This window comes from Agrobacterium sp. CMT1, assembly GCF_037203725.1.
GTDB lineage: Bacteria > Pseudomonadota > Alphaproteobacteria > Rhizobiales > Rhizobiaceae > Agrobacterium > Agrobacterium pusense.
On sequence record NZ_JBBCAR010000017.1, the window covers coordinates 173,015 to 228,574 of the forward strand.

The 55,560-nt window shown below is 58.9% G+C and carries 60 protein-coding genes, 2 tRNA genes and 1 pseudogene (1 of these 63 running past the window's edge); 21 read left to right on the forward strand and 42 right to left on the reverse strand.

The annotated features are described in order from the left end of the window. Positions 1-114: 114 nt before the first annotated feature. Together WA845_RS20240 and WA845_RS20245 are read left to right on the forward strand one after the other, a co-directional pair. Positions 115-375: a hypothetical protein gene (locus WA845_RS20240; RefSeq protein WP_112554985.1), complete on the forward strand. Its 261-nt coding sequence runs from the start codon at positions 115-117 to the stop codon at positions 373-375. Between the two features lie 210 nt (positions 376-585). Next, a complete protein-coding gene (locus WA845_RS20245; RefSeq protein WP_044458772.1) occupies positions 586-789 on the forward strand; it encodes a hypothetical protein in 204 nt (67 codons plus the stop codon). Between the two features lie 192 nt (positions 790-981). Here the strand turns inward: WA845_RS20245 and WA845_RS20250 are convergent, their stop codons facing one another. Continuing rightward, positions 982-1,536, reverse strand: a complete 555-nt coding sequence (locus tag WA845_RS20250; protein ID WP_006697968.1) for a dual specificity protein phosphatase family protein — start codon at positions 1,534-1,536, stop codon at positions 982-984. A 138-nt stretch (positions 1,537-1,674) separates the two neighbouring features. Beyond that, complete coding sequence (locus WA845_RS20255) at positions 1,675-2,262, reverse strand: YqaA family protein (RefSeq protein WP_004441250.1); 588 nt, start codon at positions 2,260-2,262, stop codon at positions 1,675-1,677. 513 nt (positions 2,263-2,775) lie between these two features. On the opposite strand from WA845_RS20255, the gene WA845_RS20260 reads away from it, so the two are divergent. Beyond that, positions 2,776-3,420, forward strand: a complete 645-nt coding sequence (locus WA845_RS20260) for an exopolysaccharide biosynthesis protein (RefSeq protein ID WP_112554987.1) — start codon at positions 2,776-2,778, stop codon at positions 3,418-3,420. Positions 3,421-3,425: 5 nt separating this feature from the next. Here WA845_RS20260 and WA845_RS20265 read toward each other — a convergent pair whose 3' ends face one another. Next, positions 3,426-3,704, reverse strand: coding sequence for a hypothetical protein (locus WA845_RS20265; RefSeq protein WP_006697967.1), 279 nt, complete (start codon positions 3,702-3,704; stop codon positions 3,426-3,428). Positions 3,705-3,880: 176 nt separating this feature from the next. Here WA845_RS20265 and WA845_RS20270 point away from each other — a divergent pair. Continuing rightward, positions 3,881-3,955, forward strand: a tRNA-Asn gene (locus tag WA845_RS20270). A 99-nt stretch (positions 3,956-4,054) separates the two neighbouring features. Here the strand turns inward: WA845_RS20270 and WA845_RS20275 are convergent. Next, positions 4,055-4,459: a DUF2934 domain-containing protein gene (locus WA845_RS20275; protein WP_004441244.1), complete on the reverse strand. Its 405-nt coding sequence runs from the start codon at positions 4,457-4,459 to the stop codon at positions 4,055-4,057. A 170-nt stretch (positions 4,460-4,629) separates the two neighbouring features. Here WA845_RS20275 and WA845_RS20280 point away from each other — a divergent pair, with 170 nt between their 5' ends. Further along, the gene (locus WA845_RS20280) at positions 4,630-4,869 is read left to right on the forward strand and encodes a hypothetical protein (RefSeq protein WP_004441242.1); all 240 of its coding nucleotides are present in this window, start codon (positions 4,630-4,632) and stop codon (positions 4,867-4,869) included. A 49-nt stretch (positions 4,870-4,918) separates the two neighbouring features. On the opposite strand, the gene WA845_RS20285 is transcribed toward WA845_RS20280, so the two are convergent. The 3 genes from WA845_RS20285 to WA845_RS20295 all read right to left on the reverse strand — a co-directional run bounded on the left by WA845_RS20285 (position 4,919) and on the right by WA845_RS20295 (position 6,437). Further along, positions 4,919-5,362 (reverse strand): TIGR02594 family protein, encoded by a 444-nt coding sequence (locus tag WA845_RS20285; RefSeq protein WP_004441240.1) that lies wholly within the window; start codon positions 5,360-5,362, stop codon positions 4,919-4,921. Between the two features lie 113 nt (positions 5,363-5,475). Then, on the reverse strand, positions 5,476-6,033 hold the full coding sequence (locus WA845_RS20290) for a methylated-DNA--[protein]-cysteine S-methyltransferase (RefSeq protein WP_004441238.1): 558 nt from the start codon (positions 6,031-6,033) through the stop codon (positions 5,476-5,478). 134 nt (positions 6,034-6,167) lie between these two features. Beyond that, entirely contained in the window at positions 6,168-6,437 is a 270-nt protein-coding gene (locus tag WA845_RS20295) for a DUF982 domain-containing protein (RefSeq protein WP_004441235.1), read from the reverse strand. A gap of 188 nt (positions 6,438-6,625) precedes the next feature. On the opposite strand from WA845_RS20295, the gene WA845_RS20300 reads away from it, so the two are divergent. The 4 genes from WA845_RS20300 to sseA all read left to right on the forward strand — a co-directional run bounded on the left by WA845_RS20300 (position 6,626) and on the right by sseA (position 11,413). Then, the gene (locus WA845_RS20300; RefSeq protein ID WP_112555032.1) at positions 6,626-8,065 is read left to right on the forward strand and encodes an FAD-binding domain-containing protein; all 1,440 of its coding nucleotides are present in this window, start codon (positions 6,626-6,628) and stop codon (positions 8,063-8,065) included. 122 nt (positions 8,066-8,187) lie between these two features. Further along, positions 8,188-9,225, forward strand: a complete 1,038-nt coding sequence (locus tag WA845_RS20305) for a cysteine synthase A (RefSeq protein WP_006697960.1) — start codon at positions 8,188-8,190, stop codon at positions 9,223-9,225. A 12-nt stretch (positions 9,226-9,237) separates the two neighbouring features. After that, positions 9,238-9,975, forward strand: a complete 738-nt coding sequence (locus WA845_RS20310) for an alanine--tRNA ligase-related protein (protein WP_112555034.1) — start codon at positions 9,238-9,240, stop codon at positions 9,973-9,975. Positions 9,976-9,991: 16 nt separating this feature from the next. Then, positions 9,992-11,413: a 3-mercaptopyruvate sulfurtransferase gene (gene sseA, locus WA845_RS20315; protein WP_112555036.1), complete on the forward strand. Its 1,422-nt coding sequence runs from the start codon at positions 9,992-9,994 to the stop codon at positions 11,411-11,413. Positions 11,414-11,483: 70 nt separating this feature from the next. On the opposite strand, the gene WA845_RS20320 is transcribed toward sseA, so the two are convergent. After that, positions 11,484-12,128, reverse strand: a complete 645-nt coding sequence (locus WA845_RS20320) for a dihydrofolate reductase family protein (protein WP_112555144.1) — start codon at positions 12,126-12,128, stop codon at positions 11,484-11,486. Positions 12,129-12,182: 54 nt separating this feature from the next. Continuing rightward, complete coding sequence (locus WA845_RS20325) at positions 12,183-13,070, reverse strand: DUF4344 domain-containing metallopeptidase (RefSeq protein WP_112555038.1); 888 nt, start codon at positions 13,068-13,070, stop codon at positions 12,183-12,185. Between the two features lie 162 nt (positions 13,071-13,232). On the opposite strand from WA845_RS20325, the gene WA845_RS20330 reads away from it, so the two are divergent. The 3 genes from WA845_RS20330 (at position 13,233) to WA845_RS20340 (ending at position 16,331) form a co-directional block, all read left to right on the forward strand. Continuing rightward, on the forward strand, positions 13,233-13,700 hold the full coding sequence (locus tag WA845_RS20330) for a DUF1203 domain-containing protein (protein WP_022556003.1): 468 nt from the start codon (positions 13,233-13,235) through the stop codon (positions 13,698-13,700). Between the two features lie 99 nt (positions 13,701-13,799). Continuing rightward, positions 13,800-14,135: a PilZ domain-containing protein gene (locus WA845_RS20335; RefSeq protein WP_004441225.1), complete on the forward strand. Its 336-nt coding sequence runs from the start codon at positions 13,800-13,802 to the stop codon at positions 14,133-14,135. Between the two features lie 207 nt (positions 14,136-14,342). Continuing rightward, positions 14,343-16,331, forward strand: a complete 1,989-nt coding sequence (locus WA845_RS20340; protein WP_337322545.1) for a bifunctional 2',3'-cyclic-nucleotide 2'-phosphodiesterase/3'-nucleotidase — start codon at positions 14,343-14,345, stop codon at positions 16,329-16,331. Positions 16,332-16,373: 42 nt separating this feature from the next. Here WA845_RS20340 and WA845_RS20345 read toward each other — a convergent pair whose 3' ends face one another. Both WA845_RS20345 and WA845_RS20350 read right to left on the reverse strand, forming a co-directional pair. Then, a complete protein-coding gene (locus WA845_RS20345) occupies positions 16,374-16,916 on the reverse strand; it encodes a DUF2087 domain-containing protein (protein WP_112555040.1) in 543 nt (180 codons plus the stop codon). 273 nt (positions 16,917-17,189) lie between these two features. Next, on the reverse strand, positions 17,190-18,158 hold the full coding sequence (locus WA845_RS20350) for a LysR family transcriptional regulator (protein WP_006697950.1): 969 nt from the start codon (positions 18,156-18,158) through the stop codon (positions 17,190-17,192). Between the two features lie 150 nt (positions 18,159-18,308). Between WA845_RS20350 and WA845_RS20355 the strand changes: the two genes are divergently transcribed. Continuing rightward, positions 18,309-18,926, forward strand: a complete 618-nt coding sequence (locus WA845_RS20355; RefSeq protein WP_006697949.1) for an FMN-dependent NADH-azoreductase — start codon at positions 18,309-18,311, stop codon at positions 18,924-18,926. A 190-nt stretch (positions 18,927-19,116) separates the two neighbouring features. Here the strand turns inward: WA845_RS20355 and WA845_RS20360 are convergent, their stop codons facing one another. Both WA845_RS20360 and ilvA read right to left on the reverse strand, forming a co-directional pair. Then, positions 19,117-19,428 carry an HlyU family transcriptional regulator gene (locus WA845_RS20360; RefSeq protein WP_004441218.1) on the reverse strand — a complete coding sequence of 104 codons (312 nt, stop codon included), beginning with the start codon at positions 19,426-19,428 and terminating at the stop codon, positions 19,117-19,119. Between the two features lie 70 nt (positions 19,429-19,498). Next, positions 19,499-20,773 (reverse strand): threonine ammonia-lyase, encoded by a 1,275-nt coding sequence (gene ilvA, locus WA845_RS20365; RefSeq protein WP_004441216.1) that lies wholly within the window; start codon positions 20,771-20,773, stop codon positions 19,499-19,501. Positions 20,774-20,853: 80 nt separating this feature from the next. Between ilvA and WA845_RS20370 the strand changes: the two genes are divergently transcribed. Beyond that, on the forward strand, positions 20,854-22,311 hold the full coding sequence (locus WA845_RS20370) for a TrkH family potassium uptake protein (RefSeq protein WP_004441214.1): 1,458 nt from the start codon (positions 20,854-20,856) through the stop codon (positions 22,309-22,311). 96 nt (positions 22,312-22,407) lie between these two features. After that, on the forward strand, positions 22,408-22,662 hold the full coding sequence (locus tag WA845_RS20375) for a heavy-metal-associated domain-containing protein (RefSeq protein ID WP_004441212.1): 255 nt from the start codon (positions 22,408-22,410) through the stop codon (positions 22,660-22,662). A 390-nt stretch (positions 22,663-23,052) separates the two neighbouring features. Here WA845_RS20375 and WA845_RS20380 read toward each other — a convergent pair whose 3' ends face one another. The 16 genes and pseudogenes from WA845_RS20380 to WA845_RS20455 all read right to left on the reverse strand — a co-directional run bounded on the left by WA845_RS20380 (position 23,053) and on the right by WA845_RS20455 (position 38,173). Continuing rightward, positions 23,053-24,546 (reverse strand): ABC transporter substrate-binding protein, encoded by a 1,494-nt coding sequence (locus WA845_RS20380; protein WP_107339767.1) that lies wholly within the window; start codon positions 24,544-24,546, stop codon positions 23,053-23,055. Between the two features lie 230 nt (positions 24,547-24,776). Then, a complete protein-coding gene (locus WA845_RS20385) occupies positions 24,777-25,787 on the reverse strand; it encodes an oligopeptide/dipeptide ABC transporter ATP-binding protein (RefSeq protein ID WP_112555044.1) in 1,011 nt (336 codons plus the stop codon). Between the two features lie 11 nt (positions 25,788-25,798). Then, a complete protein-coding gene (locus WA845_RS20390) occupies positions 25,799-26,866 on the reverse strand; it encodes an ABC transporter ATP-binding protein (protein WP_045534244.1) in 1,068 nt (355 codons plus the stop codon). A gap of 139 nt (positions 26,867-27,005) precedes the next feature. After that, the gene (locus WA845_RS20395; RefSeq protein ID WP_051634363.1) at positions 27,006-27,905 is read right to left on the reverse strand and encodes an ABC transporter permease; all 900 of its coding nucleotides are present in this window, start codon (positions 27,903-27,905) and stop codon (positions 27,006-27,008) included. Further along, positions 27,895-28,839, reverse strand: coding sequence for an ABC transporter permease (locus tag WA845_RS20400; RefSeq protein WP_004441204.1), 945 nt, complete (start codon positions 28,837-28,839; stop codon positions 27,895-27,897). The genes WA845_RS20395 and WA845_RS20400 overlap by 11 nt, the downstream gene beginning before the upstream one ends. A 67-nt stretch (positions 28,840-28,906) precedes the next feature. After that, positions 28,907-29,395, reverse strand: a complete 489-nt coding sequence (gene cueR / locus WA845_RS20405) for a Cu(I)-responsive transcriptional regulator (protein ID WP_072494285.1) — start codon at positions 29,393-29,395, stop codon at positions 28,907-28,909. Between the two features lie 47 nt (positions 29,396-29,442). Further along, positions 29,443-29,742, reverse strand: a pseudogene (locus WA845_RS20410) (2Fe-2S iron-sulfur cluster-binding protein); the annotation flags it as partial. A gap of 11 nt (positions 29,743-29,753) precedes the next feature. Beyond that, the gene (locus WA845_RS20415; RefSeq protein WP_162719208.1) at positions 29,754-32,258 is read right to left on the reverse strand and encodes a heavy metal translocating P-type ATPase; all 2,505 of its coding nucleotides are present in this window, start codon (positions 32,256-32,258) and stop codon (positions 29,754-29,756) included. A 238-nt stretch (positions 32,259-32,496) separates the two neighbouring features. Next, positions 32,497-32,582: transfer RNA gene (locus WA845_RS20420), tRNA-Leu, on the reverse strand. Positions 32,583-32,718: 136 nt separating this feature from the next. Continuing rightward, on the reverse strand, positions 32,719-33,447 hold the full coding sequence (locus WA845_RS20425) for a thermonuclease family protein (RefSeq protein ID WP_022555991.1): 729 nt from the start codon (positions 33,445-33,447) through the stop codon (positions 32,719-32,721). An 84-nt stretch (positions 33,448-33,531) separates the two neighbouring features. After that, positions 33,532-34,065 carry a MerR family transcriptional regulator gene (locus WA845_RS20430; RefSeq protein WP_004441196.1) on the reverse strand — a complete coding sequence of 178 codons (534 nt, stop codon included), beginning with the start codon at positions 34,063-34,065 and terminating at the stop codon, positions 33,532-33,534. 276 nt (positions 34,066-34,341) lie between these two features. After that, on the reverse strand, positions 34,342-34,680 hold the full coding sequence (locus tag WA845_RS20435) for an integration host factor subunit alpha (protein WP_006697942.1): 339 nt from the start codon (positions 34,678-34,680) through the stop codon (positions 34,342-34,344). A 243-nt stretch (positions 34,681-34,923) separates the two neighbouring features. Then, positions 34,924-35,895 carry a beta-ketoacyl-ACP synthase III gene (locus WA845_RS20440; protein WP_022555989.1) on the reverse strand — a complete coding sequence of 324 codons (972 nt, stop codon included), beginning with the start codon at positions 35,893-35,895 and terminating at the stop codon, positions 34,924-34,926. A 4-nt stretch (positions 35,896-35,899) separates the two neighbouring features. Next, the gene (gene plsX, locus WA845_RS20445) at positions 35,900-36,961 is read right to left on the reverse strand and encodes a phosphate acyltransferase PlsX (RefSeq protein WP_004441191.1); all 1,062 of its coding nucleotides are present in this window, start codon (positions 36,959-36,961) and stop codon (positions 35,900-35,902) included. Between the two features lie 101 nt (positions 36,962-37,062). Next, a complete protein-coding gene (locus WA845_RS20450) occupies positions 37,063-37,626 on the reverse strand; it encodes a YceD family protein (RefSeq protein ID WP_006697939.1) in 564 nt (187 codons plus the stop codon). Positions 37,627-37,633: 7 nt separating this feature from the next. Then, positions 37,634-38,173 (reverse strand): ubiquinol-cytochrome C chaperone family protein, encoded by a 540-nt coding sequence (locus WA845_RS20455; protein WP_022555988.1) that lies wholly within the window; start codon positions 38,171-38,173, stop codon positions 37,634-37,636. Between the two features lie 271 nt (positions 38,174-38,444). Here WA845_RS20455 and WA845_RS20460 point away from each other — a divergent pair, with 271 nt between their 5' ends. Continuing rightward, positions 38,445-38,975: an outer membrane protein assembly factor BamE gene (locus WA845_RS20460; RefSeq protein ID WP_004441184.1), complete on the forward strand. Its 531-nt coding sequence runs from the start codon at positions 38,445-38,447 to the stop codon at positions 38,973-38,975. 75 nt (positions 38,976-39,050) lie between these two features. Here WA845_RS20460 and WA845_RS20465 read toward each other — a convergent pair whose 3' ends face one another. The 12 genes from WA845_RS20465 to WA845_RS20520 form a co-directional block, all read right to left on the reverse strand. Then, positions 39,051-41,189: a sodium-translocating pyrophosphatase gene (locus WA845_RS20465; RefSeq protein WP_112555048.1), complete on the reverse strand. Its 2,139-nt coding sequence runs from the start codon at positions 41,187-41,189 to the stop codon at positions 39,051-39,053. A 208-nt stretch (positions 41,190-41,397) separates the two neighbouring features. Next, positions 41,398-42,627 carry an MFS transporter gene (locus WA845_RS20470; protein WP_112555050.1) on the reverse strand — a complete coding sequence of 410 codons (1,230 nt, stop codon included), beginning with the start codon at positions 42,625-42,627 and terminating at the stop codon, positions 41,398-41,400. A 22-nt stretch (positions 42,628-42,649) separates the two neighbouring features. After that, positions 42,650-43,147 carry a transcription antitermination factor NusB gene (nusB, locus tag WA845_RS20475; RefSeq protein ID WP_112555146.1) on the reverse strand — a complete coding sequence of 166 codons (498 nt, stop codon included), beginning with the start codon at positions 43,145-43,147 and terminating at the stop codon, positions 42,650-42,652. A gap of 4 nt (positions 43,148-43,151) precedes the next feature. Next, positions 43,152-43,598: a 6,7-dimethyl-8-ribityllumazine synthase gene (gene ribH, locus WA845_RS20480; protein ID WP_004441178.1), complete on the reverse strand. Its 447-nt coding sequence runs from the start codon at positions 43,596-43,598 to the stop codon at positions 43,152-43,154. A 176-nt stretch (positions 43,599-43,774) separates the two neighbouring features. Continuing rightward, positions 43,775-44,407, reverse strand: a complete 633-nt coding sequence (locus WA845_RS20485; protein WP_112555052.1) for a LysE family transporter — start codon at positions 44,405-44,407, stop codon at positions 43,775-43,777. Between the two features lie 297 nt (positions 44,408-44,704). Next, on the reverse strand, positions 44,705-45,316 hold the full coding sequence (locus WA845_RS20490; RefSeq protein ID WP_112555054.1) for a riboflavin synthase: 612 nt from the start codon (positions 45,314-45,316) through the stop codon (positions 44,705-44,707). Next, positions 45,316-46,560, reverse strand: a complete 1,245-nt coding sequence (gene ribD, locus WA845_RS20495) for a bifunctional diaminohydroxyphosphoribosylaminopyrimidine deaminase/5-amino-6-(5-phosphoribosylamino)uracil reductase RibD (RefSeq protein ID WP_112555055.1) — start codon at positions 46,558-46,560, stop codon at positions 45,316-45,318. The genes WA845_RS20490 and ribD overlap by 1 nt, the downstream gene beginning before the upstream one ends. Positions 46,561-46,562: 2 nt before the next feature. Next, positions 46,563-47,042 (reverse strand): transcriptional regulator NrdR, encoded by a 480-nt coding sequence (gene nrdR, locus WA845_RS20500; protein ID WP_003512508.1) that lies wholly within the window; start codon positions 47,040-47,042, stop codon positions 46,563-46,565. A 12-nt stretch (positions 47,043-47,054) separates the two neighbouring features. After that, on the reverse strand, positions 47,055-48,344 hold the full coding sequence (gene glyA, locus WA845_RS20505) for a serine hydroxymethyltransferase (protein ID WP_004441171.1): 1,290 nt from the start codon (positions 48,342-48,344) through the stop codon (positions 47,055-47,057). Between the two features lie 352 nt (positions 48,345-48,696). After that, positions 48,697-50,028 (reverse strand): L,D-transpeptidase family protein, encoded by a 1,332-nt coding sequence (locus WA845_RS20510; RefSeq protein ID WP_006700203.1) that lies wholly within the window; start codon positions 50,026-50,028, stop codon positions 48,697-48,699. Positions 50,029-50,402: 374 nt separating this feature from the next. Next, positions 50,403-50,912 (reverse strand): transcriptional regulator LdtR, encoded by a 510-nt coding sequence (gene ldtR, locus WA845_RS20515; protein ID WP_026363448.1) that lies wholly within the window; start codon positions 50,910-50,912, stop codon positions 50,403-50,405. 234 nt (positions 50,913-51,146) lie between these two features. Continuing rightward, positions 51,147-51,584, reverse strand: coding sequence for a DUF6163 family protein (locus WA845_RS20520; RefSeq protein ID WP_006700200.1), 438 nt, complete (start codon positions 51,582-51,584; stop codon positions 51,147-51,149). A 174-nt stretch (positions 51,585-51,758) separates the two neighbouring features. Here WA845_RS20520 and hemB point away from each other — a divergent pair, with 174 nt between their 5' ends. From hemB to WA845_RS20545, 5 genes are all read left to right on the forward strand, one after another. Then, positions 51,759-52,772, forward strand: coding sequence for a porphobilinogen synthase (hemB, locus tag WA845_RS20525; RefSeq protein WP_006700199.1), 1,014 nt, complete (start codon positions 51,759-51,761; stop codon positions 52,770-52,772). 95 nt (positions 52,773-52,867) lie between these two features. Continuing rightward, positions 52,868-53,326 carry an RDD family protein gene (locus tag WA845_RS20530; protein WP_112555057.1) on the forward strand — a complete coding sequence of 153 codons (459 nt, stop codon included), beginning with the start codon at positions 52,868-52,870 and terminating at the stop codon, positions 53,324-53,326. Positions 53,327-53,502: 176 nt separating this feature from the next. Then, positions 53,503-54,261, forward strand: a complete 759-nt coding sequence (locus WA845_RS20535; protein WP_112555059.1) for an arginyltransferase — start codon at positions 53,503-53,505, stop codon at positions 54,259-54,261. Positions 54,262-54,335: 74 nt separating this feature from the next. Then, a complete protein-coding gene (locus WA845_RS20540) occupies positions 54,336-54,557 on the forward strand; it encodes an AbrB/MazE/SpoVT family DNA-binding domain-containing protein (protein WP_022555977.1) in 222 nt (73 codons plus the stop codon). Further along, entirely contained in the window at positions 54,554-54,943 is a 390-nt protein-coding gene (locus WA845_RS20545) for a type II toxin-antitoxin system death-on-curing family toxin (RefSeq protein ID WP_035207708.1), read from the forward strand. The genes WA845_RS20540 and WA845_RS20545 overlap by 4 nt, the downstream gene beginning before the upstream one ends. Before the next feature lie 3 nt (positions 54,944-54,946). Here WA845_RS20545 and parC read toward each other — a convergent pair whose 3' ends face one another. Beyond that, on the reverse strand, positions 54,947-55,560 hold the final stretch of the coding sequence (gene parC, locus WA845_RS20550; RefSeq protein WP_112555061.1) for a DNA topoisomerase IV subunit A. Its footprint extends 1,639 nt past the window's final position; 614 of the gene's 2,253 nt are visible here — the last part of the coding sequence; the start codon falls outside the window, past its right edge; the stop codon is at positions 54,947-54,949.

The window sequence follows — 55,560 nt, forward strand, 5'->3', positions numbered from 1 at the left end:
CCCCAGAGCTGGCTATATTTGTTTTAGCGCTCCAGTAGCGAGCGTTTTGCGCAAGTTTCAAACATCCCGTTCGGGTGTGCATTTATTCAAGCCTTGAAAACGAAGTGTGCTGAGATGGCAAAAAAACCGAAAATAGAACACTCGGAATTTTCAGGCGAGTTTGAAGACGAGGGTATCACTGTCCTTGTTGACATCTACCGGCCCGAGGGCACCCAGCAAGACTGGACCCTGGAAGTTATCAGCGAGCACGACGATGTCACCACCTGGGACGAACCTTTCGCAACCGATAAAGACGCATGGGAAGAATTCCTGGCTAGTTGCGAAAAAGACGGGATTCGCAGCTTTCTGGATAGCGAGGATCCTTCGGTCCATTAACCCAACGGGCGACGCCGCGCTTGGGTTGGGTTAAAGCTCCTGTAGGACCCCAGGCCCACCGGCCCATTTTGCCTAGGTGCTCACCGGCAAATTCTACAAAAAAAGCGGGCGCAATATGCCGTCGTCCTCCGTCAAACGACGATGTGCATTGCCGTGTTGACTCTCTGCTAAAATTAGAACATTTAGTGAACAAAAGAGAGGTCACCCACCATGTCCGACGCTAAAAAGATCACCCCCATACGGCCTGACGACATAGCGGGATACGTCATCCAGTGTCATGACGGTGATGCAAGGGCGGCCGTCGAGGCGCTACTCGGCGAAATCGAGCATTTGCAGGAGCAGCTGTCCCTTGCTGTCGCCATCATGGGAAAAGGATATACGCGCGGGTGGACGCCGGACATGGATCGCGATTAGAAATCGCCTTATCCACAGTTGGTCTCCGATACCCATGACGCGGTCAAGTCGCACAGATTCCACGCTCCGATAAAAGCTTCCCCTGCCGACAGAGAGCCGAAGCGCGGGTCGACAATTCACAGAAGCATTACAGCCAATGGCGCTTCAGAAACGGGGCGTTATCAGTTGCTTCCCGACCGGTCGAAGCCTTGCTCAATATTCATTGGAAGCGATGGCAAAGTCGTCAGTGATCGGCATATCCTCCACATTTTCCCAGGTCCGGTCCATGGCATAGGTTTGCGAGAGATAGGGAATGCCGATGTGGCCATAGCGAACCGAGAGCTGACTTTCTGCTTCCTTTTCTCCAAGACGCGCGACGCGACTGAGATAAAGCGCGGTCGCGAGGCCCGTCCTGTCCGCACCCGCCTTGCAATGAATGAGAATCGGTTTCGGCGCGTCGCGCATGATCGCGACCAGCTCGTTTACCTGGCTCATGTTGAGCTCCTGGCTCGCGGACATGCCAAAATCAATATGATTCAATCCGAGTTTGCGCGAGGTCTCGACCTCATCCCGGTACCACGCCTGGGATTCATTTGACCCGCGCAGATTGATCACAGTCCTTATTCCGTGATCCTTGGTGTAGCGAACAAGTTGCTCGCTGCTCGGCTGGTTGGAGCGATAAAGCTGCCCGGCCATCACCTCGTGGAAGTTGCCGAGGAGTTGAATGGCATAGAGATATCCGCCTGCCGCAAGCACGACGAGGCCCATGCCCCCAAAGGAGCACTTCCAGAATCTTCGCATAATAAAACGGTTCCCTGATTGGACAGGGGAACCGATACAGGTGGATTCTGACAGTAGGCTGAAAGTTATGCGACAGTATTATAAGAGTAGAAAAATTGCTTTCGATCAACGCACGAAAACGTAAACCGCATAGATGGCGATAAGTGCCGCCGCCGCCGCGGCCGTGATGGCGCCGAGGCGTTTTTCGATGAAATGGCGGACCGATTCACCGTATCTTTGCAGCAAACCGGCAAGGATGAAAAAGCGCGCGCCGCGCGTGACGACCGCCGACAGAATGAACAGGCCAAGGCTGATATTGGCCGCGCCCGACAGAATGGTAACCACCTTGATTGGCGGCAGGTGCGCAAGGCCCGATGTCACCAGCAGAAGAACGATGGTTTCATAATCCACCGAGTTCTTCAGATGCTCGAAGCTGTCGAGCTTGCCGTAAAATTCAAGAATCGGCCGGGCAATGCTCTCAAATGCATAATGACCGAGGAACCAGCCCGCTATGCCGCCCAGAACCGAGGCGACCGTGGCCACGAGCGCGTAAAACATCGCTTTTTTCGGCTTCGCCAATACCATGGGCAAAAAAAGCACGTCGGCAGGAACAACGAAAACGGAGCTTTCCACGAAAGCCACGATTGCCAGCCACCACACGGCGGTTTTGCGCGCGGCGAGCGCCATCGTCCAGGCATAGATGTTTTTCAGCATTTTCATATCCCCGGGGAAGAATGGTCAGGAGGCAGACGGAGGCAAGACACAGGCGGAATTTCACCCGGTCAATCAACGGCAGGCGGCGGGTCCGGAAACCCGTCACGAAGCAGGATTAGAGACAACTCAAGAGAATGGCAAATGTTGGAAGATTTATTTTTGCATCGCGGAAAATGAAAAAGTCCCACGATTCCAATCCATACCGGAGACTGGTTGCTGCGATGCAAAATTTCATCTCTAGGTAGATGAACTCGCCTTTTTGCTGTAGAATAAGAGGTGGCGGGAAGAGGAGGAAGTTATCATGGACTATGTCAACTTCGTTACATCAATCAATCCGGTCATACTTGTCATTCTGCTGGTGGTTCTTCTTGCAGGTGCCTATAGCAACTGGGTTTCGCATTAGATCTTTCGGACGGCATGACCAAATGTGAAGAGGCCCGTTTCCATCTGTGATAGGCATCGGGCCGGAGGAATGGTATCAATCCCGGAGTTGAACAACTTCCGGGAAGCGGCATGTCGAACGAATTCGCATTCACTGATACGTCTGAAAAGCTCAGCACCACGCTTGAAAAGCTGATAGGAAAACTACAGGGCCAGACGATCACATTGCGCGAATTGATGGAAGCGATCGGTGAACAGGGCCTGCTGCTCATCTGTGCCATAGCCTCCCTGCCCTTTCTGATCCCGGTTTCCATTCCCGGAGTCAGCACCGTTTTCGGCGCCGCAATCATTCTCGTCAGTCTCGCAATCACGCTGAATCGCCTGCCATGGCTGCCGGCGAAAATTCTCGACCGGCAGATGGAAACGGCAAAGCTGGTCCCGGCGCTGCAAAAGGGTGTGGCGATCGTATCGAAGCTGGACCGCTTTATACGTCCACGCATTCCGGCGCTGACGACGGGCGTCATCGCCAACAGGATAAATGGCCTCGCCCTGATGACGGCGGGCGTGCTTCTGATGATGCCGCTCGGCTTCATTCCCTTTTCCAACACCCTGCCGGGCATTGCGATCCTGCTTTTCTCAGCGGGCATGATCCAGCGGGACGGCGTCACGGTGCTGGGCGGTTACCTCTTTCTGGGGCTGACGACGATTTATTTCGCTGCACTCGCCTATGCCGCCTTCTGGGCAGGCCAGGGCATCAGCAGCTCCATCGGGGCGTAGCAGGATTACTGTCGGTCACGGTCGCGGGGCTCCCGACGGTTCCGCCGCGATGCCCACCAGATCACCAGCCTTCGCCGTTGGCGACGAACAGCCGGCAGGTCGTGGGAAAGCACGACGAGGCCGACGGGAACCATCCAGAAACCCAGAATGGGCAAAAAGCCCAGCGTCCCGCCCACGACCAGCGCCGAACCCGTTGCGATCCTGCCGACGCGCGAACGTGGCATGGCAAGGCTCCATTTTCCGAGATTGAGACGACCCGTTCTGTGGTCGATTCCGAATTTCATTCCAATCCGCCCTTCAGCATCTGGCCTGTGGATAATTTTTTCAGCGTCGATAAGCCCGGAAAATCGGGACTCCGGAGGGATAAAACAAGAGGAATGCGTTTTTTTTGAAAAAAGCGCTTGGCAAATCGGAAAAGCATTTGTATTACCCCGCTCACACCGCGCCAAGCAGCGCACGTTCCCTGGTAGCTCAGCGGTAGAGCATTCGACTGTTAATCGACAGGTCGCCGGTTCGAATCCGGCCCGGGGAGCCATTTTTCTCAAAAGCGTGTCAGCCGAGCGAAGTGCAGCTGCAATTCGCCCGACGTGACCTGGAAGTTTTCGTGACTTCCTGCTGTGCGGCCGTCAAGCCATCAGCTTTTCTTGACCGCCCGTTTTGTTGCCTTCGTGGCGTTGGTCAATGCCGGTGGATCGCTAGCCGGAAAACTCTCCTCAAGGCTTTCGGTCAAATCGTCTTCCTTGTTCTTGTCCGTGGATTTCTGCTCTTTCTCCAGCGATTTTACCGCAGGAGATTTTGCCTTTGTCGAATTGGCTTTTTTCGTGGGCGACTTTTTTGCAGGCCCCTTCTCCGCTGACGCGGTGGTGGAAGCGGACTTCTTCACGCCATTTCCGCTTTTGGGTTTTGCCGGTTCCGCCTCCGCGGAGATTTCCCGTTCTGCCTCGATCCAGTGTCTTTCATGATGCCCGTCGGGTCTTCCTTCCCTCTCCCATATTGCGCGCGCTTTTTCACGGATTGCGGCTTCGCGGTCGTGGCTCATAACGGACCTCCCTCTTTGCGTTGCACCAGCTTCAATTGTGCCATTGAAAAAACAAAAAAAGCCAGAGTTAGTTCCGCATCGATCTGCGACGAATGAGCATTTTGGCGAGAAAGGGAACCGGCATCGGCTGCCGAGCGTTTGGCCTGCAGAAACCAGCAGGAGATCGCTTCATGAACACCCCGCAGAAGCCGAAAACCGAACCGCTTGATATTGAAGACGACGACGTTGCGCGTTTCGAGACAGACAGCGAGTTGAAAGACAAGGAAGGCGAGATTTATCCGGACGAGAGCATGAACCTGCGTGCACGCCGGCAGGCTGCAAGGCAGCACGAGGATGCTTTCATTGTCGCCACCGATCTGGAGGACGACGACCAGCGCGAGGCGGCGCCAGGCACGAGAGAACAGCCTTAAAAGGAAAAGGCGGGTCGAGGCCCGCCTTTATCAAGGGAATGCAGGGAATTTATCGCCGAACCGAAACGATGGCCTTGCGGTTGAAATTCGAGACCTGCACCCTGCCCGATTGGTTGCCGCCCAGGATTTGTGCGGTCTTGCCGCTCATGCTCTTTAGAATACCAGCATGATATCCCCGGCCGTTGCGGATGACGACGACATCACCGGGCTTTGCCTGGCCAACCGGGACGGCATAACCGAAGGAACTCCAGGATTTCGCAAATCCGTAGGATTTGGGTGATTGCCGGCCGGCCTTGCTGGCTACGGCATGCAGGAAAAGGCCGCACCACGGCGTACTTCTCGGATTTGCCCCAAGAATGTTCTTCAGGCTCTTGTTGTTCTTGGACTCATGCAGCCCGGTGTATTTCTCAGCCTGGTTCAGCATGCCAGCCGAGGCCGGTGCCACGACTGTAAAAGACAAGGCAACGGATAGAATTAACGCGGATACTCTCAAACGTCTCGCCCTTATGTTAGCGGGCGTTCGTGTATTGTGACAATTTAGCGACAATTTGACGAGAAATGGGCAGAAATCAGACGCCTATTCATGCGGGCTGATCTGTCATTGCTTCAGAACAGGCTGCCCTGCGCATCATCCGCACGGCTACGGCCGGCATTTTCAAGGTCCAGCATCCGCAATTTGGTAGTGGTTCCGCCCGGTGCGGAGAAGCCGCCAAGCCTGCCACCTGCGGCAAGGACCCGGTGACACGGAATGATCAGCGGCACCGGATTTTTCGCCATTGCCTGGCCGACGTCGCGTGCTCTCTCCATGCCAAGACCGAGTGTCTTCACGATGCCGCCATACGTCGTCGTGTTGCCCCAGCCGACCTGTCGCGCAACGGCATAGACGTCGAGAAAAAATCGTTCCTGCCCGGCGAGATCAAGGTCCACGGCCTTAAAATCGATTGCCTCACCGCCGAAATAACGGGTGATCATCGCAATCACCTCACGTGTCCGCGTCTCGGGAACGGCGATGGAGGCGGACGGCAGGCGCTTCTGAAGGAGCTTTTCCGTTTCGCCGGCGTCCGCTCCCGGCAATTGCAGACGCACGATACCTCGCCCCGCCCATGCGAGGCCGCAATGGCCAAGCGCCGTTGGAAAAACAATATAGCCGTAGTGGCTGCCCATCACCGTCACTCATTCGCCTTTTCGCCTGCACGATGCCATATCCCGCATTCGAAACAACCCGTTTCCTGCCGCACAACAAAAAAGGCCACCCGTTTTAGGCGGGTGGCCTTTCACACATCAGTTCCAAAATCAGCTCAGGATGCGATTTTTTCCGGCTCCTCAACGAGGCAGCGCGCCTGCCGGCTGGCGGCGACGAAGGCCGTGCGGGCTATCTCTCCCCCCACATCGCCCATGAGCGAGGCGCGGCACAGGCGAAGCGCCTGTTCGTGCGCCTTGTCTCCCCGCTCGGGCCACTCATGCTGGAGAAAATCGAAGGCTTCGTAAACGCCTGTGAAAATTCGAGGGGCACCGTTTTCAAGGGAGATGGTAACGGGCTTTTCCCACTTAACGTCATTCAGCAACATTGATTGCACTTCCATGCTCTATTAACCCGCGACAAACGCCGGCTCCTCCAGTTGGTTCCCTTCACCTGTGGTTTCAAGAGCGAAAAAATAACCCTCGAGAAACCATGTGCCCCATCTTTCCATTCTAGCCGATTTGCGGAACAAAGCGTTTCAACACTCGTTCAAACGGAAGTGAACCGGGCCCTCCCATGCAGACAAAAGCCTCTCCCGTCATCGTGTGGTTCCGCAAGGACCTGCGCCTTTCGGACAACCTCGCTTTGCTTGCGGCGGCCGACCATAAAGGTCCCGTCATCCCCGTCTATATCAGGGAAAAATGTTGCGGCGCGCTGGGGCGTGCGCAGGAATGGTGGCTTCACCACTCGCTCACTGCGCTTCATGCCGCGCTCAAGAAAACAGGCAGCCGCCTCGTGCTCGCCAGCGGCGACGCCGAGGAGGTTTTGCGCAGGCTGATCGCGGAAACCGGCGCAGACACCGTATTCTGGAACCGCCGCTATGATCCTGAAGGTATTTCGACCGACAAGGCCTTAAAACGCGCGCTCCGGGATGAAGGCCTGACGGTACGAAGCTTTTCCGGACATCTGCTGCATGAGCCATCGAAGCTGCAGACGAAATCCGGTGGTCCCTACCGGGTCTATACACCGTTCTGGCGCGCGCTGGAGGGCGGCGAAGAGCCCCACGCGCCTGCGGATGGGCCAGACAGACTCAACGCGCCCAGGAACTGGCCAAGATCGGAAACGCTCGACGAATGGCAGCTGCTGCCCAAAAGGCCTGACTGGGCAAGGGAGTTTAGCGATATCTGGACGCCTGGCGAAGACGGGGCCCGGGAGAAGCTCTCCGATTTCATTGACGGCGCACTTAAAGGTTATGAAGAGGGCCGCGACCTGCCGGCGAAGGACGCGACTTCCCGGCTTTCACCGCACCTCGCATTAGGAGAAATCTCACCCGCCACCGTCTGGCATGCGACGAAGGGACTTTCCCGCCACATCGCCTCAAACGATATCAGCCGTTTTCGCAAGGAAATCGTCTGGCGGGAATTCTGCTATCACCTCCTGTTTCATTTTCCCGAGCTGGACGAAAAGAACTGGAACGACAGTTTCGACGCCTTCAGCTGGCGGGACGATGACAAGTCCTTCACGGCCTGGACGCGCGGCATGACCGGCTATCCGATCGTGGATGCCGGGATGCGGCAACTATGGCGCCACGGCACGATGCATAACCGCGTCCGCATGATCGTGGCGTCCTTCCTCATCAAGCATCTGCTGATCGATTGGCGCAAGGGTGAGAAATGGTTCCGCGATACGCTCGTGGACGCCGATCCGGCCTCCAATGCCGCCAACTGGCAGTGGGTGGCGGGTTCGGGAGCGGATGCCTCGCCATTTTTCCGCATCTTCAACCCTATCCTGCAAGGCGAAAAATTCGATGGGGACGGCGATTATGTCCGCCGTTTCGTACCGGAGCTTGCAAGGCTAGAGCGCAAATATATTCACCAACCATTCGAGGCCCCGAAAGAGGTGCTGACCAAAGCGGGCATCACGCTCGGGGAAACCTACCCGAACCCCATTGTCGACCATGGCAGGGCGCGGGAGAGAGCACTTGCTGCCTATGCCAGAGTGAAGAAGAAGACATAAAACTGGGTATCGGCAAAATTTTGCGTGGCGAAGCCGAAGCCGGGAAGATAATTTCTTGCCTTGAAGCGGTTGTAACGGGACATAACGGCACCTAATTTCCGCTCAGACAAGAAGGCTCAATCATGACCATTCACCCCTCTGCGCTCAGTGCCATCGGCAATACGCCGCTCATCCGTCTGAAAGCTGCTTCTGAAGCGACGGGGTGCGAAATCCTCGGCAAGGCGGAATTCCTCAATCCTGGCCAGTCCGTAAAGGATCGCGCCGCGCTCTACATCATCCGCGACGCCGAAAGGCGCGGACAATTGCGCCGGGGCGGCACCATCGTGGAAGGCACGGCGGGCAATACCGGCATCGGCCTTTCGCTGGTCGCCAATGCGCTCGGTTACAGGACGGTCATCGTCATTCCCGAAACGCAGAGCCAGGAAAAGAAGGACGCGCTGAAGCTTCTCGGCGCAAAGCTGGTCGAAGTCCCGGCAGCTCCCTACTCCAACCCGAACAATTACGTGAAAGTCTCCGGCCGGCTAGCGAGACAGCTTGCGGCGACGGACGAGAACGGCGCGATCTGGGCTAACCAGTTCGACAATATCGCCAACAGACAGGCTCATATCGAGACCACTGCTCCCGAAATATGGGACCAGACGGATGGCAAGGTCGACGGTTTCATCTGCGCGGTCGGCTCCGGCGGAACGCTGGCGGGTGTGGCGGACGGCCTTCGCGATTTCAATCCCGACATCAAGATCGGCCTTGCCGATCCCGAGGGAGCGGCCCTCTACGAATTCTATAAGAATGGCGTCCTGAAATCGGAAGGCACCTCCATCACGGAAGGCATCGGGCAAGGGCGCATCACCGCCAATCTCGAGGGTTTCACACCGGATTTCTCCTATCGCATTCCGGATGCGGAAGCGTTGCCCATCCTTTTCGATCTGGTAACGAAGGAAGGCCTGTGCCTCGGCGGCTCCACTGGCATCAATATCGCCGGCGCAATCCGGCTTGCCCGTGAGCTTGGTCCGGGGCATACAATCGTGACGATACTTTGCGACTACGGCAATCGTTATCAGTCGAAGCTCTTCAATCCAGAGTTCCTGCGGTCCAAGGGCCTTCCCGTTCCGCAGTGGCTGGCGACGAAAACCGATATTTCGGTTCCGTACGAAACCGTTTGAGGACATGCCGAAATGCCTGTGAATGCCCTGTTCCGTGACGATTTTTATCTTTCCACCGCAGAAGCGATCGTCACGGCGGTGCATGAGGACGGCGGCATCGAGTTCGACCAGACCTGTTTTTATGCCACCTCGGGCGGCCAGCCTGGCGATACCGGCTTTCTCGAGCGCGCTGATGGTTCGCGCATCGCGCTCGGAATTACAAAGCATGGCGCCGACAAGAGCGTCATCATCCATGTCCCGCTTGAGGATCAGCCGTCTCCTGAAGTCGGGGAAAAGCTGACGCTGCATGTGGACTGGCCGCGTCGTTACAAGTTGATGCGCATGCACACGGCCTGCCATCTGCTCTCCGTCGTCTGCCAATGGCCGATCACGGGAGCAGCCGTTGGTGAGGACGAGTCGCGTGTCGATTTCGACATGTCGGAGACTATTGACAAAGACGACGTAACCGCCAGGCTGATGGAACTGGTGAGATTCAATCATCCCGTTTTCCTGCAATGGATCACGGACGAGGAGCTTCAGGCCAATCCCGGCATTGTCAAATCCAAGAATGTGCGTCCGCCAATGGGCCTCGGTCGGGTCAGCCTCGTCTGCATCGGCGCAAATTCCAGCATAGACAGCCAGCCCTGCGGCGGCACCCATGTATCCGAAACGCAGGAAGTGGGCGATATTCACATTGCCAAGATAGAAAAGAAGGGCAAGGAGAACAGGCGGTTCCGCATTCGTTTCGGCGCGCCTGAAGCTGTTGCCTGAGATCGGGAGAGACATCGTGAGCACGGATAAGAGCCGTTTCGTCGTTTCGGCGGACTGGGTTGAGAAACAGCTCGGCACGCCCGGGTTTCGCATCGTCGATGCCTCCTGGTATCTGCCGGCGCATAAGCGCAACGGCGCAGAAGAATATGCGGCGGGTCACCTTCCTGGCGCCGTGTTCTTCGATCAGGATAAAATCGCCGATCACACGACCGGCCTGCCGCACTCCCTGCCCTCGCCTGAATTTTTCGCGGAACAGGCCGGCGCGCTCGGCCTCAGCGAGACCGATACGATCGTGGTCTATGATGGTCCGGGCTTCTTTTCCGCACCCCGCGTCTGGTGGATGCTGCGGGTAATGGGCGTGCACAAGGCCTATGTGTTGGATGGCGGCCTGGACGGCTGGAAGCGCGAAGGCCGGCCGCTGGAAACCGGCGCGCCGCAAATTGAGCCCACAACCTTCACACCCGATTTCAACGAAAAACGTGTGACCTCGCTTGGCACCATGCGCGGTATTGTCGACAGCGGCGAAAAGCAGATTGCAGATGCTCGCGGTGCCGGCCGCTTTACCGGCGAGGAGGCCGAGCCGCGTGCGGGCATGCGTTCGGGCCATATGCCCGGTGCACGCAGCCTGCCGGCGACAGCCTTTTCCGAAAACGGCCACTTCAAGGACCTTACGGCAATCCGCAAAATGGTGACCGATGCCGGCATCGATCTTACGAAGCCCGTCGTAACGAGCTGCGGTTCGGGTGTGACGGCAGCCGTCATTACCCTGGCGCTGGAATCGCTCGGTCATCAGGACAATTCTCTCTATGACGGCTCATGGTCGGAATGGGGCGGATTACAGGACACGCCGGTGGTTACCGGTCCGGCGGATGCGATCCCCACGCTGTCGCACGGCCCATTGAAGGCGCACGTGACGCAGCTCGAAATGACGGCACCGCCGAAGGTCAGCCTGCCGATCCCCGTCAACATCCAGACGGCGCTGATGCGGGTCAACAATATTCCCCTGCATTTTTACCGCTATCTGTACTGGCGGGTTGGAAAGCGATGGCATTGGCAAAAGCGCATGCGCAGGAGCGATACTGAACTTTCCGCCATCCTGCGCGATCCGAAAAACAGCGTTACGGTTCTTTATATGAACGGTGCGCCCGCCGGTTTCTTCGAGCTGAACAAGACAAGCGACGAGGTGACAGAGCTTTCCTATTTCGGGCTGCTCGAAGAAGCGATCGGCGCTGGTGTCGGCAAGTGGTTCCTGTTGCAGGCGCTTTACGCCGCCTGGCAGGACAATCCGCAGCGGGTGACGGTGACGACCAACACGCTCGACCATCCGCGCGCCTTGCAGCTCTACCAGATGATGGGCTTTTCGCCCGTGGGCACCTATGAGGCCTGGGTGGAGCCGTTGGCCGATACGGAGCTCCTGGAGATATCGCTACGCAATTGAGGGGTAGCGGTTTACGCGCCTTATCATCCCGTGTCGTTCACGGGAGGGATGGTAAAAAGGGACGCGGCCCTCACGCTTTGTCGATAATTAGATGTGTCGCGCCCTCGCCCGCCACCGCTCCCGTGCAGCGGTAACCGAGGGCGGGCAAATCCATGCCTTCGAATAATTGCTCGCCGCGCCCGAGAAAAACCGGCGCCAGCGCCAGATGCATCTCATCTATCAGGCGCGCCGTCACATATTGCCGGATAGTGGAAACCCCGCCGCCGATGCGGACATCCCTGCCATTTGCCGCCGCCAGCGCCATGTCGAGCGCCGCCTCGATGCCGTCGGTCACGAAATGGAAGACAGTACCGCCCTGCATCGTGAAGTACGGTCGCGCGTGATGCGTCAAGACGAAGACTGGAACATGATAAGGCGGCTCGTCGCCCCACCAGCCTTTCCAGTTTTCATCCGGCCATGCGCCGCGCACCGGCCCGAACATGTTGCGGCCTAAAATCCATGCTCCGATATTTTCAAAGCTCTTTTCGGAAAAATCCTCGTCGGTGCCGGTCGAGCCGCCGTCTTTACCGAACATGCGGTGAAAGGTGCGGGTCTTGAAGGCCCATTGGTGCAACTCTTCACCCTTCACTCCCAGCGGGTTCTGCAGACTTTGATCTGGTCCTGCCCCATATCCGTCAAGCGAGATGGCGAAATTGCGAACGACAACCTTCGGCACGGCACTCTCCTCCATCATGAGGAGGCCAGGCTATCCGCGACTGCAACCCTGGCCTCAGATTTCCCGTTCCAGATTAACCGCGGCAGTCGGGATCTGCCCGCCGGCTGCGCCCTTGTCTTCGGTGACCGTGTTCAATAGATGATCGGCAATGAGTTCCGCCTGGAACTTGCCGAGTTCATAACAATAGGTGATCTCTCGCTTTTCCGCCGACCAGTAGACATCGGGGCGACCGCATGACTTGGCCGTCAGCTTCACGTCCCCTTTCAGGCCATAACCGCCAAAGCTGCGGCTGATGAGATCGAGGACCTTCGATTCCTTGATCATGATGGCATAGGGTTCAAGTTCCGGATCGCGCGGCGGCACGTAGCTGACGGAGAACCTGGAAGGCGTCTGACTACGGTGGGGCGCGAGAAAATTCTCCCAGGCCGAAGCGACCGCCGGATAGGCCGCGGCGCATTTGTCAAATTCGGCATTGGGAAGCCCCATCATGGCGGCGAGATCGCCATAACCGTCCTTGTCGCGGCCCACCATCAGGCAGGCCATGTTGCGGTCGCGGCTCCTGTCGGGCACCAACGCGGAGAAGACAGGGGCTTCGTGCTCAGGAAGCGTCTCCGCCTCACGTGCGAGATACCAGCTGTCGGTGGCGTTCACGAGCGCGGTGTCAAGCCATTCTTCATTGGCCTGCAGGATCAGCGTTCCTGCCAGTTGGTCGGCCGGGGCCTGTACACTTCCCGTGTCCGCCGTGCCGAAATCCGAGATCAGCATGCGCGCGCCCTCATGGTAGAGCGAAAAAATCGCGTTGCCGATGACGAAATTGACCGCCTGCTGGAGCTGATCGTCGGACAGGCCGTCGAGACCGGAGGCGACCTGCGCCTCGGCATCAATCGGAGCCGTCAACGATACGAAAGCCAGCGGAACGGCGGCCAGAAAACGACGGAACATAAAATCAGACCTTCCGGGAACGAGGAGCGTCACTGATTCCCGAACCTAACGAGTCACGCAATGGGCTGGTTGCATCAGCTGTCAAGAATCGGGTGGATAGCAGCGCGTTTCGGGACCATAGCTGCAAAGAAGCAACGCCGATCCCAGCCAGAAGAGGCCGCCATGACCAATATCGTTTTCACCGCAATGCCGGCTAAGGACGCCGAGGATTTCCGCGCGGGCGCTGCCGATGCTTATGGCAATCGACCGGAAACAGCCGTTTCTCCAGGCGGCATGCCGTGTCGCCACTGCCTCGACCAGATCGGCGCGGGTGAAGCCATGCTCGTACTCGCCTACCGGCCGTTTCCCTCGCTGCAGCCCTACGCCGAGACGGGGCCGGTCTTCCTGCATGCCGAAGCCTGCGATCGTTATCCACTGACAGATCTCCTTCCGCCGATGCTGGACAGCCCCGACTATATCGTGCGCGGATATGGCGACGATGACCGTATTGTCTATGGCACGGGTGCGGTAACGGCCACCGGCGAGATCGTCTCGCGGGCGCGGGCACTTCTGGGGCGCGAAGACGTCGCCTATGTCCACGTCCGTTCCGCACGAAACAATTGTTACCAATGCCGTATCGCCAAAGCATAATCACAGCATTGTCTAGAATTTTAACCGAACGGCTAAACGGGTTTCAAACTTTTACAGGTTAATCTGCACCCATCGGAAACAATTGATTTGAGTAGCAAAATGACAAACAACCTCAATATGGCGACCCGGACCGCGCCTCGCAGCAAGACAAGGATCTTTGCGACTGTGCATTATTTCAGCCAGTCGACCAGAGGACGTGTCGTCGATCTGTCGGCAACCGGAATGGCGCTCGAGCTGGACGGGCCTTTCGCTGCCGCCAAGGGTAGCCGGGTCAAGGTGCAGAGTGAGGATCTGGGCTTCATCGAGGGCGTCGTGCAGTGGCAGCACATGAACCGTCTTGGCCTGCAGCTCAAGCTTTCCACCAACACGCTGGCGCAGCTCTCTTCCTACTTCCGTTTCTTCCACGAAGACGTGAAACCGACACTGGCCCGCTGATCCGGAGCATTACAATGCGCGGAACAAATGACGCGCATTTTCCAGTGCGGCGAGACCTGCGCCGCACGTCACTGACAAAAAATTTATCAAACGGTTGAAAACCGGCCCATCTGTCATGGGCCTGTCATTTTGGTGATGGACTCCTCTGCGATTGCTTCTACCCTGTCGTCTTTAAAGACAGAGCAAGCTTCATCCGAAGGAGTTCCCATGTCGTCGCTTCTCGCCCTCCACCCCATTACCCGGCGCTCGCTTCTGGGTGGCATTGCAGCCACTTCGGCGCTCGTGATGTTGCACCCTTTTGCTGCGCGTGCGGCGGCCAACCAGGCGCATCTGCGCATCATGGAAACGACCGACATCCATGTTCACGTCTTTCCCTATGATTATTACGCCGACAAGCCGAACGACACGATGGGTCTGGCGCGCACCGCCTCGATCATAGACACCATCCGCGCCGAAGCCGGGAACTCGATGCTGGTGGATAACGGCGACTTCCTGCAGGGCAACCCGCTCGGCGACTATATCGCCTATGAGCGCGGCATGAAGGCCGGCGACAAGCACCCTGTCATCAATGCCATGAACGTGTTGGGTTACGATTGCGGCACGCTCGGCAACCATGAATTCAATTACGGTCTCGACTATATGTCGAACACGCTGGCGGGTGCCGGTTTCCCCTATGTCTGCGCCAACCTCACCAAGGGGCAGCTGGCTTCCGATCCGAAGAACGACGAGCTGTTCTTCAAGCCCTATGTCATTCTGGAAAAACAGATCCGCGATGGCGGCGGCGTCACCAGCCCGGTCAAGGTCGGCATCATCGGTTTCGTGCCGCCTCAGATCATGATGTGGGATTCCAAGAATCTCGAGGGCAAGGCGCAGACGCGTGACATCGTCGAGGCGGCGAAAGCCTGGGTGCCTGTCATGAAGGAGGAAGGCGCGGATATCATCATCGCCCTTTCCCATTCCGGCATCGACGGCAAGGGCCAGACCGAGCGCATGGAAAACGCATCGCTGTATCTCGCAGCCGTTGAAGGCATTGATGCGATCTTCACCGGCCACCAGCACCTTGTTTTCCCCGGTCCGAAGACCTGGGACGGCATCGAGGGTGCGGATGCGGTCAAGGGTACGCTGATGGGCAAGCCGGCGGTCATGGCCGGCTTCTGGGGCTCCCATATGGGCCTTATCGACCTGCTGCTTGAAAAGGATGGCAAGAGCTGGAAGATCGTCGACTTCACCTCAGAAGCCCGCCCGATCTACCATCGCGATGAAAATCGCAAGGTCGTTGCTGACTATACCGACAAGCCGGAGGTTCTCGCCGCAGCCAAGGTGGATCACGAAGCGGCCCTTGCCTATGTGCGCCGCCCGGTCGGCAAGACATCCGCGCCGCTCTATTCCTATTTCGCGCTGGTGGCAGACGATCCGTCCGTGCAGATCGTCTCCAACGCCCAGACCTGGTACATCAAGGACATGCTGAAGGAAGGGCAGTATAAGGATCTGCCCGTGCTTTCGGCAGCGGCCCCCTTCAAATCGGGCGGTCGTGGCGGCGCGGATTATTACACCGATGTCCCCGCCGGTGACATCGCCATCAAGAACGTCGCCGATCTCTATCTTTATCCCAACACGGTGCAGGCAGTGCTGATCAACGGGGCGCAGGTGAAGAACTGGCTGGAAATGTCCGCCGGCATGTTCAATACGGTTGAGGCCGGTGCCAAGGATGCGCCACTGCTCAACCCAGACTTCCCGTCCTATAATTTCGACGTGATCGATGGCGTGACTTATCAGATCGACATTTCCAAACCGGCGAAATTTGACAAGGACGGCAAGGCGGTCAACCCGGACAGCAACCGCATCGTCAACCTGCAGTTCAATGGCAAGCCGATCGATCCCGAACAGAAATTCGTGGTTGCGACCAATAATTACCGTGCAAGCGGCGGCGGCAAATTCCCCGATATCGCCGGCGACAAGGTGATCTTCGTCGCGCCCGATACAAACCGCGACGTGATCGTGCGCTATATCATCGATCAGGGCACCATCAACCCGTCCGCGGATGCCAACTGGTCCTTTGCACCGGTGGAAAACACCACCGCCGTCTTCGAGACCGGGCCCAAGGGACGCCAATACGCAGCCGACATCAAGGGCGCCAGGATCGAGGATGCCGGCGACGGCGCGGAAGGTTTCGCGAAGTTCCGCCTGATTCTTTAACGACCGTGCCCTCCCGGCGACCTGTCGCCGGGAGGTATTTTCCTAGTCGCGCCCAGCCAACGCGCGTAACAGCATCGGCAGTTCCTGCGGCGGCTTCTGTTCGATACGCCGATAGTCGCTGCCGTCACGGTTACGGCGGATGAGTCTCAGGCCAACCATGTCGCGCCTCAGCATGGCCGCATCCCCGAACAGGTGCAGGCTATCCAGAAAGCTGCTGAATTCTCGCTCGGAAAAACTCTGCCCGGCGGGAATTTTTGCCCAGAGATACCAGAGGCACAGTTCCTGATGCGACCGGCGGGCCGGCCATTGCATCAGCCGGCCGGCGGCATCAAAGCCACGAACGGTCTTCAGCACCCTGCCCTCATTGACGGCTGGCAGCAGCTCAGGCTGAGCGGTTGCGCTTTCGGCGGAAAAGATGCGGTCAGCGCGCAGATGCTGGAAATTTCGAAAACCGGCGGCCCGGCTCAGAAGATTGAGCATCTCCACATGGCTCGGCTGGCGGTCCAGCCTGCCGATCTGCTCGCGCAAGGATTTGGCAAAGGTCGAGAGATCGGCGATATCAATGGAAAGGATCGAACGTGGCATGACTTACCCTCAAGTGCCATTCCGAAAAGGTGTCGCTGATCGCCGGCTTCCGACAAGGCACGGGATAAGTGCTGTCAAACCATATATATGCAGGTTTAGCTTCCCATGCGGGACGGCGATGCCTCGGTGAACTGCAGACCGTGATTAGGTATAGGCAGGCGATCCGCCCACGTCAATTGGCCTCTGCGGCATAGCGCCTAGGTTGCCGCGCGTTTCCTCTCCCAGCCGGGGCGAAGAAGCAGGCCCGGCCGGTCCACATATAATTAGCCAATATCACTCAGCGGCGACAGCAATGGACCTCTGTTTGCTGGCAGCAAGCATACCGTTGAAATCCTTATGGTTCGGGCATGCGGACAGGCGCTGCTGAAAAGCCTCGGCGAGCCATTGCCCCGCCGGACCCGCAGGCGAATCGACCCGTCGCAGTGCAAACAGCGGATATTCCCCCTGCTCATAGGCCTCGAGTTCGAGCGCCTTGAGGCTGCCATTGGTAAGATCGTTGCGGACGATCGATGCGGGCAGACCGCCCCAGCCGAGACCGCCCTTGATAAGCTGGTATTTGGTGGCGATGTCGCTGACCCGCCATGTCTTGTAGGAGAGAACATTGAAATCGCGGCCCTTGGTCAGGCCGGAGGCATCGGTGACGACAAGCTGAACCTCCTCGCGCACGTCGGCGAGAACCAGCGGGCGTTCGATCTGCGCCAGCGGGTGATCCGACGCGACGACCGGCAGCATGAAGGAATGGCCCACCTTTTCGACGACGAGCTCATCATCCTGGCGCAGCATCGCCCCACCAATGCCGATGCCTGCCTTGCGGGAGAGCACCATGTCCATGACCATGCCCAGCTCGCCAACATTGAGGCTGAGGGCTACGGTTGGGAATTGCGTGCGAAAATCCCGCAGCACAGCCACCACAGCCTCCGCCGGCACCATGGTGCTGATAGCTACAGAAAGTTCCGCTTCCAGCCCCTGTTTCAGCCCCTTGGCGCGGGCACGCATTTCCTGCAGGCCAGCGACGATGCGCCTTGCATCCTCCAGCATGGCGCGCCCTTCGTCCGTCAGCTTCGGCTGGCGCACCCCGTTGCGCTCGAAAAGCGTAACCTCAAGCTGCGCTTCGAGATTGGCGATGGTGTAACTGACCACCGACTGCGCACGATTGAGCGCCCGCGATGCGGCGGAAAAACTGCCGGTCTCGGCAACCGTCAAGAATACCTGCAATTGATCGAGCGTTGGGTTCGCGTCCATGTCCCATCCATTTCATCGATAGATTGCTTCCACATTATCACAGTTTTCTTGATGGCAGTAATTTTTCATATAGAGCGCAAAGGCAGGGCATCGTGCTCTCCCGCCCTCCCAAGGCGCCCGTCAATTCATCGCATATGCAAGGAAAAGACCATGTCCAACATTCTTCTCATCACCTCCAGCCCGCGCGGCGACGAATCGGTTTCGAACAAGTTCGCCGGTGAGCTCGCCAGCAAGCTGAAGGCCAAGTCGGCTTCCAACACCCTTGTCCACCGCGATCTCGCAGCTGACCCGATCCCGCATCTCGACACCGTCAAGACAGCCGCAATCCGCAAGGCACCCGATCAGCGCACGGCTGAAGAAGCGGTTGCAGCCGATTATTCCGACAAGCTCGTTGCAGAGCTTCTGGCCGCCGACACCGTCGTCATCGGCACCGGCCTCATCAACTTCAACATCTATTCCGGCCTGAAGTCGTGGATCGACAACGTCGCCCGCGCTGGCCAGACCTTCAAATACACCGAAACCGGCCCGGTCGGTCTCGCCACTGGCAAGAAGGTGTACATCGTCCTGGCGGCTGCCGGCGTTTACTCCGAAGGCCCGGCCGTTTCGATGAACCATGCCGTTCCCTATCTGAAGACCGTTCTCGGCTTCATGGGCATGACCGATGTGGAAGTGATCTACGTCGAGGGTCTGGCTTTCGGCCCCGAAGCCGTCGAGAAGGCTGTAGCGGCTGCCGAAGCCAAGGTGGAAGAACTGGCACAGGCCGCCTGAGGCATTCATTCAAAGGCAATCCCGGCATGACCGCCGGGTATTGACCGAGCTCCGTTCCGTAACGGCCGTGGACCCTGTCCCGGCCGTTATTCTTTGCCACGTAGGCCACGCACCTGATTCAAATAACAAAGCACAGAAATACTGCCCGTCCCTGAAGGCCGTAGCGTTCAGGCACTCAATGCAGCCGTCATCATTTTCCCGGGAAGAGAGATGAGCCGTTCTGATCGATAATCAGCTTCGCCTTGCGGATGGTGAACTCCACCGCATCATCGAGGCTGGTGAAGACGTCGGCCCGCACGAATTCATGCACCAGCACCTCGTCACCGGCCTTTTTTTCAATACGGCCAGCCAGGCGGAACTGGCCACCTTCCTTGATCGGGGTCGCATAGATCAGATAGTCGCCATGCGCATGCGGTTCTGCCTGCGCCGTCTTCTGCGGGGCGTCGGAAGACGGCTGGCCGGAGCCGAAGGCCGAGAGGATTTTGGAAAAAAACGATGCCATGGCTTGCACTCCCTCAATTCGTGTCACGTTTGAAGGGCGGATGACACCCGCCCTTCCCTGCCTCTTCCGATCAGATGATCAGGTTTGACAGGATGTCATTTTCGGTGATGTCCTCATAACCGAGACCGGCCGCTTCGAAGCGCTCCAGCAGGCCGGCGAAGTTCTCCTTCGCGCTGGTTTCGATGCCGATAAGGATCGAGCCGAAGTTGCGGGCCGATTTCTTCAGATATTCGAAACGGGCGATATCATCATCGGGCCCGAGCAGGTTGAGGAAATCGCGAAGCGCACCGGGACGCTGCGGCAGGCGCAGGATGAAGTATTTCTTCACGCCCGTGTAACGCATGGCGCGCTCCTTCACATCCGGCAGGCGCTCGAAATCGAAATTGCCGCCGGAAACCACGGCGACGACCGTTTTGCCTTCCAGCTTTTCACGGCCGAGCTTTTCCAGCGCGGCGATCGAGAGCGCGCCTGCGGGCTCCAGCACCACGCCTTCGAGATTCAGCATCTCGATGATCGTCACGCAGATAGCATTTTCCGGGATGAGCTGGACCTGATCGGCCGGAAAATCCTTCAGCGCCTTGAAGTTGAGGTCGCCGATGCGGGCGACGGCGGCGCCATCGACAAAATTATCGATCTTGTTCAGCGTCACCGGTTCGCCACGTTCGAGGCTTTTCTTCAGGCTCGGTGCGCCTTCCGGCTCGCAGAACACGAAGTTTTCCTTGCGGACCGTCCCGGCCAAAAATCCGGACAGGCCAGCCGAAAGACCGCCACCGCCGACAGGCATCACGACGATGTCAGGCTTAGTGCCATCCGGGAGCTGGTCCATGATCTCGGCGGCAACCGTCGCCTGGCCCTCGATGATATCCTCATGGTCGAACGGCGGCACCATGTAGCCGTCATTGTCCTGCACGTGCTGGCGGGCAGCAGCGTAACACTGGTCGAATATATCGCCCACCAGACGGATGGAGATGAACTCGCCGCCGAAGATGCGGGTCTTTTCGATCTTCTGCTGCGGTGTGGTCACCGGCATGAAAACAACGCCATGAACGCCGAAATGGCGGCAGGCGAAAGCAAAACCCTGGGCGTGGTTTCCAGCCGAAGCACAGACGAAAATCTTGCCCTTGCCGGCCTTGGCCACCGCCTTGCGAAGAAAATTGAATGCGCCTCTAATCTTGTAGGAACGAACCGGGGACAGATCCTCACGCTTCAGCCAAATCGACGCGCCATACCGACGGCTGAGATGTTCATTCAACTGCAGCGGCGTTTCCGGGAATATTTCCCGCACTTCCCGCCGCGCTGCTTCCACAAGCTGCTTGTCCACGATAGTCAATCCATTGAAATTCATAATGGCACCCGCTATGCCATAGGAAGGCGTCCGAGACAAAGACTCATTTCAGCGCGGCCACGAACTCCGGGTTTCATTTCTTGAACAGTAACCTTCTGCGCTCGGTCATATATGTAGCGTCCATCTTCGGGCTCTATCTCGCCACGGCCATGTTCCTGCCCGCACTGACGGATCTTTATTACGGCAATGACGACTGGATGGTGTTCGCGCTTTCCGGCTTCATGTGTGGCGGCTTCGCGCTCGCCTGCGCGCTCGCCACGCGCGGGCCGATCGCTTCGTTCAACAAGCGTTTCGGCTTTTTGCTCGTCAACCTGCTCTGGCTGGTGTTTTCCATCGTCGGTGCAGTGCCGCTTTATCTGTCCGAACTCGGCCTGACGCCCGGCCAGGCGCTTTTCGAGTCCGTCTCCGCCATCACGACGACCGGATCCACAGCCATTTCGGGTCTCGACAATGCGCCGCAGGGTATTCTCCTGTGGCGGTCGCTGCTGTGCTGGCTCGGCGGCATCGGTATTGTCGCACTCGGCCTCTTCATCCTGCCGCTGCTGCGCGTCGGCGGCATGACCTTCTTCCGCATGGAATCCTCCGACACCGGCAACGACCGCCCCTTCGCCCGGCTGGCAAGCTTCACCCGGGCTTTCGTGGCGATCTACATCGTCATGACGCTCGCCTGTACCATCGCTTATGATTTTGCCGGCATGTCGCATTTCGATGCGCTGAACCATGCCATGTCGACGGTTGCGACGGGCGGCTTCTCCACCCATGACGCTTCCTTCGCCTATTTCAACAATACGGCGCTGCTGTGGATCGCCACCATCTTCCTCATCTTCGGCAGCCTGCCGTTCTCGGTCATGATCCTGCTCGCCGTGCGGCGCCGGCTGGAGACGCTGCGCGACCCGCAGATCGCCGTCTTCCTCGGCTACCTCTGTGCGATCTCGGTTGCCGTTGGTGTCTACCACCATTTCAGGAACGGCGTGCCGCTGGATGATGCGCTCAGCCATTCCTTCTTCAACATGACTTCCATCCTGTCGACCGGCGGCTTTGCCAGCGATGACTACACGCTGTGGGGGCCCTTCGTCGTCGTCGTTGCCTTTTTCGCCACTTTCATGGGCGGCTGCTCGGGCTCGACGGCCGGCGGCATCAAGGCCTATCGTTTTCTCATCATCTTCAACGTGGCGCGGGCCGGGCTCAAGAAGCTGATCTATCCGAACGCCGTCTATTCCGTGCGCTACGGCCAGCAGGTGGTCGATCCGGAAACCATCCGCACCATCTTTCTCTTCATCAGCTGTTTCATCGCACTTTGGATTGCCGGCAGTCTGGCCATGAGCCTGATGGGCTATGATTTCCTCACCGCCACCTCGGCTGTGGCGACCTCGCTTGCCAATGTCGGCCCCGGCATCGGCCCGATCATCGGCCCGGCAGGCAATTTCTCCACGATCAGCGAACCGGCGCTCTATCTCCTGTCGATCCTGATGCTGCTGGGGCGTCTGGAAATCCTGACGGTTCTGGTGCTGCTGATGCCGATTTTCTGGAAGAGCTGAAATCACTGGCTTTTGGCGAATAAAGCGCTTGACCTTCCCACGTTGGAATAGTCCACGCTCTCCCTGTTACGAATTCCCAATCACGGAGAACCGCCTATGTGCACCGCTCACCAGCATCACCCGGAAACCACTGCCGCACCCGTCAATGCCGACCTTTCTTTCCACGTTGAAGACATGACCTGCGGGCACTGCGCCGGTGTGATCAAGGGTGCGATCGAGAAGACCGTTCCCGGCGCTGCCGTACATGCCGATCCGGCAAGCCGCACAGTCGTGGTTGGCGGCATCTCCGATGCGGCACGTATCGCAGAAATCATCACCGCGGCTGGGTACACGCCGGAAGCACGCGCCTGATCAGACGAGATACCGGCGGCGCTTTCATACAGCCGCCGCCGGATCGCACTGCCTGCCCCGCTTCGCGCTGAATTGTGTGACGGGTTTGGACGGCATCCATCCCTCTCTCCTCCCGGACGGCAAACGCCCTCTCCCTTTCAATCAAGGGTGACGGAGGAGGTTTTCCCTGTTTAATGAAACGAATCCGCCTCCTCCGTCGTTCCGGCCCTGAGCCGGAATCCAGCTGACGTGCGTCTGCACGGCGGGAAGACTCCTTTAAGTCCAAGGACCTGGGCTGGCTGGATTCCGGCACAGGGCCGGAATGACGGCGGAGAGGTTCAGGGGCCTTCTCATAAAAGAGACCCGGCTCTTGCGAACCGGGCCACACCTCGTCAGCAATGTCACATTGGCTTATTTCACCGCCAGATCCTTGGTCATGATGAAGTAGTTGATCGGATGCGGCTTGAAGTTCTCGACCTTGTCCGAATAGGCATCGAAAGCCGTCTCGTGGATGAGGTAGACGGTGACCGCTTCATCGTAAACCCTCTTCGCCGCCTCGGCATAGATGGCGTAACGCTTGGCCGGCTCGGCTACCGCATAGGCCGATTTGATCAGCTTGTCCGTCTCTTCGCTGCAATAATGCGAGATGTTGTAACCGCCTGTGCAGGTGTAGTCGGCGTTCAGGAAACCGATCGGCTCTGCAACGTCAGTGGCGTAACCGCGCGACAGAAGAACCATGTCGAAGTTGCCGGACAGGAGATCGGGCTCGATCGCTGTGTAATCGGCAACGCGAACATCGACCTTGATGCCGATTTCCTGCAACTGGGCCTGGATAACAGCGGCAACATCCTTGAGTTCGGTTCTTTCCGTGTAGGCGAGAAGCGTCAACTTCAGGCTGCCGGGAGCAACTCCGGCCTCTTTCAGCAGAGCCTTTGCCTTCTCCAGGTCATAAGCGGGTGTGACGTCTTGCGGCGCCCACGGCTCACCCGGTGCGAAGGGCATCGTTGCGGGCTTTACCACGCCTTCATAGATGCTGTCCGCAATACCGGCGGTATCGATGGCAGCCCGGATCGCCTGCCGAACCTTGATATCCTTGAAAGGCGCCTTTGAATTATTGAGCAGCATTTCGGTGATCCGCGGCACGGTGATCGGCGCAACCTTGACGCCCTTGGCCGCTTCAACGGTCTTCACCGTCCAGGGCGGGATCATGCGCGAAATCTGCACTTCACCGCTTCTTATCTGGGTGGCGCGCGTATCGGCGTCCGGAATAAAGTTCACGCGGCCGCCCGAAAGCTTCGGCATACCGGCCCAATAGTCATGGTTTGCGGTCAGCTCCATATACTGGTTGGCATCGACCTTGGTAATCTTGAAGGGTCCGGTGCAGGTTCCGATCGGATCGACCTTGCCATCCTTATAGGCTGAAGGCGCGAGGATCGACGTTGCCGGACTTCCCATTTGCGCCGGCAGCAGCACCGATGGCTCGATGGTCGTGATCTTCACGATATCGTCACCATCGGCATCAACAGCGGCGATCAGCTTGGGCGAGAAGGCGCGCGCCGGAACAGGCGCTTTCAGAAGATTGGTGAGTGCATTGACCGCGGCTGCGGCATTGAGCGGCTCACCATTCTGGAATTGCACACCCTTGCGCAGCTTGAATTCCCAGACCTTCGGCGCGGTCTGCGTCCAGGATTCGGCAAGGCCAGGCTCCAGTGTCGCGTCATAACCGACACGAACCAGACTTTCGAAACATCCCGCCCGCGAGCCGAGATAGGCATCGTCGGAAGCCATCTGCCAGCCGGTCTTGACGCCGGTATAATCGTCATAGGTGATCGTTCCGGCTGTCGCCGCATGTGCCCCGAATGAGACAACAACGGCGCACGTCGCCAAAAGTGCGTGCTTCATCATAGAAAATTCCCCTTTTATTTTTGATGACAACGCTCACATCTCTTACATTTTCTCGAAAATTCGCTTATTCCATAAAATTACAACAATAATACCCTATGGATATCTTTCGATTATCCATTCGAATATCATCTATTTTACGTTTTATACTCGGAATTTTATTCCGATATTAAGCTTCAAACACACAATTCATCTGTTTTTACAGCACCAGAGAACTGTAGCTGCGTCGTCCTTCAACCCAGTTCCTGCCAGCGGTGGCAACGCGCGAAATGCTCGCCGGAAACGCCTTCCAGAACGGGTTCTACCTCTCCGCATATTGCGGTCGCGTATTTGCAGCGCGTGTGGAATTTGCATCCGTCGGGAGGATTGAGAGGGCTCGGCAGATCACCGTCCAGGAGCATTTCCGGTGCATACAACCCCGTCTCGTCCAGCATCGACGATGCAATGAGGGCCTTGGTGTAGGGATGCTTCGGCGTCCGGAAAAGCTCTTCACGGTCGGCGATTTCAACGACGCGCCCGAGATACATTACCGCGATGCGATCGCACAGATAACGCACCACACGCAGGTCATGGGAAATCATCAGAACCGTCAGACCGTGGCGACGCTTCATGTCCATCAGGAGGTTCAGTATCTGCGTGCGCATGGAGGCGTCGAGTGCCGATGTCGGCTCATCGCAAACGAGGAAACTCGGATTGAGAAGAAGTGCGCGCCCTATGACGACGCGCTGCAGTTGCCCGCCGGAACACTGGCTGGGATAACGATCGTAAAATGAGGCATCGAGACCGACCTCCTCCAGCATCCGGAAAACCCGCGTCGCGCGTTCCTCGCGAGAGCCGATGCCGTGCTGGGCAAGCGGTGCTTCCATGCTTTGCCCGATGCGCATACGGGGATCGAGTGCCGAATAGGGATCCTGAAACACCAGTTGCACGACCCGACGCATCCGCCGAAGCTCTTCGCCCTGGATTTGCAGTATATTATGATTACCGATGCTGACCTCGCCTTTCGTCGCGTTCGTCAGCCGCGTTATCAATCCGGCGACGGTGCTTTTGCCGCAGCCGGATTCGCCGACGAGGCCCAGAACCTCGCCTTCGCCGATCGTCAGCGACACATCGTCAACGGATTTCACCACCCGGTGACCAAAGCCTGATATGGGATAATATTTGCAAAGATTTTTGGCAATCACATAGGGTCGGCTGTCGCTGCCGGCCGATGGCGTGGCCTGTTTCATCGTTGGCGATAACATCGTCACCTCCTTCAGCACATTGCGTGGCCAGCATGATCATGGTTGACCTGCTCGTCACCCACTGCCCAGCACCGGGCCTTGCGTCCTTCCGGCAGGGCATTCAGATTCGGTTCGGCTGCCATGCAGCGGCTGCCCATGCCGGCGGATTTGGCGAGCGCGCAGCGCGGGTGAAACCGGCAGCCGCAGGACATGTCGTGGGCCTGCGAACTGGAGCCGGGGATTGTCAGCAACTGCCCCTCGCCGTCAGTGGTCAGAAGCGAGCAGCTGATGAGTGCCTTGGTATAGGGATGCTGCGGCGCCTTGAGAATCGCCTGGGTGGGCCCTTCCTCCACGATGCGGCCGGCATACATGACCGCGATCCGGTCCGCGAATGCGGCGACAACCGATAGATCATGGGTGATGAGCAGCGTGGCCAGCCGGCGCTTGCGGCGCTCGTCATCAAGCAGGCGCAATATCTGTGCCTGAACGGTGACATCGAGCGCTGTCGTCGGCTCGTCGGCGATCAGCAGTTGCGGATTGCCTGAGAGTGCCGCGGCGATCATGACACGTTGCGCCATGCCGCCGGAAAGTTCGTGCGCGAAGCATTGCGCCCGTGCAGACGGGTCGGGAATGCCGACATCGGACAGAAGGCCGACGACCCGGTTGAGAGCGGCGTGCCGGCTCATCTTGCGATGGACCCATAGCGGTTCGGCAACCTGCGTCCTCACCCGGCTGGTGGGATCCAGCATGGCCTGTGGCTGCTGAAACAGCATACCGATATCTGCGCCGCGCAACGCGTCGAGTTCGGCGGATGACAGGGCGAGAATATCACGCCCGGCAAAGGAAATTCGGCCGGAGTTGATTTCCGCACCCTGTGGCAGGAGCCGCATCAGCGATAGCGCCGTCATGCTCTTGCCGGATCCGGACTCGCCGACGAGAGCGACAACTTCCCCGGCATTGACGGAAAGCGTCAGCCCGGAGATGACGAATTTCCGGCCATGTTGCGCCGGCACCGAAACGTGCAGGTCCTCAATTTCCAGAAGCGGTGCGCATTCGGAAGACATGGCCGTACTGGCATGCGTGTGTCCTTCGATATTCATAAGAGTTCCCCTTATTTTTATTGAATCGGAGGCATTTACGGATTTTCATGCGGCTTCAGACGATATTACTCTCCTTCATTGTTCGTGGCGTCATCTATGTTTGACGGCAGTCAAATCGACCATTGCCCCTTCGCGGGCGTCAATGACCGCTCGTTTTCTTGGTTTCAAGGTTGAGGCCATGGCCGATCCAGGTCACGCTGAGCGCCGCCAGGAAAATCGCCAGACCCGGTGCGATAACCAGAACGGGCATGCGTTCGGCGTAGGCCTGCGCATCGGACAACATCAGCGCCCAGTCGGCGGCCGGCGGTTGTACGCCGAGCCCCAGAAATGACAGTCCGCCCACCGTGATCAGCTTGTGGCCGAACCGCAGGAACGCGACAGCGGCAATGGGCCAGATCGTGTTGGGAATAATATGCCGGAAGATGATGAAGCTCCGCGTACATCCAAGCACCTCTGCCGCGCGGATATATTCACGGGAATTGATCGAAAGCGTCAGTCCCCGTGCCAGCCGTGCGAAAGGCGTCCAGCCAACGATGGTCAGCGAGGCGATCAGTGTGCCGTATCCGGGCCCGAAGATGGCGACGAGGAAAATCGCGATCACGACATCTGGTATGGCTATGAGCAGGTCCACGATGCGCATCAAAATCTGATCGACTATGCCGCGGCTGCGGCCGCTGACGATGCCGATCAAGGCTCCTATCACGACCGAGAGAATGACGGTGATCGCGGCGATGGTAACCGTGAAACGGCCGCCTATGAGCAGACGGCTGAGCACATCACGCCCCAGATGGTCCGTTCCGAGCCAATGGGCGGCGCTCGGCGCGTTCAGCCGCAGGCGAAGGTTCTGCTGCGCCGGATTATAAGGCGAAATCCACGGCGCAATGATGAGCAGCAGGATGATGGCGAGAAAGATCGCCGATCCCGCATAGAAGGTCCAGTGCCGCCGGCGAATGAAATCCATGAACCGGTTGAGTGTCGAGGGGCGTCTGGGCGCGGTCATCGTCATGGCGGCAGCCTGTGGAAAGTGACTAATGGTCATGGCGACCTCGCATTGCCGGATTGATCAGGACATAGAAGCTGTCGGCCAGGGTATTGATCAGGATGGAAAGAGCGACGATGCAGATGAAGCCGCCCTGCAGCATCGGGATGTCGCGGTTGACCACCGCATCGTAGAGAAGCCGACCCATTCCGGGGATGGCGAAGATCACCTCCACCACCACCGATCCGCCCAGCAGGCCCGCAAGCCACAGGGCAAAAAACGTGACTACCGGAAGCGAGCCGTTGCGGATGCCGTGCCGCATGACCGTGCCATGCATGCCCAGCCCGCGGCTGCGCGCCGCCGTGATATAAGGGGCGCGTAAAACTTCGGCCATCGCCGCGCGCGTCACCTGCGTGAAATAGGCGAGCGGTCGCAGGGTCAGCGTCAGCGCAGGAAGGACCAGCGAACGCCAGCTGTCCCATCCCGCGGAGGGCAGCCAGCCAAGATAGAGGGCAAAGACGAGCGCAGACATGGGCGCGAACCAGTATTCGGGCGTGGCGACGAAGGTCTGGATCATCAGCGTCGCGAAATTGTCCAGCCTTCCGCCGGGACGCATTGCGGCAAGCGTGCCGAGCGGCAGGGCAACGGCCACCGCTATTGCCAGCGCCGTCAGCGCCAGTGTCACCGACACGCCGAGGGAACGCAAAAGCTCACCGGCGACGGGTTGGCTGCTGGTGAAGGAGAAGCCAAGGTCACCGCGTAACGCGTTCGACAGCCAGGCGAAATATTGCACATAGAGCGGACGGTCGAGCCCGAGGCTGGTTCTCAGCGCTTCAACGGCGTGTGGATCAAGCGCCGTATCACGCATGCGCGAAAACAGGATGGTACGGGCCGGATCGCCACCGGCCATATAGGGCAAAAGAAACGCGATGACGGAGACGATCGCCAACATCAGGCACAGGATAAGGAAGCGCTGTAATATCTGTATCCACATGGCTGATCTCCTTCACCGCATTGGCATTTTTACCGCAATAGACGACGTCCACGATTGGAACGGCCGCTCATTTCGCAAGGCGCTGTAGTTCCGCTACCGGGCCGGACGTGCCCTTCAACATGCCCGACCGTTTCGGCACCACCGCCGCCGGGATGAAATCGGGATCTTCCGATTGCGCCAGATCCTGAATGATCGGACACTCCGGCTCGCCATTATCCGGGCAATAGGTCGCCAGATGGCGGAGCGTATCGGCCATGTCGCGAAGCGTTTGCATCTTGGCTTCGAGATCGACGACGTGTTCCATGACGATGCGTTTGACGTCGCAGGAGGCGCCGCCGGGATCACGCCACAAGGTCATGAGCTGCCTTATCTTTTCGATTGAAAAACCGAGGTCGCGGCCGCGCCTTATAAAGCGCAGTGTTTCCAGATCATTGGCCGTATAGACCCGGTAGCCGGAATCGGTGCGGCTCGCCGATTTGATCAGGCCGATCGTCTCGTAATGTCTGATCATCTTTGCAGAAACGCCGGATGCGGTGGCGGCTGTGCCGATGTTCATGGATCCTGCTCCTATCTTTCCGGGGTGGACAACAGATCTGCATCACTGTCGGAGAGCGCGTCAGCGCCATTCAGCCAGCCGATCACCACGTCGCTTAATGGTATGGCTCGGCATGCAAGCGTCAGGCCATCTGCTTTCTCTTCCTCAGTCAGCGAAAAAGGCGTGTGCTTGAGAAGGTCGACCTCACCGGAGACCAGCCTCGACTTGCAGGCCCCACAGCGGCCCATGCGACAGCCGTTCGGGTAAGCGATGCCCGCTGCCAGGGCGGCCTGAAGGACAGTCTCGCCCTCCGCCACCGCGATGCTGCGATCGATCTGCGGCAAGTGGATGGACCGGGGGAGCGCCATTGTGTCCCCTCCTATTCCGCTGCTGCGAGCTGCAAGCCCGCGGGTCTGTCCGTGAGCGGCGCACGGAAACTTTTCAGGCGCAGCGCGTTCGTCAGGACAAAGACGCTGGAAAGTGCCATTGCGCCGGCAGCAAGGACGGGTGACAGCAACACGCCGTTGACAGGATACAATATTCCGGCCGCCACCGGAACGAGCGCGGCGTTGTAAGCGAAGGCCCAGAACAGGTTCTGGCCGATATTGCGGATCGTGGCCTTGGACAGGGCGATGGCATTGGCCACACCGCGCAGATCGCCCGACATCAGCACCACATCGGCGCTCTCAATCGCGACATCCGTGCCCGTTCCGATGGCGAGGCCGACATCGGCTGCCGCAAGCGCCGGTGCATCGTTGATGCCATCGCCTACGAAGGCGACCCGGCGCCCACCGGCGGCAAGCCTTTTGACGGCTTCCACCTTGCCGTCCGGCAGCACTTCCGCCACCACCTCGTCAATACCGAGGCGATGGGCGATGGCCTCTGCGGTGCGGCGATTGTCACCCGTGATCATCGTTACCTTGAGGCCGAGCGCATGCAGCGCCGCGATCGCCTCCGGGGTCGTCTGCTTCACCGGATCGGCCACTGCGATAATCGCGGCCAGCCTGCCGTCGACTGCAGCATAAAGCGGCGACTGCCCTTCCCTGCCCAGCCGGTCTGCTTCATGCGCAAACATCGCGGTATCGTAACCGAGCTTCGCCATGAACCGGTCCGCGCCCGCTTCAACCCTGCGCCCTTCAACCACCGCCGCCACGCCAAAACCCGGCGTTGCCTCGAAACCTTCCGCATCGGCAAGCGCCAGGCCGCCATGTTTCGCGGCTTCGACGATCGCCTCCGCAATCGGGTGTTCGGATCGGGTTTCGAGGGATGCCACAAGGCGCAGCACCTCATCGGCACCGAAGCCCTCGGTCGTTGTAAAATGCACCAGTTTCGGCCTGCCGAGCGTCAACGTGCCGGTCTTGTCGACGGCGATCACCTCGGCATCGCGGAGCGTCTGGAGCGCATCACCGCGCCGGAACAGCACGCCCATCTCGGCGGCGCGGCCAGTGCCGACCATGATCGAGGTAGGCGTGGCAAGGCCCATGGCACAGGGACAGGCGATGATGAGAACCGCAACCGCATTGACGAGCGCGAAGGTCAGAGCCGGATCCGGGCCGAAGAAGAACCACACGAGGAAGGTGGCGGCTGCGGCCAGCATCACCGCCGGCACGAACCAGTTGGTGACCTTGTCGACCAACGCCTGAATGGGCAGCTTGTCGGCCTGTGCTTCCTCGACCATGCGGATGATCTGGGCGATCAGCGTATCGGCGCCCACATTGGTGGCGCGGAAGGTGAAAGAGCCGTTGCGGTTCACCGTACCGCCCACGACCTCGGAACCCGCCGTTTTCGTAACCGGCACGGGTTCGCCGGTTATCATCGATTCATCGACATAGGACGAGCCACTGAGGATCACGCCATCGACCGGCACTTTCTCGCCAGGACGGACAATGATCACATCACCGGCGCGCACATCCTGCAACGGCACATCCACGGTTTCACCGTCGCGTAACACCCGCGCCGACTTGGCCTGCAACCCGAGCAATCGCTTTATCGCCTCGCTGGTGCGGCCTTTGGCGCGCGCTTCAAGGAACCGGCCAAGGAGGATGAGCGTGACGATGACAGCAGCGGCCTCGTAATAGACATTCGCCGTGCCGCGCGGCAATATTTCGGGCAGGAAGGTTGCGACAACCGAAAATCCCCAGGCGGCGGCGGTGCCCAACACGACAAGCGAGTTCATATCCGGCGCGAGCCGCAGAAGTGCGGGTATGCCTTTTTTGAAGAAACGCAGACCCGGTCCAAAGAGTACCAGCGTCGTCAGAACGAATTGCAGATACCAGCTTTCCCGCATGCCGACCGTTTCCATCACGATGTCGTGGATCGCGGGGACAAGATGCGAGCCCATTTCCAGAACGAAGACTGGCAGGGTCAAAGCAGCGGCCACGGCCAGGTTGATTTTCAGGCTGCGCAACTCCACGGCGCGTCGGTCCTGTTCCACTTCGCCGGCCCTGTCGGCGACGATTTCCTTCGCCGTGTAACCCGCCCGTCTGATCGCCTCCCCCAAGGTGGCGGTAGAAGCGGCATTGCCGGCGACGCGGATGGTGGCGCGCTCGGTCGCCAGGTTGACGCTCGCTTCCGAAACACCGGAAACAGCCTTCAGGGCCTTTTCAACACGGCCTACACAGGAGGCGCATGTCATACCCTCAATATCAAGCTCTATGGTTTTTTCTTCGACGCCATAGCCGGCATTCCGCACCGCCGCGATCACGGCCGGCACGTCAGGTGATCCGGAAAAAGAGATGTCAGCGCGTTCCGTCGCAAGATTGACCGAAGCCTTGAGAACCCCGGGCACCCTAGCGATCGCCTTTTCAACGCGGCCGACGCAGGAGGCGCATGTCATGCCATCGATCGCAATCTGATGGCTCGCCCGGATCTCCATTTGTGACATGCGTATGACCCCTCTTTTCTCATTTAAAAAAAGATAGGGCTTCCCATCGTGGCAAGGTCAATAGGTTCTTTCGGGTGATTTCAACGGAAAAATGCCGCCTTCGTAATCAAGCACACTTTTAAGGCAATCCTGCGGATCTCAGCGCCAACCATGCCGAAAACCTGGAAAATTCGGCATAAAATCCCTTCATACGCAGGAAAGCCGCAGGGAAGCAAAAAAGAAAATTTTATCGGGGGTATGGTGCGGACGGCGGGACTTGAACCCGCAAGACCAATGGTCGGCAGATTTTAAGTCTGCTGCGTCTACCGATTTCGCCACGTCCGCATTGCGGCGCCATGAACCGTTTGGGGTCAAGTCGCTGCAAAAATGCTGTCATCGTTCAGGTGGCCGGCGCAAAGGCCGACCTTAAACACGACCGCGCCTCATCTACACAGTCCGGGCCGTTTCGGTCAACGGGGCCTCAGCCACACCAGGACTGATTTTTTCCCGAGAGCGGATGGGCCAGACCTTCGCGCACAAGCTGATCGGCGAAGGAGACGCCGGAACGCGAAAGGCGTGTCCGTTCCGTAGCTTGCCCGCCCGCAGCACCGGTAGATGCGACATCGAAGGCGCCGGCGTTCAGCATTTCGCGAAGCCTGACTTTCGCAATGAAACCGCGCTGGCGTTCTTCCATGCAGCGCGCCCGGTCGATCTGCGGAACCTCGATGCCGGCGAGCTGCATTTTCACGCCCTTCATCCAGAAGGTGTTGCCATCGGCCACGCAATTGTTGAGGCCGGAGCGGCCGCAAAAGGCAAAAGTGCCGCTTTTTTCGCCGAGCGAGACCTTTTCGACTGACGGGCGGGTTTCCGGCAGGATAGCTGCGACCTTGTTCTGAGAGACCGTGGGTGGCATGGCGATGGGGCGTGGCGGAACCGGTGCGTTGCCGGGCAGGATGGGGGCAGCAGGGCGCATGGCCGCGACTTTCTCGGAGGTAACCGCCTCGCGCTTGGCCGCCGTCGTGACTTTAGGAGCGTTGGCTGCCGAAGACGTCGCCTTCGCAACAGCCCGCTGCGGCAAAAGACTATCGCGATGTTCGTAGGCCTGAATGCCGCCGGCAACCACACCCAGCATCAGCACCCAGGGCCAAACGCTACCGCCACTCGATTTCTTCGCCGTGCGGCGTCGCGCTGTCGATTTTCGGTTGCTCACGGTCGGACTCCTTTTTACGGAGCCGCATTATCGGCCAAAGGGGTTTCTGAAAGGTTGGCGTCCCGAAACAGCTGTGGAAAAGGTTTAGCGAACCTGATCCAGCAGGCGCTTGCATTCGAGCAGATCAAACAGGGCCTCCTGCAAAAGCGCCTGGTCATCCTTGCCAATGCCGGACTTGCCCACCGATATTTCAGCGTCGCTGCCGCCACCGCCGAAACCGAAAAACCGGCCGCTTGGCTTCGCCTTCGGACGGCCGACGACCTCATCGCCATCGGTATCGATAACCCGCGGCTCGTTGACTTCCTTTTCGCCGCTCGCCGCCATGATGGCTTCCATGGTCGCGAGATCACCGGAGGCAATGGCAGCCACGAAGCGGTTGCCATTGGCTTTCAGCAGCTTCTGCACGCCCTTGATAGTGTAGCCATGGTCATAAAGAAGATGACGTATGCCTTTCAGCAGGTCGATGTCATCAGGACGGTAATAACGGCGGCCCCCGCCCCGTTTCATCGGCTTGATCTGCGGAAAGCGCGTTTCCCAGAAACGCAGCACATGCTGCGGCAGGTTCAGCTCATCCGCCACTTCACTGATCGTCCGAAACGCGTCGGGGCTTTTATCCAAATTTCCACTCCCATCCGAACCGGAGCGCCATGCATCCGGCCGGACACTGAACGAGAACGCTTTTCACCCGCCGGCCCGCATATCACGCAAGGTCAGGTCCGACCTTCGCGCCAACACCGGTTGCGACAGGATACAAATCACTAAAATTGATTATGATGTGAGTCGACCGAATTTCAACGGCTTGCGCGTTGAAATTCAAGCATGTTCACAGGAAGAATGGGAAAAAGGGCTTACGAAGGCGCAAAACCGCGCCATGGCGCTGCTTCGCGCGCAGGCTTACGTACCGGACTTCTGGCCCTTCTGCTTGGCTTTACGAGCGGTATGCGCTTTCAGAATGCGCTGCTTCAACACATTCGAAGCCTTGAAGGTCATGACGCGACGTGGGGAAATCGGAACTTCCTCCCCCGTCTTCGGGTTGCGGCCAATGCGCTCGTTCTTTTCCCTGATCTGAAACGTCGCGAAAGAGGAGAGCTTGACGACTTCACCGCGCGTGATCGCGTTGCATATTTCGTCGATAATCGTTTCGACCAGCTCAGCGGATTCGGTGCGGGACAGCCCGACTTTACGAAACACAGATTCTGCAAGATCTGCGCGTGTCACTGTCTTCCCGGCCATTTTTCCCCACAAACCGTGTCTGAATTCTTCTCTAGGAGACGCCGAGATTATTTCCCTTGTGGCGGCCGGTCAAGGGACTGTTCCAGATTCATTTGCGGCTTTCGGCAATCGCTGCAAGGGCTTAGAGCAACTGATACGGTTTTGACACAGGCCGAGCCGTCAAGACGCGCCTTATCGGGGCGTGAGCGCGAAAATCACAGCGGATTTCGCTTCACCGCCCCGGCAAACGCTGAAATCGCGCCTTTACCAGCGCAGCAACACCGCACCCCAGGTGAAACCGCCGCCCATGGCCTCCAGCATGACAAGATCGCCCTTCTTGATGCGGCCATCGCTTGCGGCAACGGCAAGCGCCAACGGAATGGAGGCCGCGGAGGTATTGCCATGCTGGTCAACGGTAATGACGACCTTTTCCGGGTCGATGTTGAGCTTTTTCGCCGATCCGTCGATGATACGCTTGTTGGCCTGATGCGGAACGAGCCAGTCCAGATCGTCTGCCGTGGTGCCCGTGGCTTCGAATGCCTGTTCAATCACGTCGGTGATCATGCCGACGGCATGTTTGAACACTTCACGGCCTTCCATGCGCAGATGACCGACCGTGCCCGTTGTTGAGGGCCCGCCATCGACATAGAGCTTTTCCTTGTGCGAACCGTCGGAACGCAGCTGCGCCGTCAGGATACCGCGATCGGCAGAGGTACCCTCGCCTTCCCCAGCTTCCAGAACAAGCGCGCCGGCGCCATCGCCGAAGAGAACGCAGGTGGTGCGGTCCTTCCAGTCAAGAATGCGCGAAAAGGTCTCGGAGCCGATTACAAGAACGCGCTTGGCCATGCCGCCGCGAATATAGAGGTCGGCGGTAGAGACGGCATAGACAAAGCCGGAGCAGACAGCCTGCATGTCGAAGGCGAAGCCGTGGGTCATGCCGAGGCGGTTCTGGATGTTCACTGCCGTCGCGGGGAAGGTGTTATCCGGCGTCGAGGTGGCCAGGATGATGAGATCGATATCGTCGGGCGTCAGACCGGCATTGTCGAGAGCCGCACGCGCAGCCGCTTCGCCGAGAGACGCGGTGGTTTCACCTTCGCCGGCGATGTAGCGCTGCTTGATGCCGGTTCGCTGCACGATCCATTCGTCGGACGTCTCCACGACGCCTTCGATTTCACTGTTGGTCATCACACGCTTCGGCAGCGCTGCCCCGAAACCACGAACTATAGAGCGGATCATTCCGTTATTCCTCGTCAGCCACGAGTGCTTCGGGCGCCGGGGGCGGAAGCCGTCTTGCGTGGTAAATCTTGAGATCGTTTTCTATTTTGGCCGTCAGGCCGTTATGAACCATGTCGTAGCCGACATCGACGGCGGAAGCAAAACCGATGGCATCCGTACCACCATGGCTCTTGATGACAATGCCGTTCAGGCCGAGAAACACGCCGCCATTGACCTTGCGCGGATCCATCTTTTCACGCAGCACGTCGAAGGCGCTCTTTGCGAGAACATAACCGATCTTGGCGAAGAAGCTGCGGGAGATCGCCTCACGCAGCAACGTGCTGATCTGGCGGGCGGTGCCTTCGGCCGCCTTCAGCGCGATATTGCCGGTGAAACCTTCGGTCACCACGACATCAACCGTGCCCTTGCCGATATCGTCACCCTCAACGAAACCTCGATAATCGATGGTGCCGAGATCTGCCTCGCGGATGAGTCGTCCGGCCTCGCGAACCTCTTCCTGACCCTTCACCTCCTCGACGCCGACATTGAGCAGGCCGACCGTCGGACGGTCAATATCGAAGAGCGCGCGCGCCATGGCGCCGCCCATCAGGGCGAAATCCAGAAGCTGCTGTGAGTCGGCGCCGATCGTCGCGCCTATGTCGAGCACGATGCTTTCGCCCTTCAGTGTCGGCCAGATACCGGCGATTGCCGGGCGCTCCACCCGCGCCATGGTGCGCAGACAGAATTTCGCCATGGCCATCAGCGCACCGGTATTGCCGGCGGAAACGGCGACGTCAGCCTCGCCGAGTTTCACGGCCTCGATGGCGCGCCACATGCTGGAGACGTAGCGGCCGCGGCGCAGCGCCTGGCTGGGTTTCTCGTCCATGCTGACAGAGACTTCACAATCGTGAAAGACCGACTTTTCCCGAAGTGCGGGATATTGTGCCAGAATGGGGTCGCATTTGCTCTTCTGCCCGTAGAGCAGAAAAGTTACATCGTTGTGCCGCTCGAGCGCCTTGGCGGCACCCGGGATGGCAACATCTGGGCCGAAATCGCCGCCCATGACGTCAATTGCAATTCTGATCACTCGTCCCTTATCCTTACTTGCCGCCAATCAAGCGGATTTTGCGCGAAAATACCTTTTCCGGCCTTCGTTACAATAAAATTATTTCAGCCCGGCTGGGCCATTCAGTCTTTTTTCCAATCTTTCAGCACGGCAAAGGGCGATGGCCGCTTCTCTTCTTCAGGTTCTTTTTCGGCCGTTTCGGGGAACGCCGCATCCGGTTTGCGCGGATAGGGATCGATGGCAAGGGCGGCAAATTCGGCAACGACAGCGCCGACATCGATGCTGTCGCCAGTGAACTGATCGGGAATGTCGGGACCATCGGGATCGAGTACGATTTCGCCTTCTTCGTTCGTGACCATCCGCGCCAGTTTCGAACCTTCCGGCACGAAAATCTGCTCGACAGTCTCATCGATCTTGCTCGACACCGGCTCCAGCGTCACGACGCAGGACTGGGTCACGGCCGCATGCACCTCGCCTTTTACCTTCACGCCATCCTTCTTCCAGCGGGATACCTGCAGCTCTGCCTTCAGATATTCGACGGAAACCACGTCCCAGAATTTCGCCAGCGCCTTGAGCTCTTCGGCGTCGGCTTCGAGACCAATCCTGACGGGATTGGCGGAAATATGGCCTACCTTCACGGGATAGGAGAAAGGCAGGTCGTCATTTGCGGCGTGTCGCGCGTTCATGTGAACCTCATCGTCCAGGCAAGGGCAGCGTCAGGCTTCCGGTTGCGATTGTTTCTTCGGAACAGGCGGCAAGTGCGGAAGAAGCCTCCATCATCCAGCCCGCCAGCCCATCCAGCGCCGGCGCGTTCTCGTCTGCCTGCGGATATATATTGCGCCGGAGCGCTGCGGCAAGGGCCGCAAGGTCGGACGTATCCAGCGCCGCCGCGTAGGATTCGAGACGGCCATAAAACATGCCGGCGAATTTCTTCATGCGTTTTGGCACGCCCTGATCGCCAATGCCAAGCTCACGGATGGAGTGATCAAGGTCCTGAAAGAAGGCGTCGACAATCTCCTGGGCAATCTCCTGCCCGCTGACACCGGAGGATTTGGTGCGGCGGAAATAGAGAATCATCATGACCGACAGCATCTCGAAACGGCCCATTACAGTGTCGGGGACCCCGAGATCGAGATAAAATTCGGGTGTGCGGGCTGCTGCCGTCAAGGTCGCATATTGCCTGTCAACTATGGCGCGATTGTTGTTTTTCTTCTTGAACAGCCCGAATATCATCGTTTTTTTTCCGAACGGGACGGGTGAATGCGCTTACCGCCCATCGCACTTGTTGCATGATCGTCAAAGCTGGTTTACCGAAGCATCCACGAATTGCAATGCTGTCGCGGTCACGTTCGTCTTTGCGCTGAAACAGTCGAAGAGAACCGGAGGAGTTCCAAAAGGCCGGGAAAGCATTGAATTTGGGGGGTGATCGGGATTTTCCGTCCCCGGATTGACACAATCATGTGCACAGACACTGTGCACCACGCAATGCCGGAAGGTGCCATTCATGATCGCAGTCGGGGAAAAGCAGTTGAGCAAGCAGAAATCCGCAAGTCACGGCAAAATTCTGAGCAAGACCGCCATCGCAATCGTGCTCGCATCCAGCCTGCTTTCCGCCTGCACCAGCACGACAGATGTATTCCATAACGGCTATGTCATGGACGAGCAGTCGCTCCAGCTGATCCCGGAAGGCTCGAGCCGTGAGCAGGTTCTCCTGACCATGGGCACGCCCTCCACGACCGCGACCTTCGGCAATGAAGTGTTCTATTACATCTCGCAGAAGCGTGTGCGCCGTGCGGCCTTCATGAAGCCGTCGCTGGTCGAACAGAACATTCTCGCCATTTATTTCAACAAGGACGGCGTCATCGAGCGCAAGGCCAACTACACGCTGCAGGACGGCAAGGTCTTCGACACGATTTCGCGCACCACGCCGACAGGCGGCAAGGACCTCACCTTCCTGCAGCAGCTGCTTTCCGGCGGCACCTCGGGCGCCAATATCGCCAAGAGCATTCTCGGCCAGGGTGGAAATACGCCCTGACCTCAGCAGGAACGGAAAATTCAAAGGCCCGGGGATCGCTCCCCGGGCCTTTTCAATTTGTCGAAACGGTAGCCTTCAGTGGGCGAGAACCGCCAGCAGCAGCAGCGCCACGATATTGGTAATCTTGATGGCCGGGTTGACCGCCGGACCCGCGGTATCCTTATAGGGATCGCCAACGGTATCACCCGTTACCGATGCCTTGTGCGCCTCCGAACCCTTGACGTGGCGCACGCCGTCCTTGTCGACGAAACCGTCTTCGAAGCTTTTCTTGGCGTTATCCCACGCACCACCACCAGACGTCATGGAAATCGCCACGAAGAGGCCGTTGATGATGACACCGAGCAGTGAGGCGCCGAGTGCGGCAAAGGCCGAGGCCTTGGAACCGGAAATCAGCAGCACACCGAAATAGACCACGAGAGGTGCCAGAACCGGCAGAAGCGACGGGATGACCATTTCCCTGATCGCCGCCCTGGTGAGCAGGTCCACGGCCTTGCCGTAGTCAGGCTTTTCCGTGCCGGCCATGATGCCGGGTTTTTCGCGGAACTGGCGGCGGACTTCCTCAACGATGGCGCCTGCCGCCTTGCCCACCGCCGTCATGGCAATGCCGCCAAAGAGATAAGGAATGAGGCCGCCGAACAGCAGGCCGGCAACCACGTAAGGGTTGGCAAGGCTGAAGGAAATCTCGCCTATATCCTTGAAGTAGGGATAGGTGTCGCCGTTGGCTGCGAAATAGGAAAGGTCGTTGGCATAGGCGGCAAACAGAACCAGCGCGCCGAGACCGGCTGAGCCGATGGCATAACCCTTGGTCACGGCTTTCGTGGTATTGCCGACGGCATCCAGCGCGTCTGTCGCCTTGCGAACGTCTGGATCAAGACCAGCCATTTCAGCAATGCCGCCGGCATTGTCCGTGACCGGGCCGAAAGCGTCGAGCGCGACGATCATGCCGGCGAGACCAAGCATGGCGGTAACGGCAATACCGGTGCCGAACAGGCCACCGAGCTGGTAGGTGCCGATGATGCCTCCGACGATGACGATGGCCGGCAACGCGGTCGATTCGAGCGAAACGGCAAGCCCCTGGATGACGTTGGTGCCGTGGCCCGTCACCGAGGCCTGGGCGATGGAATTGACCGGGCGCTTGTTGGTGCCGGTATAATATTCGGTAATGACAACGATCAGCGCCGTCACGACGAGACCGACAAGGCCGCACAGGAAGAGATTGGTGCCGGTGATTTCCGTGCCGGCCACCGTGCCCACCGTCCCCCAGCCGATCGTCGCATAAGTGGCGACGGCAAGACCCGCGACGGAGAAGATGCCGGTGGCGATCAGGCCCTTGTAGAGCGCGCCCATGATGGAATTGTTGGTGCCGAGCTTCACGAAGAAGGTGCCGGCAATCGAGGTCAGGATGCAGGCGCCGCAGATCGCCAGCGGATAGACCATTGCGCTTTCGAGTATCGGCGTTCCCGCAAAGAAGATCGCGGCGAGAACCATGGTGGCCACCACCGAAACGGCATAGGTCTCGAAAAGATCGGCCGCCATGCCGGCGCAGTCACCAACGTTGTCGCCGACATTGTCGGCGATGGTTGCGGGGTTGCGCGGGTCATCCTCAGGAATGCCCGCCTCGACCTTGCCGACGAGATCGCCGCCGACATCGGCGCCCTTTGTGAAGATGCCGCCGCCGAGACGTGCGAAGATGGAGATCAGCGAAGCGCCGAATCCGAGCGACACCAGCGCATCGATCACTTCCCGCGAGCCGGGCGCATGGCCCATCACCGAGGTGAGGATGAAATAATAGATGGATACGCCGAGCAGCGCGAGGCCCGCCACCAGCATGCCGGTAATGGCGCCTGATTTGAACGCGATGTCGAGTCCGGCGGACAGGCTGTGCGACGCGGCCTGCGCCGTGCGCAGATTGGCCCTGACGGACACATGCATGCCGACGAATCCGGCAACACCTGAAAGGACAGCGCCGATGATGAAACCGATCGCGGCCATGGATGACAGGAGATACCAGGCCAGAACGGCGACGATCAGGCCGACGATGGCGATGGTGAGATATTGGCGGGTGAGATAAGCTTGCGCACCTTCACGGATATAACCTGCTATTTCACGCATGCGCTCGTTGCCCTGATCGGCATCGAGGACGCTCTTGGTTGCCCATACCGCGTAAACCACGGACAGGACACCGCATAAAATGACTATGGGTATTACGGTCATGCGCACTTACCTCCCAAAAGGCCGGGCCTCACTCCCACCCCGGCGTGGCGAAACCATGTGCAGCGGGACGCGGACGGCCTGTCCGAAGTCCCCTATTGGGCATTTGTTCCCCTCCCAAGGAAAAATGTCCTCGACGGGAGATTGCGTTGGCGCGACGTCTCGCGTCAAGCCCACAAATTTGCCTGAAACTTGAAAGGCGTAGCGCCGGCTATGCGACTGAGGCCGCTTTTCTGCGTGCCGTGAAGATGAGCGACAGCACCAGCAGGAGGCAAAGCCCTGAAACGGGCCAGATGACGAGGTTCATAACCGACCAGCCCCATGCCGTGAAGACCTTGCCGGAGGAGAAGGATGACAGGGCAACCGTGCCGAACAGCACGATATCGTGAAATCCCTGCACCTTGTCCGCTTCATGCGGGCGGTAACTTGACGTGATGATGGCGGTCGCGCCGATGAAACCGAAATTCCAGCCAAGCCCGAGCAGAATCAGCGCCGTCCAGAAATTCCACAATTCGATGCCCATGTGGGCGACGATGGCACAGGCCATCAGCACGATGAGGCCGGAAGCGACAATCTTTTCCGCGCCGAACCGGGAAATCAGCATCCCGGTGAAGAAACTCGGACCGAACATGGCAAGGACGTGCCACTGGATGCCGAGCGTGGCGAGTTCGGTCGGGAAACCGCAGCCGACCACCATGGCAAGCGGTGCGCCGGTCATCATGAAGGTCATCAGCGCATAAGAGCCTATGCCGCAGATCATGCCGGTGACGAAACGCTGCGTGCGGACGATTTCAGAAAGCGGCCTTGCCGATTCGACATGGGTGGCGGCCTTGGGATCGGGCAACTTCAAAAACGCCAGAATGGCGATCGAAACGAGCCCCAATGGCACGAGCGCCATGAAAGCGCCGGCAAAGGTGACCGGCGCCAGCAGGTCCTTGCCGAAGATGGCGAGCTGCGGTCCGACAATGGCGGAGATGATACCGCCCGCAAGTATCCAGGAGATAGCCTTGGGTTTGTAGAAGGACGGCGATGCGTCGGCTGCGGCAAATCGGATCTTCTGCGTAAAGCCGCCGGAAATGCCGATCAGCAGCAGGCCGACGGCAAAAAGCCAGAAATCCGACCGGAAGAGCGCGACCGCAGCAACTCCGCCGCCGATCGAGCACATCAGTGCGCCGACCATGAAGCCAGCCTTGCGGCCGAGGAAACGGGATGCGGCCGCCACGCAGATCGCGCCAAGCGCCACACCGATATTAAACCCGGTAAGCGGTGCGGTCGCCAGCGACTTGTCGGCGCCAAGCAGTTGGTACCCTACGAGCGCGCCGACGGAAAAGCTCATGGGCGCGGCCGATCCCATGATCGCCTGCGCCATGGTGAGGAGGAAGACGTTGCGCTTCGCCTCGTCCAGTTGACCTTCAAGTCCGGGGACGGAAACGGCGCTCATCTCTTCCTCATCTGCTTTTAGTTCAGCGTTTTGCCTCGCCGCGCACCTGCTTGGCAATGCGGTCAAGAACCGCATTCACCAGCTTCGGCTCGTCATGCTCGAAGAAAGCGCGGGCGATTTCAACATATTCCGTGACAATGACGGCGACCGGCACGTCCTTGCGCTCGAGAAGCTCGAAAGTTCCTGCACGCAGGATAGCGCGGACGGTGGCGTCGAGTCGCGACAGCGGCCAGTCTTCGAGAAGGGCGGAGCGCACCAGCGGGTCGATCTTCGTCTGGTCACGCACGACGCCCGAGACGATCGAACGGAACCACGACGGGTCGGCCTTGAGATAGGTATCGCCATCGACTTCCTGGCCGAGACGATGCGCTTCATATTCAGCGACGACTTCCATAACGCCGGTTCCGCCGACATCCATCTGGTAAAGCGCCTGCACGGCCGCAAGGCGGGCTGCGCCGCGCTGATTGGCGGGCTTTACCGAAGGCTGGCGCGGTTCACCGCCATTTTCCACATTAGACATGCGTTCAGCCACCCAGTTTTTTCTTCAACTCGATCATCGTGAGCGCCGCACGGGCAGCGAAACCACCCTTGTCCTTGTCGGAGCGGCGCACGCGCGCCCAGGCCTGCTCGTCGTTCTCGACGGTGAGGATGCCGTTGCCGATCGGCAGCGATTCGCTGACGGCCAGATCCATCAGGGCGCGGGAAGATTCGTTGGCGACGATATCGAAGTGATAGGTCTCACCACGAATGACCATGCCGAGTGCGACAAAACCGTCATATTCGGTGCCGTCATTGTCGGCGCCATCAAGCGCCATGGCGATGGCGGCGGGGATTTCGAGCGCGCCGGGAACGGTGATGACGTCATAGGTGGCGCCGGCTTCATCAAGCGCGAACTTCGCGCCTTCAAGAAGAGCGTCGGCCATATCATCGTAAAAACGTGCTTCCACGATAAGAAGATGGGGTTTGGACATTTGAGGGTTCCTGGGGATTTTCCCGAAAAGCTTGACGCCGGATCACACCGGCATTTGCGGCGGTCAAACCACGGCTGGCCGTTTTTGGCAAGTAATTTCATGTGTCGGCGGCGCAAGCGGCCGCGTTTGCAGGGCATTTGGCCGGGTTTTGCGCTCCCGGCGCGGCTCCCCGTGAATCAGGTTTTCTGGAAAGCGAGATGGACGCCAAGCCCCATCAGCACCGTTCCGGCAGCACGGCGGACAAGCATCTGCACCGCTCTCGAACGCTTCAAGCGCCCGACCATTGCGCCTGCCAGAAGCACGCCGACGAGATCGGCGGAGGAGAAAATGAAATTGACGGCGATGCCAAGGATCAGGAACTGCAGCCAGACGGGAAAGGCGGCGGCCGGATCGACGAATTGCGGCAGGAAAGCCAGAAAGAACAGCGCTGTCTTCGGGTTGAGTACATCAACGATGATGCTGTCGATGAAGGCGCGGCGTGCCGATTTCGGCTCGATGGTCAGATTGACCCCCTCGCCTTCCATCTTGCCGCGCAACATCGAAAAACCGAGCCAGACCAGATAAAGCGCACCACAGAGCTTCACGGCGAGATAGAGCCACGGAACCGCCTGAAACAACACCGAGAGACCGGCCGCAGAGGCGAAGATGTGGACATAGCAGCCGACATGGATGCCGAGCACTGCCATCAACCCGGCAAACCGGCCGCGCGCCATGGTCTGCGCCGCCGCGTAAAGCATGGCCGGACCGGGGATATAGGCGAACAGGGCGGCGGTTATGAAAAAGGCGGTCAGCAGTTCGAAGGAAGGCATGATGTATTTCCCCTGCCCCGTTTGGCTCGCGGTCGATATCAAACGGCCAAAAAGTCTTATAGCGTTTCCAGCTTCATCGGAAGCGGGTGCTTGAGAACAATTGCTATAGGCCGCGATTTCAGGTGTTGGCCACTCCCCTTTCCGTCATTCCGGCCTTGAGCCGAAATCCAGTCGACGCGTGTCTGCGCGGCGGGAAAAGTTCTTTCAGCCCAAAGACTTGAGCTGACTGGATTCCGGCTCGAGGCCGGAATGACGGAGGAGGCGTCGGTGCGTCCTCCTCTCCAAAGCATCGTCACATTACGCCGAGGGGAATTCCGCAAGCCGCGCGGCGTAACGGGCCATGGTGTCGACCTCGAAATTGACGAAATCGCCCGGCCGGCGCTCACCCCAGGTGGTGACGGAAAGCGTGTGGCGGATCAACAGCACGTCGAAATCGGTGCCATCAACGGCGTTCACGGTGAGCGATGTGCCGTCGAGCGCCACGGAGCCCTTGGGGGCAACGAATTTCGCCAGATGTTCCGGCGCGCGCAGGCGGATACGCACCGCCTCGCCTTCCGGCTCGACCGACAGGATTTCCGCCTTGCCGTCCACATGGCCGGAGACGATATGACCGCCAAGCTCATCGCCGATCTTGAGCGCCCGCTCCAGATTGACGTGGGTGCCCTTCTGCCAGCTGGCAATCGTCGTCAGGCGCAAGGCCTCTTCCCATGCTTCGACCTCGTACCAGCGCTCATTGCTGCCATCATCAGGCAGCTTCGTCACCGTCAGGCAGACGCCGCCATGGGAGATGGACGCGCCCATATCGATGGTCTTGGGGTCGTAATTTGTAGCCACCCGCAGACGCACGCCTTCGGCCAGAGCTTCCAGCTCGGAAACGGTTCCGACGTCGGTGACAATTCCGGTAAACATCAAATCGGCCTTTCATAATTGAAGCAGCGATCCGGCCCGTAGGCGGTTTCACTGATCAGAGCATAGTCGCCCTTGATGTCGGCACGGCTGAGCGGCGTTACAATGCCGCCCTTGCCGATCACGACGGGGCTTTCAAACAGCATGATACGATCCACCAATCCAGCTTCAAGGAATGATTTTGCGGCAAAGGCGCCGCCTTCAACCAGAAGTTCCGACATACCGCTTTCGGCAAGGATGTGGAGGAGGTTTTCGAGCGTGGGGGCTTCGAGGATTTCGACGCCGGCGTTGGTCAGGAGTTGGCGGCGGAGGTCGAGGTTACCCCCCTCTGCCCTGCCGGGCATCTCCCCCTCAAGGGGGGAGATTGGCAAGGGGCTGTCCGCTCGTTCAAATTGTGCCCTATAGGCACCCTCTCCAGCCGTCGATGCAGGGCGAAGCAGCGCTCCATCGATCTCCCCCCTTGAGGGGGAGATGCCCGGCAGGGCAGAGGGGGGTAAAGCGGCAACCATCACCGGAACTTCCCGCGCAGTCCGCACCAGTTTCGACGCCAATGGCAATTCAAACTGCCGATCCAGCACGATCCGCACAGGCGAGCGGTTTTCCAGACCGGCAATGCGCACGGTCAGCTCAGGATCATCCGCGATAGCGGTCCTGATACCAACGAGAATGCAGTCGCAGCGCGCCCGAAGTTGGTGCACTGCATGGCGTGACTCAGGGCCGGTAATGGCAATCTGCCCCTCACCTTGCCTGCCGATCATTCCGTCAGCAGAAACCGCAAGCTTCAGAATCACATGCGGGCGTTTTTTCACCTGTCTTGTGAGGTAACCGGCGAGCGCCCGTTGGGCTTCGGCACGCAGCAGACCGGTTTCCACCACGATACCAGCATCGCGCAATATCTGATAACCACGGCCGGAGACGCGCTCGTCCGGATCGTCCACCGCGACCACGACACGGGCAACGCCATATTCCACAAGCGCGTTGGCGCAGGGCGGGGTTTTACCCCAGTGTGAACAGGGTTCGAGCGTCACGTAGGCGGTCGCGCCGCGTGCCGTCTCTCCGGCCAGTTCCAGCGCCTGGCGTTCGGCATGGGGGCGTCCGCCGATGGCGGTCACGGCTTCGGCGATGATTTGTCCGTCCTTGACGAGAACACAGCCGACCGAGGGGTTGGTCAGCGTCTGGCCCTGGTGGCGAAGCGAAACCTCGATGGCCCGCGCCATGAACCTTTCGTCATCGGCACGGCTCATCACGTCTATGCTCCAGCGTCGGTATCGCGCGCGATCTTGGCGTTGATTTCGGCAATCACGTTCTCGAAATCCTCGGCATGGCTAAAATCGCGATAGACCGAAGCATAACGAACGAAGGCGACGTCATCGAGGCTTTTCAGTGCTTCCAAAACCTGAAGGCCGATTTCTTCCGAGGGGATTTCCGTCTCGCCGGAGCTTTCGAGGCGACGGGCGATACCCGACACGGCGCGTTCGATCCGGTCACGATCGACCGGTCGCTTGCGCAGCGCGATCTCGAACGAGCGCACCAGCTTTTCGCGGTCGAAAGGAAGCTTGCGGCCGCTTTTCTTGATGACCATCAGCTCGCGCAGTTGCACGCGCTCATAGGTCGTAAAGCGGCCGCCGCAATCCGGGCAGATGCGCCGCCGGCGGATGGAGGTGTTGTCCTCCGCCGGACGCGAGTCCTTGACCTGTGTGTCTTCGGAACCGCAGAATGGGCAGCGCATCGTCTTCTTTCCTTACATGTACGGATACATCGGGAAACGGTCCGTCAGGCCGACGACCTTTTCACGCACCGCAGCCTCGACGGAGGCATTGCCTTCATCCGAATTGGCGACCTTAAGACCATCGAGAACCTCAACGATCAGCTTGCCGATTTCGCGGAATTCCGCTTCCTTGAAACCGCGCGTCGTGCCGGCCGGCGTGCCGAGACGGACACCAGAGGTAACGAAGGGCTTTTCCGGGTCGAAGGGAATGCCGTTCTTGTTGCAGGTGATGTAGGCGCGACCAAGGGCTGCCTCCGCACGCTTGCCGGTGGCGTTCTTCTTGCGAAGGTCGACCAGCATCAGGTGGTTGTCGGTGCCGCCGGAAACGACATCAAGACCGCCTTCAACCAGGGTTTCGGCCAGCGCCTTGGCGTTCTTCACGACCTGTGCGGCATAGTCCTTGAACTCGGGCTTCAGCGCTTCACCGAAGGCAACAGCCTTGGCGGCGATGACGTGCATCAGCGGGCCGCCCTGCAGGCCGGGGAAGACGGCGGAGTTGAACTTCTTCGCCAGATCCTCGTCGTTGGTGAGGATCATGCCGCCACGCGGGCCGCGCAGGGACTTGTGCGTCGTCGTGGTCGCGACGTGGCAGTGCGGGAATGGCGACGGGTGCTGGTCACCAGCCACTAGACCGGCGATGTGAGCCATGTCGACCATGAGGTAAGCGCCGACTTCGTCAGCGATTTCGCGGAAGCGCTTCCAGTCCCACACGCGCGAATAGGCGGTGCCGCCGGCGAGAATGAGCTTCGGCTTATGTTCTTTGGCCTTGCGCTCCACTTCGTCCATGTCCAGCAGGTTATCGCCTTCGCGCACGCCGTAGGACACGACGTTGAACCACTTGCCGGACATGTTGACCGGGGAACCATGCGTCAGGTGACCTCCCGAATTCAGATCGAGACCCATGAAGGTGTCGCCCGGCTGCAGCAGCGCGAGGAACACGGCCTGGTTCATCTGCGAGCCGGAATTCGGCTGAACGTTGGCGAAGTTGACGCCGAACAGCTTCTTGGCGCGTTCGATGGCGAGTTCTTCAGCAATGTCGACGAACTGGCAGCCGCCGTAATAACGCTTGCCCGGATAACCTTCCGCATATTTGTTCGTCATGATCGAACCCTGTGCTTCGAGCACGGCACGGGACACGATGTTTTCCGAGGCAATCAGTTCGATCTCGTGGCGCTGGCGTCCCAGTTCCTTCTCGATCGCGCCGAAAATTTCCGGATCGACATCGGCAAGCGGACTGGAGAAGAAAGCATCTGTGTTCGACATGGTGAAGGCTCCTGAAACAGTAATGCGATGGCGTCTTAGCGCCCTGCCCGAACAAGAGCAATACGGAGAGCGAGATTTGCCCGTCAAACTGCGACGTCGCGACGAAAAGTGGCAGTTGTTTTCAGGAAAAGCAGAGCGCGACGGAAACTTAAAGGCGGCGCTGCGATGATGCGCGGCCAAGCCGCGCACCTGCGTCATCCTCGGGATGGCGCCGAGGATCTGCAATGCTCTATTTTACGATAGGTGATTAGGTCCTCGGGACAAGCCCGAGGATGACGGCGGAGGGACTGGCCGGTTTCCGGCGATCACCTCTCCCCTCGCTCACAATTCAAAGCTTATGGCAAAAGCCCGATCAGTTGCGCGGCAGCAGATCGTCGTCCACGGCACCGGCCGGCTGTTCCATGCCCGCCGTCGTGTTCAGCGCCAGTTCGGCATTGCCGTCCTTGCCGTAGATATCGTCGCGGAACTGAACCACGCCGTCCTTCGCCGACCATGCGGTGATGTAGACGAAGTAGACGGGCACTTCCTGTGCGAGCTTGATCGGCGTGTTGACGCGCGAGGCGATGACGCGTTCCATTTCCTGGCGCGACCAGCCGGGCGTATCGCGCAGCAGCCACGACGTCAGGTCGCGCACGTTCTGCACGCGGACGCAACCGGAGGACTCGAAGCGCATCAGCTTGTTGAACAGGCCCTGCTGCGGCGTGTCGTGCATGTATTCGTTGTTCGGATTGTGGAAGTTGATCTTCGTCGAGGACATGGCGTTGATCTTGCCGGGGTCCTGGCGAAACATCAGGTTCGGCGCTTTCGGCGCGAACCAGTCGACCGTGGTCGGCGAGACTTCCTGTCCCTTGCCGTCGATAAGGCGGATATTGTTCCGCTCCAGATAGGTCGGGTCCTTCTGCATCAGCGGCACGATGTCCTTTTCGACGATCGAGCGCGGTGCGGTCCAATAGGGGTTGAGGATGACTTCGTAAATCTTCGAATTGATAACGTGCGTCGGACGGCTGGCGCGGCCGACAACGGCAGTGTTGCGCAGCACGACGCGTTCGTTTTCAACGGCTTCAATGGCGGCGGCCGGAATGTTCACCATCAGGTGACGCTGACCGAGATCGCCGGACATGGACTGGATGCGCACGAGGTTGGTCTGCAGCTGCGCGAGACGGATCTGCGCGGAGACATTGAGAGCCTTGGTGGTGTATTCGCCGCTGACGCCGTCAGCCGGAAGGCCATGACGGGCCTGGAAACGCTTCAGCGCGCCATCGACATAGGAGTCGAAGGCGCTGGAAATGCCGGCTTCACGCGGCAGGTCGCCCGATACCATCAGTCGCTGGCGCAGTGCCTGAACGGAGGGATCGGAGACGCCGATCTGCAGACGCTGCTGCGACGCCGGAACTTCCGGCCAGCCGCCATTCTGCACGATCTGCTGATATTGCATGATCGCCTGCTGCATATAGACGGGGGCTTCGCGGCCGAGGACCGGATTGTTGGAAACGACGCCCACAGCCGAACGCGACGTATTGGCGTCGAACTGGTCATCCCAGTTGCCGCGGCGCGAGGAACCCATGAGATCGTTAAACGCGTCCTGCGCCAAGGCCGGCGCAGCGAGCGCGGCGACACCAGCGGAAACGGCCGAGCGCAGAAGCGTGCGGCGCGATACGGAATTGGAAACGGATGTCTTTGTCATTCTACCTACCAGCCACTCTATTCGGCATTCTCTATAATGCCTAAATCAATATGATTAACAAACACGTACAACGTGCCTGCCGGCCTGGAATACTCGACACCCATCGCCTGGGCGCTATTGTCTGGCAGAACGGTCGGGACTTGCCGCGACAGCAGGAGAAACAGCCGGCTCCTCAAGCTTTGCGGGTCCCATATCAATATGGCCAATTCGTGTCACGGGCCATTTCTCACGAAGCTGTGTATGCCCCACAAAACAGGGTTCCTACGAGCTTTGCAGGTTGGGCTTGACATGAAGAAACGGCAGAGATGTAGCCGCCGAATCCGCAGGCCGGGAGCAAGAATGCCCCCGGCCTAAACAGTGAAACCGTCGCGGTATTACAGGCGGTAAGCGATCGAGTCGTTCCAGAAGCGATCGAGGCGCTGCAGCAGCTTGTTCATTTCGGAGAACTCGCCGGTGCCGATGCCGCCGACCTTTTCGATCGAGCCGACGTGGCGTTCATAAAGGCGGGCAACCGTTTCGGCGATTTCCTGACCCTTTTCGGTCAGGCTGATGCGAACCGAGCGGCGATCGACGCGAGAGCGCTGGTGGTTGATGAGACCAAGGTCGACCAGCTTCTTGACGTTGTAGGAAACGTTCGAGCCGAGATAATAACCACGCGAACGAAGCTCGCCGGCGGTCAGTTCGGAATTGCCGATGTTGAACAGCAGCAGGGCCTGAACGGCGTTGACGTCATCGCGACCCTGGCGGTCGAACTCATCCTTGATGACATCGAGGAGACGGCGGTGGAGACGTTCCACCAGATGCAGCGACTCCATGTAGAGCGAGCGGATGGTATCTTCATGTGCATCGGCAACAACGGCCTGGGGCTTAACTTTGCTATTGATCATGACTGCCTCACTGTTTTGTTTGGCGGTGTGTTTGTTTGTCTCCCGCCTTGAGTGAGAACCTAATCAATGCGCATAAAATTCTACTTAAAAGCTACGATTAACAAATGGTTACCTGCATTTTGCCTGGAGGCCCCAACTTGTGGCGAAGCGGGAATGCCTGACAGGCGATCGTTATAAATCAATGGGTTAAATATGAAATTCGGCCGCAAATCAGGCCGAATTGCTTTATTCTTATGGTAAATCAATTCTTGCCCGTTCTTCATTCTGGCGCTGATCCAGCCAGAAAGCGACCAGGAATAGTATATAAATGGTTGCCACGAGACCGTGCATGACGGGCACCAGCGTGTTGGCGCCGAAGATGTGGGGCCACACCTTATACATCGCGATCTGCGTGCCCGCGCCCATCACCCACATGACAGCGCCCCAGGAGGCGCCGAGCCAAAGGCCGAGGGCCGCGACCGGGAAAATGACGGCAAGCGCGCTGCCGGCCACACGCCAGGGCAGGTTCAGCATATCGAACCTGCCGTGACCGCCCAGAGAATAGCCCGTCAGCATTGCCCAATATTGCAGCCCGAACCAGAAACACGAAACCGCGACCAGCCTCATGAAGACCAGAAACAGGATTTCAGTGAGCGGGCGCTTCGGCAGAGGTTGAGAATCAGGTTCCATGGCCGGAAGATACGGTCTCGACGAACGGGCGACCAGCCCATATTGAATTCCGCCGCCTGCCTTGTCAAAGCATCATCGTCATTGCCGGACGGCAATGAGGGAAGATTGTCGCATTCGCATGCGCCGCGCTTCATGGTATGCAGCCTTCCAAATTTGATCGAAGGACATTCTGACATGCAGGACAAAACCCACCTGGTCGACGAGATCACCGGCCATCGCCGCATGCGTCGCAATCGCAAGGCGGATTGGACGCGCCGTCTGGTACAGGAAAGCCGCCTCACTGTGGACGACCTGATCTGGCCGGTCTTCATCGTGCCGGGCAGCAATATTCTGGAGCCCATTCCGGCGATGCCTGGCGTCAACCGCATGAGCGTCGACAGACTGGTCGAAGCGGCGAAGGAAGCCGCCGATCTCGGCATTCCGGCAATCGCCACCTTCCCGAATGTCGAGATGGAATTGCGGGACGAGACCGGCTCGAACGCGCTTGAGGCCAATAACCTCATCAATCAGGCGACTGCCGCCGTCAAGAAAGCCGTTCCCAATATTGGCATGATCACCGATGTGGCGCTCGACCCATTCACCAGCCACGGGCATGACGGCATTCTGCGCGGCAACGAGATCGTCAACGACGAGACCGTGGAACAGGTCGTCAAGGCGGCGATCCTGCAGGCGGAAGCCGGATCGGACATTATTTCTCCTTCTGAGATGATGGACGGCCGTATCGGCGCCATCCGCCGCGGCCTTGATGCGGCCGGGCACCAGAATGTCGGGATCATGGCCTACGCGACAAAGTTCTCATCCGGCTATTACGGCCCCTATCGCGAGGCGATTTCCACCGCCGGCCTGCTGAAGGGCGACAAGGCAAGCTATTACATCAGCCCTGCCAACGGCATGGAGGCCATCCGCGACGCGGCGCTCGATGTGGAAGAAGGCGCGGACATGCTGATGGTCAAGCCCGGCCTGCCCTATCTCGACATCTGCTGGCGGCTGAAGGAGAATTTCGGCCTGCCGACCTTTGCCTATCAGGTCTCCGGCGAATATACCCAGATCAAGGCTGCGGCGATGAACGGCTGGATCGACGGCGAGCGGGTGATGATGGAAACGCTTCTCTGTTTCAAGCGTGCGGGTTGCGACGGCATTCTGACTTATTTCGCCATCGAAGCCGCACGCAAACTCAACAGGGGCTAAGGCCAGCGCTTATTGTATTCGGTGGTTCCTTACCCATATTGTTGCTGACACGGCACTCATGCCGAGCTGTCAGTTCTTTCAGGAGAAAACGACCGATGAGCCTCGACCAGAACCCCACCTATGCCGCACCGGATGACTGGCGCGCCTATAGCGGCGTCCTGAGCCGGCGGGTCTTCGCGTTCCTGATCGATTATGCGATCGTTCTCCTCCTGTGCATCCCGGCCGCCGTGATTGTCTTCTTTCTAGGCGTGATCACGCTGGGTCTCGGCTTCATTCTCCTGCCTTCGCTCTTCATTATCGTTGCGGTACTCTATTTCGGCATGACGCTCGGAGGCCCGTCGCAGGCCACCCCCGGTATGCGGGCGATGGGTATTGCGATGGCGCGCATGGACGGGCGGCGAATCGATTTCCTGCTGTCCACCGTTCACATCGTGCTTTTCTGGATCATCAACTCGGTTTTGACGCCGCTGATCCTGCTTGCCGGCCTGTTTACGGAGCGCTCGCGCCTCGTTCACGACTTCCTGCTCGGCACCGTCATCGTCAGAACACGCTAATATTACGGAAAGCCACGGAAACGTGGCTTTCACCCCGCCAAATACCTCATCCCGCAGTTGACGTTTTCCGTCATTTTGCCATTCTGTGACATTATGCATGTCGCTTGAAGCGCCGCCGTCAGCCCCGTGAAATCGCGGCGCGCTTTATAACAGACGCAGGAGGCGATCACGGTTCGATGAACACGCAGGCGACGCCCTCTCCACAATTCTATCTTACGGCGCCGGCCACCTGCCCCTATCTGCCGAACCAGATGGAGCGGAAGGTCTTCACCCATCTGGTTGGCCCGCGCGCCTCGGAAATGAACGACCTTCTGACCCAGGGCGGTTTCAGGCGCTCGCAGAACATCGCTTATCGTCCGGCCTGCGAAAACTGCCGCGCCTGTGTATCCGTGCGGATCCTGACCGAGCAGTTTCAACCGACAAAATCGATGCGACGCGTTCTTGCCGCCAACAAGGATGTCGTCGCCACGGTGCATGCGGCCGAACCCTCCACCGAACAGTTTGCCCTGTTTCGCCGCTACCTCGACCACCGCCACCAGTCTGGCGGCATGTCCGACATGTCGGCTCTGGATTATGCGATCATGGTGGAAGACACACATGTGAACACCCGCATCATCGAATACCGCGTCCGCGAGCCCGGCTCCGGCATCGATTCCAGCAAACGCGGCGAGCTTCTGGCCGTGGCGCTCAGCGACGTGATGAGCGACGGCCTGTCGATGGTCTATTCCTTCTTCAACCCGGAGCTCGAGAAGCGCTCGCTTGGCACCTACATGATCATCGATCATATCACCCGCACCCGTGCGCTCGGCCTGCCACACGTCTATCTCGGCTATTGGGTCGATGGCTCTGAAAAGATGGGCTATAAGACCCGCTACCACCCGCAGGAGCATCTGACGCCGCGCGGGTGGGAGGTTTATACGCCGGATCCAGTTTGATCGAAGTATTGCAACTCCGTTGCAACAGAGACTCAGCAATGTTATAACGCCGTTATAACATGGAGTCTTTAGCTATGAACGTGACGGTCCGCAGAATTGGTAATTCCGAAGGCATCATTATCCCCAAGGAAGTGCTGGAACGCATGGGCGTTAAGGCAGGCGACACGCTTGATCTTAACGAAAGCAACGGTGAACTGCGTGTGCGCGTTGCAGACGAAGCCTTCGCACGTCAACTAGAACATGCACGCATCTTCATGGATAAATACAAGGTAGCCTTGAAGAAACTTGCTGAATGACCGAGTTTATTTTCCTAGACGTCAAGACCGTCAAGCAGCTCCACAAAATGCAAATCGACAATTTCGGGGGCATTCATGGACTGCGTGATGAGGGCATGCTGGATTCAGCCTTAAACCGACCCATCAACAAAGCTGGCTATGGCGGCAACCACGTCTGCGATCTCGCGGCGGCCTATCTTTTTGGACTGGCGAGAAATCATGCGTTTCTGGATGGCAATAAGCGGATCGCTATCGTGACCGCCGGTGTTTTCCTGATGGAAAACGGCTTCATGATCCAAACGGAAGAAGCACATCTCTACCAATTCGTTATGGCCGTCGCTTCTGAAGAGATCGATGAGGATGGCGTGAGCCGGTTCCTCAAAGATCATATCGTTCCATACCCGTAACTCTTACCCACCAAATTTCCCGCTGCGCGGAAAGCCCTTCGGCACGGTGCGGCCTACCGTTGCACGGTCGGCCAACCATTCGCGCAGTTCTTCACCCACCTTGTTGAAGAGACGCCCGGCCGTGTCGGACCAAGACAAGCCTTCGGCAAGCGCGAAACATTTCACATCCACGACGCCGCCGTCCTTGTAACGCTGCAGGCGCACGCCCTTGCCGCGCGACATTTCCGGAACCTGCGCCAGCGGGAACGCCAGGAGCTTCCGGTTTTCGCCGACGACAGCGACGTGGTCGCCGGTAACGGGAACCGCGAGCTTGGCCTCATCGGGCATGGATACGTTCATGATCTGCTTGCCCTTGCGGGTATTCGCGACCATTTCGCTTTCCGCCACGACGAAGCCGTTCCCGGCCGTCGAAACGAGCAGCAGCTTGCGCGACGGATCATGCACGAAGGCGGTGAGGACATCCTGATCGTTTTCCATATCGACCATGATGCGGATCGGCTCGCCATGGCCGCGTCCGCCCGGCAGCTTGTCGGCGCCAAGCGTATAGGCCTTGCCGCCCGTCGTCAGCAGCAGCAGCTTGTCGGTCGTCTGCGCCGGGAAGGCAAGCTTTGGACCGT

What these genes read in the sequence shown, in the direction of transcription:
- WA845_RS20240 (WP_112554985.1), top strand. Translation starts at nt 115, where the DNA reads ATGGCAAAAAAACCGAAAATAGAACACTCGGAATTTTCAGGCGAGTTT.
- WA845_RS20245 (WP_044458772.1), top strand. Translation starts at nt 586, where the DNA reads ATGTCCGACGCTAAAAAGATCACCCCCATACGGCCTGACGACATAGCG.
- WA845_RS20250 (WP_006697968.1), bottom strand. Translation starts at nt 1,536, where the DNA reads ATGGGCCTCGTCGTGCTTGCGGCAGGCGGATATCTCTATGCCATTCAA.
- WA845_RS20255 (WP_004441250.1), bottom strand. Translation starts at nt 2,262, where the DNA reads ATGCTGAAAAACATCTATGCCTGGACGATGGCGCTCGCCGCGCGCAAA.
- WA845_RS20260 (WP_112554987.1), top strand. Translation starts at nt 2,776, where the DNA reads ATGTCGAACGAATTCGCATTCACTGATACGTCTGAAAAGCTCAGCACC.
- WA845_RS20265 (WP_006697967.1), bottom strand. Translation starts at nt 3,704, where the DNA reads ATGAAATTCGGAATCGACCACAGAACGGGTCGTCTCAATCTCGGAAAA.
- WA845_RS20275 (WP_004441244.1), bottom strand. Translation starts at nt 4,459, where the DNA reads ATGAGCCACGACCGCGAAGCCGCAATCCGTGAAAAAGCGCGCGCAATA.
- WA845_RS20280 (WP_004441242.1), top strand. Translation starts at nt 4,630, where the DNA reads ATGAACACCCCGCAGAAGCCGAAAACCGAACCGCTTGATATTGAAGAC.
- WA845_RS20290 (WP_004441238.1), bottom strand. Translation starts at nt 6,033, where the DNA reads ATGGGCAGCCACTACGGCTATATTGTTTTTCCAACGGCGCTTGGCCAT.
- WA845_RS20295 (WP_004441235.1), bottom strand. Translation starts at nt 6,437, where the DNA reads ATGTTGCTGAATGACGTTAAGTGGGAAAAGCCCGTTACCATCTCCCTT.
- WA845_RS20300 (WP_112555032.1), top strand. Translation starts at nt 6,626, where the DNA reads ATGCAGACAAAAGCCTCTCCCGTCATCGTGTGGTTCCGCAAGGACCTG.
- WA845_RS20305 (WP_006697960.1), top strand. Translation starts at nt 8,188, where the DNA reads ATGACCATTCACCCCTCTGCGCTCAGTGCCATCGGCAATACGCCGCTC.
- WA845_RS20310 (WP_112555034.1), top strand. Translation starts at nt 9,238, where the DNA reads ATGCCTGTGAATGCCCTGTTCCGTGACGATTTTTATCTTTCCACCGCA.
- WA845_RS20325 (WP_112555038.1), bottom strand. Translation starts at nt 13,070, where the DNA reads ATGTTCCGTCGTTTTCTGGCCGCCGTTCCGCTGGCTTTCGTATCGTTG.
- WA845_RS20330 (WP_022556003.1), top strand. Translation starts at nt 13,233, where the DNA reads ATGACCAATATCGTTTTCACCGCAATGCCGGCTAAGGACGCCGAGGAT.
- WA845_RS20335 (WP_004441225.1), top strand. Translation starts at nt 13,800, where the DNA reads ATGACAAACAACCTCAATATGGCGACCCGGACCGCGCCTCGCAGCAAG.
- WA845_RS20340 (WP_337322545.1), top strand. Translation starts at nt 14,343, where the DNA reads ATGTCGTCGCTTCTCGCCCTCCACCCCATTACCCGGCGCTCGCTTCTG.
- WA845_RS20345 (WP_112555040.1), bottom strand. Translation starts at nt 16,916, where the DNA reads ATGCCACGTTCGATCCTTTCCATTGATATCGCCGATCTCTCGACCTTT.
- WA845_RS20350 (WP_006697950.1), bottom strand. Translation starts at nt 18,158, where the DNA reads ATGGACGCGAACCCAACGCTCGATCAATTGCAGGTATTCTTGACGGTT.
- WA845_RS20355 (WP_006697949.1), top strand. Translation starts at nt 18,309, where the DNA reads ATGTCCAACATTCTTCTCATCACCTCCAGCCCGCGCGGCGACGAATCG.
- WA845_RS20360 (WP_004441218.1), bottom strand. Translation starts at nt 19,428, where the DNA reads ATGGCATCGTTTTTTTCCAAAATCCTCTCGGCCTTCGGCTCCGGCCAG.
- ilvA (WP_004441216.1), bottom strand. Translation starts at nt 20,773, where the DNA reads ATGAATTTCAATGGATTGACTATCGTGGACAAGCAGCTTGTGGAAGCA.
- WA845_RS20375 (WP_004441212.1), top strand. Translation starts at nt 22,408, where the DNA reads ATGTGCACCGCTCACCAGCATCACCCGGAAACCACTGCCGCACCCGTC.
- WA845_RS20380 (WP_107339767.1), bottom strand. Translation starts at nt 24,546, where the DNA reads ATGATGAAGCACGCACTTTTGGCGACGTGCGCCGTTGTTGTCTCATTC.
- WA845_RS20385 (WP_112555044.1), bottom strand. Translation starts at nt 25,787, where the DNA reads ATGTTATCGCCAACGATGAAACAGGCCACGCCATCGGCCGGCAGCGAC.
- WA845_RS20390 (WP_045534244.1), bottom strand. Translation starts at nt 26,866, where the DNA reads ATGAATATCGAAGGACACACGCATGCCAGTACGGCCATGTCTTCCGAA.
- WA845_RS20395 (WP_051634363.1), bottom strand. Translation starts at nt 27,905, where the DNA reads ATGACCATTAGTCACTTTCCACAGGCTGCCGCCATGACGATGACCGCG.
- WA845_RS20400 (WP_004441204.1), bottom strand. Translation starts at nt 28,839, where the DNA reads ATGTGGATACAGATATTACAGCGCTTCCTTATCCTGTGCCTGATGTTG.
- cueR (WP_072494285.1), bottom strand. Translation starts at nt 29,395, where the DNA reads ATGAACATCGGCACAGCCGCCACCGCATCCGGCGTTTCTGCAAAGATG.
- WA845_RS20415 (WP_162719208.1), bottom strand. Translation starts at nt 32,258, where the DNA reads ATGTCACAAATGGAGATCCGGGCGAGCCATCAGATTGCGATCGATGGC.
- WA845_RS20435 (WP_006697942.1), bottom strand. Translation starts at nt 34,680, where the DNA reads ATGGCCGGGAAGACAGTGACACGCGCAGATCTTGCAGAATCTGTGTTT.
- WA845_RS20440 (WP_022555989.1), bottom strand. Translation starts at nt 35,895, where the DNA reads ATGATCCGCTCTATAGTTCGTGGTTTCGGGGCAGCGCTGCCGAAGCGT.
- WA845_RS20450 (WP_006697939.1), bottom strand. Translation starts at nt 37,626, where the DNA reads ATGAACGCGCGACACGCCGCAAATGACGACCTGCCTTTCTCCTATCCC.
- WA845_RS20455 (WP_022555988.1), bottom strand. Translation starts at nt 38,173, where the DNA reads ATGATATTCGGGCTGTTCAAGAAGAAAAACAACAATCGCGCCATAGTT.
- WA845_RS20460 (WP_004441184.1), top strand. Translation starts at nt 38,445, where the DNA reads ATGATCGCAGTCGGGGAAAAGCAGTTGAGCAAGCAGAAATCCGCAAGT.
- WA845_RS20465 (WP_112555048.1), bottom strand. Translation starts at nt 41,189, where the DNA reads ATGACCGTAATACCCATAGTCATTTTATGCGGTGTCCTGTCCGTGGTT.
- WA845_RS20470 (WP_112555050.1), bottom strand. Translation starts at nt 42,627, where the DNA reads ATGAGCGCCGTTTCCGTCCCCGGACTTGAAGGTCAACTGGACGAGGCG.
- nusB (WP_112555146.1), bottom strand. Translation starts at nt 43,147, where the DNA reads ATGTCTAATGTGGAAAATGGCGGTGAACCGCGCCAGCCTTCGGTAAAG.
- ribH (WP_004441178.1), bottom strand. Translation starts at nt 43,598, where the DNA reads ATGTCCAAACCCCATCTTCTTATCGTGGAAGCACGTTTTTACGATGAT.
- WA845_RS20485 (WP_112555052.1), bottom strand. Translation starts at nt 44,407, where the DNA reads ATGCCTTCCTTCGAACTGCTGACCGCCTTTTTCATAACCGCCGCCCTG.
- WA845_RS20490 (WP_112555054.1), bottom strand. Translation starts at nt 45,316, where the DNA reads ATGTTTACCGGAATTGTCACCGACGTCGGAACCGTTTCCGAGCTGGAA.
- nrdR (WP_003512508.1), bottom strand. Translation starts at nt 47,042, where the DNA reads ATGCGCTGCCCATTCTGCGGTTCCGAAGACACACAGGTCAAGGACTCG.
- glyA (WP_004441171.1), bottom strand. Translation starts at nt 48,344, where the DNA reads ATGTCGAACACAGATGCTTTCTTCTCCAGTCCGCTTGCCGATGTCGAT.
- WA845_RS20510 (WP_006700203.1), bottom strand. Translation starts at nt 50,028, where the DNA reads ATGACAAAGACATCCGTTTCCAATTCCGTATCGCGCCGCACGCTTCTG.
- WA845_RS20520 (WP_006700200.1), bottom strand. Translation starts at nt 51,584, where the DNA reads ATGGAACCTGATTCTCAACCTCTGCCGAAGCGCCCGCTCACTGAAATC.
- hemB (WP_006700199.1), top strand. Translation starts at nt 51,759, where the DNA reads ATGCAGGACAAAACCCACCTGGTCGACGAGATCACCGGCCATCGCCGC.
- WA845_RS20530 (WP_112555057.1), top strand. Translation starts at nt 52,868, where the DNA reads ATGAGCCTCGACCAGAACCCCACCTATGCCGCACCGGATGACTGGCGC.
- WA845_RS20535 (WP_112555059.1), top strand. Translation starts at nt 53,503, where the DNA reads ATGAACACGCAGGCGACGCCCTCTCCACAATTCTATCTTACGGCGCCG.
- WA845_RS20540 (WP_022555977.1), top strand. Translation starts at nt 54,336, where the DNA reads ATGAACGTGACGGTCCGCAGAATTGGTAATTCCGAAGGCATCATTATC.
- WA845_RS20545 (WP_035207708.1), top strand. Translation starts at nt 54,554, where the DNA reads ATGACCGAGTTTATTTTCCTAGACGTCAAGACCGTCAAGCAGCTCCAC.